Source organism: Actinomyces glycerinitolerans (assembly GCF_900098745.1).
Classification (GTDB): domain Bacteria; phylum Actinomycetota; class Actinomycetes; order Actinomycetales; family Actinomycetaceae; genus Actinomyces; species Actinomyces glycerinitolerans.
This window is the reverse complement of record NZ_FQTT01000011.1, coordinates 334,616-381,280: the sequence shown is the minus strand read 5'-3', so window position 1 is coordinate 381,280 and position 46,665 is coordinate 334,616. Positions and strand designations below refer to the sequence as shown.

Annotated in this window: 47 protein-coding genes and 1 tRNA gene (1 of these 48 running past the window's edge); 34 read left to right on the top strand and 14 right to left on the bottom strand. The window is 68.7% G+C overall.

Translation table 11 applies throughout. From position 1 onward, the window contains the following. On the bottom strand, positions 1-218 hold a 218-nt coding region (locus tag ACGLYG10_RS15615; RefSeq protein WP_139240950.1), incomplete at its 3' end, for a helix-turn-helix domain-containing protein. A gap of 295 nt (positions 219-513) precedes the next feature. Between ACGLYG10_RS15615 and ACGLYG10_RS10240 the strand changes: the two genes are divergently transcribed. Next, positions 514-1,110: a hypothetical protein gene (locus ACGLYG10_RS10240; RefSeq protein ID WP_139240949.1), complete on the top strand. Its 597-nt coding sequence runs from the start codon at positions 514-516 to the stop codon at positions 1,108-1,110. Between the two features lie 406 nt (positions 1,111-1,516). On the opposite strand, the gene ACGLYG10_RS10235 is transcribed toward ACGLYG10_RS10240, so the two are convergent. Continuing rightward, entirely contained in the window at positions 1,517-2,164 is a 648-nt protein-coding gene (locus ACGLYG10_RS10235; protein WP_083565834.1) for a (deoxy)nucleoside triphosphate pyrophosphohydrolase, read from the bottom strand. Between the two features lie 273 nt (positions 2,165-2,437). Between ACGLYG10_RS10235 and ACGLYG10_RS10230 the strand changes: the two genes are divergently transcribed. Continuing rightward, a complete protein-coding gene (locus ACGLYG10_RS10230) occupies positions 2,438-3,235 on the top strand; it encodes a M50 family metallopeptidase (RefSeq protein ID WP_244542652.1) in 798 nt (265 codons plus the stop codon). Between the two features lie 35 nt (positions 3,236-3,270). Here the strand turns inward: ACGLYG10_RS10230 and ACGLYG10_RS10225 are convergent. Then, positions 3,271-3,344 (bottom strand) — tRNA-Gly (locus tag ACGLYG10_RS10225). A 169-nt stretch (positions 3,345-3,513) separates the two neighbouring features. Here ACGLYG10_RS10225 and ACGLYG10_RS10220 point away from each other — a divergent pair. From ACGLYG10_RS10220 to ACGLYG10_RS10210, 3 genes are read left to right on the top strand one after another with little or no spacing between them, the layout of a single operon-like run. Further along, the gene (locus tag ACGLYG10_RS10220; protein ID WP_073331322.1) at positions 3,514-4,137 is read left to right on the top strand and encodes a TM2 domain-containing protein; all 624 of its coding nucleotides are present in this window, start codon (positions 3,514-3,516) and stop codon (positions 4,135-4,137) included. A gap of 60 nt (positions 4,138-4,197) precedes the next feature. Continuing rightward, positions 4,198-4,833 (top strand): dCTP deaminase, encoded by a 636-nt coding sequence (gene dcd / locus ACGLYG10_RS10215; RefSeq protein WP_073331319.1) that lies wholly within the window; start codon positions 4,198-4,200, stop codon positions 4,831-4,833. Then, entirely contained in the window at positions 4,830-5,993 is a 1,164-nt protein-coding gene (locus ACGLYG10_RS10210; protein WP_244542651.1) for a hypothetical protein, read from the top strand. Before dcd ends, ACGLYG10_RS10210 begins: the two co-directional genes overlap by 4 nt. Before the next feature lie 87 nt (positions 5,994-6,080). Here the strand turns inward: ACGLYG10_RS10210 and ACGLYG10_RS10205 are convergent, their stop codons facing one another. Both ACGLYG10_RS10205 and ACGLYG10_RS10200 read right to left on the bottom strand, forming a co-directional pair. Further along, positions 6,081-8,531 carry a glycoside hydrolase family 2 TIM barrel-domain containing protein gene (locus tag ACGLYG10_RS10205; protein ID WP_073331313.1) on the bottom strand — a complete coding sequence of 817 codons (2,451 nt, stop codon included), beginning with the start codon at positions 8,529-8,531 and terminating at the stop codon, positions 6,081-6,083. Positions 8,532-8,810: 279 nt separating this feature from the next. Continuing rightward, positions 8,811-9,551, bottom strand: coding sequence for a 3'-5' exonuclease (locus ACGLYG10_RS10200; protein WP_073331310.1), 741 nt, complete (start codon positions 9,549-9,551; stop codon positions 8,811-8,813). A gap of 181 nt (positions 9,552-9,732) precedes the next feature. Between ACGLYG10_RS10200 and ACGLYG10_RS10195 the strand changes: the two genes are divergently transcribed. Together ACGLYG10_RS10195 and ACGLYG10_RS10190 are read left to right on the top strand one after the other, a co-directional pair. Beyond that, positions 9,733-10,485 carry a nitroreductase family protein gene (locus ACGLYG10_RS10195; RefSeq protein ID WP_073331442.1) on the top strand — a complete coding sequence of 251 codons (753 nt, stop codon included), beginning with the start codon at positions 9,733-9,735 and terminating at the stop codon, positions 10,483-10,485. Positions 10,486-10,496: 11 nt separating this feature from the next. Continuing rightward, on the top strand, positions 10,497-11,468 hold the full coding sequence (locus ACGLYG10_RS10190; RefSeq protein WP_083565832.1) for a serine hydrolase domain-containing protein: 972 nt from the start codon (positions 10,497-10,499) through the stop codon (positions 11,466-11,468). 760 nt (positions 11,469-12,228) lie between these two features. Here ACGLYG10_RS10190 and ACGLYG10_RS10185 read toward each other — a convergent pair. Then, the gene (locus ACGLYG10_RS10185) at positions 12,229-13,035 is read right to left on the bottom strand and encodes an exodeoxyribonuclease III (protein WP_073331307.1); all 807 of its coding nucleotides are present in this window, start codon (positions 13,033-13,035) and stop codon (positions 12,229-12,231) included. A gap of 61 nt (positions 13,036-13,096) precedes the next feature. Between ACGLYG10_RS10185 and ACGLYG10_RS10180 the strand changes: the two genes are divergently transcribed. The 10 genes from ACGLYG10_RS10180 (at position 13,097) to ACGLYG10_RS10135 (ending at position 22,888) form a co-directional block, all read left to right on the top strand. Beyond that, on the top strand, positions 13,097-13,933 hold the full coding sequence (locus ACGLYG10_RS10180) for an SDR family NAD(P)-dependent oxidoreductase (RefSeq protein WP_073331304.1): 837 nt from the start codon (positions 13,097-13,099) through the stop codon (positions 13,931-13,933). 136 nt (positions 13,934-14,069) lie between these two features. Then, positions 14,070-14,567, top strand: a complete 498-nt coding sequence (gene nrfH, locus ACGLYG10_RS10175) for a cytochrome c nitrite reductase small subunit (RefSeq protein ID WP_244542650.1) — start codon at positions 14,070-14,072, stop codon at positions 14,565-14,567. Between the two features lie 6 nt (positions 14,568-14,573). After that, entirely contained in the window at positions 14,574-16,127 is a 1,554-nt protein-coding gene (locus ACGLYG10_RS10170) for an ammonia-forming cytochrome c nitrite reductase subunit c552 (RefSeq protein WP_199912527.1), read from the top strand. Positions 16,128-16,144: 17 nt separating this feature from the next. Then, complete coding sequence (locus ACGLYG10_RS10165; RefSeq protein WP_073331300.1) at positions 16,145-17,122, top strand: tetratricopeptide repeat protein; 978 nt, start codon at positions 16,145-16,147, stop codon at positions 17,120-17,122. 4 nt (positions 17,123-17,126) lie between these two features. Beyond that, on the top strand, positions 17,127-17,819 hold the full coding sequence (locus ACGLYG10_RS10160; protein WP_073331297.1) for a cytochrome c biogenesis CcdA family protein: 693 nt from the start codon (positions 17,127-17,129) through the stop codon (positions 17,817-17,819). A gap of 14 nt (positions 17,820-17,833) precedes the next feature. Next, entirely contained in the window at positions 17,834-19,354 is a 1,521-nt protein-coding gene (locus ACGLYG10_RS10155; RefSeq protein ID WP_083565830.1) for a cytochrome c biogenesis ResB family protein, read from the top strand. Then, positions 19,347-20,270: a c-type cytochrome biogenesis protein CcsB gene (gene ccsB, locus ACGLYG10_RS10150; protein WP_073331294.1), complete on the top strand. Its 924-nt coding sequence runs from the start codon at positions 19,347-19,349 to the stop codon at positions 20,268-20,270. Before ACGLYG10_RS10155 ends, ccsB begins: the two co-directional genes overlap by 8 nt. Next, positions 20,263-21,021: a TlpA family protein disulfide reductase gene (locus ACGLYG10_RS10145; RefSeq protein ID WP_083565829.1), complete on the top strand. Its 759-nt coding sequence runs from the start codon at positions 20,263-20,265 to the stop codon at positions 21,019-21,021. The genes ccsB and ACGLYG10_RS10145 overlap by 8 nt, the downstream gene beginning before the upstream one ends. A 609-nt stretch (positions 21,022-21,630) precedes the next feature. Next, a complete protein-coding gene (gene pyrE / locus ACGLYG10_RS10140) occupies positions 21,631-22,200 on the top strand; it encodes an orotate phosphoribosyltransferase (protein ID WP_170866503.1) in 570 nt (189 codons plus the stop codon). Further along, complete coding sequence (locus tag ACGLYG10_RS10135; RefSeq protein ID WP_073331291.1) at positions 22,193-22,888, top strand: TrmH family RNA methyltransferase; 696 nt, start codon at positions 22,193-22,195, stop codon at positions 22,886-22,888. Before pyrE ends, ACGLYG10_RS10135 begins: the two co-directional genes overlap by 8 nt. Before the next feature lie 91 nt (positions 22,889-22,979). On the opposite strand, the gene ACGLYG10_RS10130 is transcribed toward ACGLYG10_RS10135, so the two are convergent. Next, positions 22,980-23,417, bottom strand: coding sequence for an Hsp20/alpha crystallin family protein (locus ACGLYG10_RS10130; RefSeq protein ID WP_073331288.1), 438 nt, complete (start codon positions 23,415-23,417; stop codon positions 22,980-22,982). 252 nt (positions 23,418-23,669) lie between these two features. Here ACGLYG10_RS10130 and fbaA point away from each other — a divergent pair, with 252 nt between their 5' ends. From fbaA to ACGLYG10_RS10075, 11 genes are all read left to right on the top strand, one after another. After that, positions 23,670-24,719 (top strand): class II fructose-bisphosphate aldolase, encoded by a 1,050-nt coding sequence (gene fbaA / locus ACGLYG10_RS10125; RefSeq protein WP_073331285.1) that lies wholly within the window; start codon positions 23,670-23,672, stop codon positions 24,717-24,719. Positions 24,720-24,985: 266 nt separating this feature from the next. Then, positions 24,986-25,378, top strand: a complete 393-nt coding sequence (locus ACGLYG10_RS10120) for a hypothetical protein (RefSeq protein WP_139240948.1) — start codon at positions 24,986-24,988, stop codon at positions 25,376-25,378. 168 nt (positions 25,379-25,546) lie between these two features. Next, entirely contained in the window at positions 25,547-26,014 is a 468-nt protein-coding gene (locus ACGLYG10_RS10115) for a hypothetical protein (protein WP_073331279.1), read from the top strand. A gap of 359 nt (positions 26,015-26,373) precedes the next feature. Next, a complete protein-coding gene (locus tag ACGLYG10_RS10110) occupies positions 26,374-26,601 on the top strand; it encodes a hypothetical protein (protein WP_073331276.1) in 228 nt (75 codons plus the stop codon). Positions 26,602-27,049: 448 nt separating this feature from the next. Further along, entirely contained in the window at positions 27,050-28,270 is a 1,221-nt protein-coding gene (locus ACGLYG10_RS10105) for a sensor histidine kinase (RefSeq protein ID WP_170866500.1), read from the top strand. A gap of 4 nt (positions 28,271-28,274) precedes the next feature. Continuing rightward, on the top strand, positions 28,275-28,985 hold the full coding sequence (locus ACGLYG10_RS10100; RefSeq protein ID WP_073331433.1) for a response regulator transcription factor: 711 nt from the start codon (positions 28,275-28,277) through the stop codon (positions 28,983-28,985). 183 nt (positions 28,986-29,168) lie between these two features. Continuing rightward, on the top strand, positions 29,169-29,762 hold the full coding sequence (locus tag ACGLYG10_RS10095; RefSeq protein WP_073331270.1) for a hypothetical protein: 594 nt from the start codon (positions 29,169-29,171) through the stop codon (positions 29,760-29,762). Continuing rightward, on the top strand, positions 29,759-29,983 hold the full coding sequence (locus tag ACGLYG10_RS10090; RefSeq protein ID WP_139240946.1) for a hypothetical protein: 225 nt from the start codon (positions 29,759-29,761) through the stop codon (positions 29,981-29,983). Before ACGLYG10_RS10095 ends, ACGLYG10_RS10090 begins: the two co-directional genes overlap by 4 nt. A 127-nt stretch (positions 29,984-30,110) precedes the next feature. Next, a complete protein-coding gene (locus ACGLYG10_RS10085) occupies positions 30,111-30,926 on the top strand; it encodes an ABC transporter ATP-binding protein (RefSeq protein WP_211483014.1) in 816 nt (271 codons plus the stop codon). Then, entirely contained in the window at positions 30,923-32,218 is a 1,296-nt protein-coding gene (locus ACGLYG10_RS10080; RefSeq protein WP_073331261.1) for a DUF7224 domain-containing protein, read from the top strand. Before ACGLYG10_RS10085 ends, ACGLYG10_RS10080 begins: the two co-directional genes overlap by 4 nt. Continuing rightward, positions 32,215-32,808 carry a hypothetical protein gene (locus tag ACGLYG10_RS10075; RefSeq protein WP_139240945.1) on the top strand — a complete coding sequence of 198 codons (594 nt, stop codon included), beginning with the start codon at positions 32,215-32,217 and terminating at the stop codon, positions 32,806-32,808. Before ACGLYG10_RS10080 ends, ACGLYG10_RS10075 begins: the two co-directional genes overlap by 4 nt. Before the next feature lie 132 nt (positions 32,809-32,940). Here the strand turns inward: ACGLYG10_RS10075 and ACGLYG10_RS10070 are convergent, their stop codons facing one another. The 3 genes from ACGLYG10_RS10070 to ACGLYG10_RS10060 form a co-directional block, all read right to left on the bottom strand. Beyond that, on the bottom strand, positions 32,941-33,891 hold the full coding sequence (locus ACGLYG10_RS10070) for a hypothetical protein (protein WP_211483013.1): 951 nt from the start codon (positions 33,889-33,891) through the stop codon (positions 32,941-32,943). 274 nt (positions 33,892-34,165) lie between these two features. After that, positions 34,166-34,561 carry a type II toxin-antitoxin system VapC family toxin gene (locus tag ACGLYG10_RS10065; protein ID WP_083565826.1) on the bottom strand — a complete coding sequence of 132 codons (396 nt, stop codon included), beginning with the start codon at positions 34,559-34,561 and terminating at the stop codon, positions 34,166-34,168. After that, on the bottom strand, positions 34,558-34,785 hold the full coding sequence (locus ACGLYG10_RS10060; RefSeq protein ID WP_073331252.1) for a toxin-antitoxin system antitoxin subunit: 228 nt from the start codon (positions 34,783-34,785) through the stop codon (positions 34,558-34,560). The genes ACGLYG10_RS10065 and ACGLYG10_RS10060 overlap by 4 nt, the downstream gene beginning before the upstream one ends. Before the next feature lie 340 nt (positions 34,786-35,125). On the opposite strand from ACGLYG10_RS10060, the gene ACGLYG10_RS10055 reads away from it, so the two are divergent. From ACGLYG10_RS10055 to ACGLYG10_RS10040, 4 genes are all read left to right on the top strand, one after another. Further along, complete coding sequence (locus tag ACGLYG10_RS10055; protein ID WP_073331249.1) at positions 35,126-36,469, top strand: ABC transporter substrate-binding protein; 1,344 nt, start codon at positions 35,126-35,128, stop codon at positions 36,467-36,469. 150 nt (positions 36,470-36,619) lie between these two features. Continuing rightward, a complete protein-coding gene (locus ACGLYG10_RS10050) occupies positions 36,620-37,465 on the top strand; it encodes a carbohydrate ABC transporter permease (protein WP_073331246.1) in 846 nt (281 codons plus the stop codon). Between the two features lie 44 nt (positions 37,466-37,509). After that, on the top strand, positions 37,510-38,370 hold the full coding sequence (locus ACGLYG10_RS10045; RefSeq protein ID WP_234416300.1) for a carbohydrate ABC transporter permease: 861 nt from the start codon (positions 37,510-37,512) through the stop codon (positions 38,368-38,370). Between the two features lie 13 nt (positions 38,371-38,383). Beyond that, entirely contained in the window at positions 38,384-39,019 is a 636-nt protein-coding gene (locus ACGLYG10_RS10040; RefSeq protein ID WP_073331243.1) for a MusI family membrane protein, read from the top strand. Positions 39,020-39,050: 31 nt separating this feature from the next. Here ACGLYG10_RS10040 and ACGLYG10_RS10035 read toward each other — a convergent pair whose 3' ends face one another. Further along, a complete protein-coding gene (locus ACGLYG10_RS10035) occupies positions 39,051-40,349 on the bottom strand; it encodes a hypothetical protein (protein WP_073331427.1) in 1,299 nt (432 codons plus the stop codon). Between the two features lie 245 nt (positions 40,350-40,594). Between ACGLYG10_RS10035 and ACGLYG10_RS10030 the strand changes: the two genes are divergently transcribed. Both ACGLYG10_RS10030 and ACGLYG10_RS10025 read left to right on the top strand, forming a co-directional pair. Then, entirely contained in the window at positions 40,595-42,316 is a 1,722-nt protein-coding gene (locus tag ACGLYG10_RS10030; RefSeq protein ID WP_139240944.1) for an alpha/beta hydrolase family protein, read from the top strand. 207 nt (positions 42,317-42,523) lie between these two features. Next, a complete protein-coding gene (locus ACGLYG10_RS10025; RefSeq protein ID WP_073331237.1) occupies positions 42,524-43,810 on the top strand; it encodes an adenylosuccinate synthase in 1,287 nt (428 codons plus the stop codon). A 90-nt stretch (positions 43,811-43,900) separates the two neighbouring features. On the opposite strand, the gene ACGLYG10_RS16395 is transcribed toward ACGLYG10_RS10025, so the two are convergent. The 3 genes from ACGLYG10_RS16395 to ACGLYG10_RS10010 all read right to left on the bottom strand — a co-directional run. Then, the gene (locus ACGLYG10_RS16395; protein WP_073331234.1) at positions 43,901-44,974 is read right to left on the bottom strand and encodes a hypothetical protein; all 1,074 of its coding nucleotides are present in this window, start codon (positions 44,972-44,974) and stop codon (positions 43,901-43,903) included. A 147-nt stretch (positions 44,975-45,121) separates the two neighbouring features. Next, the gene (locus ACGLYG10_RS10015) at positions 45,122-46,021 is read right to left on the bottom strand and encodes an LppM family (lipo)protein (RefSeq protein ID WP_073331232.1); all 900 of its coding nucleotides are present in this window, start codon (positions 46,019-46,021) and stop codon (positions 45,122-45,124) included. Positions 46,022-46,071: 50 nt separating this feature from the next. After that, positions 46,072-46,665, bottom strand: partial view of an LppM family (lipo)protein gene (locus ACGLYG10_RS10010; RefSeq protein ID WP_073331229.1) — the 3' portion only. 198 nt of this gene lie beyond the right edge of the window; the window shows 594 of its 792 coding nt (coding positions 199-792); the start codon falls outside the window, past its right edge; the stop codon is at positions 46,072-46,074.

Here is a 46,665-nt window from a genome sequence, read left to right as displayed (position 1 = left end):
ACCTGCTCATCCCAACGGCGCGCCGGGTGCAGCGGCGCCCTGGAATGGGCGACTAGCGCCGCCCCCGGTCCCTCCTGCTCGGCCCGCTTACGGATCCGGTAGAACGAGGACTTCGAAACCCCCACCTGCCGGCAGAACTCCTCCACGCTCACACCCGCAACCCGCGAGTCGAACTCAATGATGCGCTGACGCTTGAACGGCGAAACTGCATAACCCATCCCCCAACCCAACCCCACCCACACCGCCCCAGAATCTCACTACTTCTGACACTCCCAGATGTCATGAGATCCAACAGTCCCAGAAGTCATGAGACAACACAGTGGGGTAGGTGTACGAACCGTCGTAGTTCATGCCGAACCGTTGCTGCTAGGTGACGAACCGTCACTGGAACACACGAACCGTACACCCCGTCGCCGCCCCGCGACTACGTCCTGATCCGCCCGAAAACGACCTCATACGCCCGAAAACGACCTCTGAGCGGCCAAAACGTCCTCGTCTGCCCGAGGACGTCCTGTGTCCGGCGAGAACGTCCTCGTCAGCCCGAAAACGACCTCCCACAACAACCCGCGGGCCCGAACCACCACCCCCACAAACACGAAGAATCGGGTAAACTTCATGTGGTTCCTGTGGCCGGCGTTTGTAGCGGTGGGAGAGACCATGAGGGCTTCATGGGCGGCGGTTCTGCTTTTGGTGGCGGCGATACTTGCGGGCTGTTCCGGGCCTGACCTGTCTGGCGACGCGGAGGAAATCGCTAAGAATGTTCAGAGGCGAGTGCCGTCGGCAAAGACCGCAATAGTCCAGTCGGAGGGTGATCATGATTATTTGATGTACCAACCTTTGATGCAGGAAGGGGTGCGGTCGATTGTGGTTGTATATGACTCCCAATATGAATGCTTCAATGATCTGGATGATGAGGATAGGTGTCGCGTAGGAATCGAGGAGTTCGATGCCGAAGAGCATGCCAAGGAACGCGGCGATTACTTAGAGGGTTTCTCGTCTGTGAACCCGCCCAATATTATCGTTCCACATGTGTTGGGCAGATATGTGGTGTGGTTTCAAGATGAGATGCCTGAGGATGTGAGGCAGGACTACCTTGATGCACTGGGGTGAGGCTGCGAACCGCTTCGCGGGGATACGGTGAAGCGGTTCGCAGCAGCGTTCTTCAGGGTGACTCTAGGCGTTGCCGCTGTTCAAGCGGTGCTGCTGTGTTTATTGATTGCGCCGTGCGGCACAACAGGGGTGCGAGATGGTGTGGCGGCGTCATTGCCTCCCTAGGCGCTGATTGGGGACGGTGGTGTAGATCTTGGATTTAGCGAGGCCCGGAGAGCCGGTTAGGCTGTCCGGGCCTCGGAGTTTTCTACGTGCTTACAGCGTAGAGGGTCTTGTGGGCGTATGTCGTCCCGTCTTTTTCCCACCGCTGGGTTGTGGCCAGAGGCGAGTAGTGCTCGTCGTCGTTGAGCAGTTCGGTCGGTTGCGCCGGCGCTACACCGGGTCGCCGTTAGCCTCGAACTCTTCGCTACACCCGGGGGCGCATAAGCAGGTGGAGGATCGCCTTCAGGATCGGCTGGTCGGCGGGCAGCCAGGGCAGGGTGGCGACCTTATCCAGCGGTACCCAACTCAGCGCGGCGTGCGCCTCGCCGAGGTGGGCCGGCGTCCCGATGGGCTCGGCGAGCCACACGCGCATGCGGTAGCCGTGCATTGCCGGCCAGGCCGGGCTGTCGTCACCCGGGAAAACGGTGCCATCCGGCTGCGCGTCGGAGACCTGTATGCCTGCGGAGGTGGCCGCGGCATCACCCCGTCGGGAGGCCCGGGTTGGCGGCGGCACCGCCAGGTCGGGGGAGGGGAGAACCTCGGCGCCCAGCCGCACCTCAAGGTTGAGCTCCTCGGCGAGCTCGCGCATCAGCGCGGCCGTCGGGGTCTCGCCGGGTTCCACCTTTCCGCCGGGGAACTCGTACTGGCCGACGTGCTCGGCCGGGTAAGACCGCGCCGTGCACAGCAGCCTCGGCGGCGCGGCGTGCGCGGTGGAGAAAGCCGGAGCGGTGGTGTGCGGCGCGGGCGGAGCGGTTGATGGCCCGGCCGCCGTCCGGCCCCAGGGCGGCAGTTGGTCCACTATGGCGGCGGCCACCACCAGGCGGCCGGGGCGGACACGACGCGTTTCGAGCATGGACCGACCCTAGGTCACGCGCACCGAGGCCGGTCGGGGCCATGGCCGGTTGGGTTCAGCTGTCATGGAATGCACCACTTTCAACCCGCCCTGCCATTGGATCGCCTTGATAACCGCGTCATCGTGCGACCCGGCGATGTTACAAGTGGTGGAGCCGTCTTAAAGTGGTGCATCCTGTGACAGCATCCGCTTGAATCACGGCCGGTGAAACGTGCTCGGGCTGCGTTTGGGGCTTGGCATCCCTGCACAGGAGCACCTGGCAGACTGCGGGCGGTGACCATGATCAGCACGCACGCAATCGACACTACAATGCTCGCTGCGGCGGGGCCGACCCCGGACGCTGCCGCGGCGACCCCCGGCGTCGCCGGTTTCTGGGACGGGGTGCTTGCCCGGGTTGCCGCCACTACGCCGCCCGACCCGCGGCTGCTGTGGCCCGCGGCGGCGGTCGTCGCCCTGGCGTGGGCGCTGCCGGTGGCGCGCCGGTGGGCGCGAGCACTGACCACGCTCGTACACGAGGCCGGACACGCCGCCGTCGGCATGCTGGTCGGACGCCGCTTCCACGGCTTCGTCGTCGCGGGAGACCTGTCCGGGCGGGCGGTCACCTCCGGCCGCAGCCGCGGGCCCGGCCGCTGCATCACGGCCTGGGCAGGCTACCCGATGCCCGCGATTGTCGGGGCGGGCGCCGTGCTCGCCGTCCTGTCGGGCTGGGCGGGCGCGGTGTTGGCGGTGGCGCTGGTGGTATTGGTCGTGCTGCTGGCGATGAGCCGATCCGTGCGCACCGCAGTACTGGTGACGTTGTGCGGCGCGGCGGTGGCGGCCCTGTGGTGGTGGGGTGACACCACCGTAGCCGTGCCGCTGCGCGCCGGCGTGGTGGCAGGCGTTGGACTGCTGCTGCTGGCCGGGGCGTGGGAATCACTCGGCGACGTCGCCCGCTCGCGTGACGGCGGCGCCGACCACCGCACACTGGGGGCGCTCACCCCCCTACCGGCCGGATTCTGGTGGTTGACCTGGACGCTGGTCGACGCCGGTGCTACCTGGCTGGTCGTGCGCGCCGTCGCCGAGCTGTGGTGAGGGATGTGATTCGTCAGGTGTCCGCGGGCCGCAAGTGGAGCGGGTGACGGGAATCGAACCCGCGCTGTCAGCTTGGGAAGCTGAAGTTCTACCATTGAACTACACCCGCATGCCTCACCTGGGTGAGGTGCCCGCACAGATTACCACGCGACCGGCCTGGCGCAACGCGCCACCGCTCCGACCCTGGGAGCAGCCGGACCGTGAGATACCTCGCGTATGGGTAGAACAACCCCCGAGACGGGCTGCACGCCGCCGCGCCGATCTGTCAGCATGACGCCATGACTGCTTCGCCCTTCAGTGCGCCCGAACCGCAGAACAACGATGGCTCCTATGGGGCGAACCTCAACGACGCTCCCACCGTGAGCTACCCGTACTCTCAGGGTAACGGCGCTTCAAACGCCTCCACCGCCGAGACCGCCGATCCCTACCGCCAACCCGACGCCTACCCGGGCGTCCAGGACTACCCGGGTGACGCCTACCCGACCGGGTATGAGCAGGCGCAACAGGCCGGCTACCAGCAGCAGGGCTACCAAGACCCGAATTACAGTCAGGCCGACTATCAGCAGGGCTACCAGGACCCCGCTTACCAGCAGGGCTACCAGCAGCCGGGTTACCAGGGGTCCGCGGCGGCATACGGCCCGCCCTACGCGATGTACGACCAGAAGTCCAAGGTCGCCGCAGGCCTACTGGGCATTTTCCTGGGGTCGCTCGGCGTCCACAACTTCTACCTCGGCTACACCGGCAAGGCCGTCGCCCAACTGCTCATCACGCTGCTGTCCTTCGGTATCCTCGCTGTGGTTTCGGCGATCTGGGGGCTGGTCGAGGGCATCATCATCCTTACCGCCACCCCCGGCGCCCAGCCGTGGGGCGTCGACGCCAGGGGCGTGCCGCTGAGCAACTGAGTCGGCCGCGGCGCCCCGACCCGGGTGCCGGGGCGCCGGCAACCTGGCACAATCGGGGTCGTGCTGCTTTCCGACCGTGACATCCGCGCGGAACTCGAATCCGGTCACGTCGGCCTCGAGCCCTACGACCCGGAGATGATCCAGCCCGCCTCCATTGACGTGCGCCTGGACCGCTGGTTCCGCCTATTCGACAACCACCGCTACCCGGTCATCGACCCCGCCGTTGAGCAGGACCGGCTCACCCACCTGGTCGACGTCGGCCCCGATGAGCCGCTGGTACTGCACCCCGGCGAGTTCGTGCTCGGCTCCACCTACGAGCGCGTCTCCCTGCCCGACGACGTCGCCGCCCGCCTGGAGGGAAAGTCCAGCCTGGGGCGCCTCGGCCTACTGACCCACTCCACCGCCGGATTCATCGATCCCGGCTTCTCCGGGCATGTCACCCTGGAGCTGTCGAACACGGCCACCATGCCCATCAAGCTCTGGCCCGGCATGAAGGTCGGGCAGCTGTGCTTCTTCCGGCTGTCCTCGCCCGCCGCCGCCCCCTACGGCCAGGGCGCCACCGGCTCGCGCTACCAGGGCCAGCGCGGCCCTACGGCCTCGCGCTCCCACCTGTCCTTCCACCGCGTCCGCATCACCGACCCCGGTTCCCCGGACGACGATGCCACCGCGTGTCATCCCGAAGGGGCCGGGGCATGAGCCAGCCTCAAGCGCCCCGGTCCGCCGGCCCGGCCATGCCGGACTTCTTCACCGCCGGCGCCGACCTGGCCATCACCCTTCCGGATACCACGCTTTCCGCGGTCGGCTCCTTCCCGGTGGGCCGCGCCGACTCCCAGCACCTGCTGCTGCTCGCCGACGACGTTACCGTCGACGAGGTCGAGGCCCTCGCCCTGTCCCTGGACGAACATGCCGGCTGGGTGGGCGCCTCCCGGTTGCAGGTGGCTCCCGGCGCCGAGCTGCAGGGGCCCTGGCATGTCGACGGCGAGCTGCGCCGGGTGCTGGAACTGCCCGATTGGGCGTCCCAGGTCATGGTCCTGGACTGCCCACCGCAGCGCGCCGGCGCCCTGCCGCAGGAATTGGTCGGCGTCGACCCGCTCACCGACGCCTTCCCCCTCGCTCAGCCGACCGGCACGGAGCTGCTCGCCCTGATCCGCCTGCGTGCCATTGCGCGCCGCCTGGCCGGTGGGATTCGCCTGGCCGGCGACCCGGCTGCGCCCGGCGGCCGCACCCGACCGGTGCTGGTGGTCCCCGACCCGGAGCGCTCCACCACCCTGACCGTGTACTCGCCCGTGTGGATTGTTCCCGACGGCGTCGTCGCCCTGACCGCCCCGGTCGCGCCGGGCGCGCACGTGCTACTTCAGCCCGACTCCACGCCGGGCCCAACCGGTTTGGCGTCCATACCGCCGGAGGAGTTGGACAGGTTGGTTGAGACGTTGGGGGAGGACGCGCTCGACGCCGCCTGGCGCGCCGCCGAACAGCACCGTCACGAGCAGGCCGAGCAGGAGGCGCAGGCCCTCGCCGCGGGAATTCCCGTGGAGGAGCTGCGCGACGGGTACGGCGTGGTTACCGACGTGGCGGAGGAGCGCCCCGACTGGGGCGGGATCGAGATCCGCGTCCAGGCGGCCGAGGCGGTGCCGCTGGCGGTGCGCGGCGAGTCCTGGGCGCGCGGCGGGGTGATCGCCTACCAGGTTGTGTGGGCACCCCTCGACCCGGCCGACGCTCACCACGAGTACCCTCCCACCGACGTTCGGCGGGCGCGCGATGCCGCCGGGGCACTGATTGAGAAGATCGCCGCCACCCTGCTGGGCGGCGCCGGGGGAGTGGTGGTGGACGACGACGGGTTCTTGGTGGCGCTTTGACCGTCCCCGCAACAGCCGCTGCCCGGCGTGAACGACGCGCCGGGGGCCGGTTGGGGACGGCACCGGCCCCCGGAACACGCCCACGGGTCAGGGCTCGACGGTGAAGGACACCTCCGTGCCCAGATCATCCCCGGAGACTCTCACCGTGACCTCGCCTATGCCCGTTGGACGGATCACCGCGAGCGCACGGCCCTGATACGTCGTGAACGTGTCGGACAGGAAGGATTCCTCGTGGCTCGGGCGGGCGGAGCCCAGTCCCTGCAGCACCGCCGGTCCCGCGACTTCCACCGTGACTGGTCGGTCCGCGGCCGGGTTGAGGCGGCCGGCGGCGTCGAGCAGTGAGATCGGCACGAAGGCCAGTGATGCGTCGTCGGCCCGCACCGGCCCCGCCTCGACCTCCGCCTTGAGCGCGGCCACCGGCCCCGCCGTCTCCAGGCTCGTACGGCCGAGCTCCTGGCCGTCGCGGTAGGCGACGACGGTGAGTTCGCCGGGCTGGTAGGTCGTGTCCGCCTTCGCGTAGAAGGGCAGGTCGGTGCCGACGGGCGTGCGAGCGACCTCGGCGCCGTTGACGAGGAAGGCGACCTCGTCGGCGTCGGCATAGGCCTCGACCGTGACGGGGCTGCCGGCCGGTACATCCCACGTCCACGACGCGACCGAGTCCGTCCACGTCCACGAGTGCGGCGCGATCGGCTCGGTGAAGTGCTCCGGCCGCTGGACGGCCAGCACCGGCTTCTTGCACAGGCCGACGGCGACCTCCCGGTACAGGGAGATCGTCTTGCGATCGCCGAGGATGTCGATGTCGCCGGAGCCCGCGAGCAGGTACGGGTAGGCGGCGCCCATGCCGGAGGCCTGGTCGTCGGAGTAGATGGGGCGGGCGATGCCGGCCTCGCCCAGGTAGTCCCAGCCGGTCCAGGTGAAGTCGCCGATGACATAGGGCAGCTCCTGGACGAGCCTCCAGTAGGTGGCGATGCGCGTGGAGAAGGTCTCCGAGCCGACGATGACACGGTTCGGGTCGGCCTCATGCTCGATCCGGTAGCGCACGTCCGCATAGTTGTGTCCGAGGATGTCGACGGCGTCGGCCGCCTCGGTGATCTTGTCGGTGATCTCCGGAAGGCTCATGATCGCCGACATCATGTCGTCGGCGTCCGCCATGGCGGTATTGATGTCGCCGGAGTCGGCGCCCTCGGCGGGGGAGTCCGCATCGGAGCCCTGACCGGCCTGCTCGCGCATCTGCGCGAGTTCGTCCAGGATCGCCATCATCGCGTTGAGGGAGTTCAGGACGTACCGGCTGGAGTCCAGGGAGCGGAGTTTCTCCGCGATGGTGCGGGCGCGGCGGGCGCCGTGGGGGGTGCCGATTTCGGGGATCTCGTTGCCGATCGAGTAGAGGATCACGCTGGGGTGGTTCAAGTCCTTGGCGACGAGGGACTCGACGTCGCGCTCCCACCACTCGGGGAAGGCCAGGGAGTAGTCATCGGTGGTCTTCGCGTCGGTCCACACGTCCCAGGTCTCGTCCATGACGAGCATGCCGTGGCGGTCGCAGGCCTCGAGCATGGCCACGCTCATGGGGTTGTGTGATGAGCGCAGGGCGTTGAAGCCGGCGGCCTTGAGCAGACGCACGCGGCGGTCCTCGGCGGCGGCGATGCAGGCGCCGGCGAGGACGCCGTTGTCGTTGTGCACGCAGGCGCCGTGCAGATTGACGGTCCGGCCGTTGAGACGCAGCCCGTGGATGGGATCCAGACGCAGGCTGCGAATGCCGAAGCGGGCCTCGGCCGTGTCTTCGGCATCGCCGCTGCCGAGGGTGACGCGGGCCGTGTACAGGGCGGGGGAGTCGGTGCTCCAGCGTTGCGGGGCCTGGATGTAGAGGCGCCGGCGGCCGGTTTGGGTCTCGCCGGCGAGGGTCGATACGCGCAGTGTCCCGGTGGCGGCGAGGGCGCCGTCGGGGCCAAGGACCTCGATGCGGGCGTCGGTGGTGGCGGTGGTAATGGAGCCGTTGACCACGGGGACGGCGACTTCAACGACGGCGAGTTCGTCGTCGATCTCCGGGGTGGTCACCTGGATGCCGGTGGGGGCGATGTGGACGAGCGGGCCGACAAGCAGGTGGACGGGGCGGGTGATGCCGCCGCCGGAGTACCAGCGCGAGTCGTTGTGGGCCTGGGCCTCGACGGTGATGACGTTCTCCTCGCCGTAGCGCAGGTACGGGTCGAGGCTGACGTGGAAGAGGGTGTAGCCGCCCGGCCGCTGGGCGGCGAAGGCCCCGTTGACCTTGACGACGGCGTCGCGGTAAACGCCTTCGAACTCCAGGGCGACGCGGCGGTTGCGCCACTGGGCGGGTACGTCGATGGTCTTCTCGTAGACCCAGGCGCCGGAGCGGAAGTAGGCGTTGTTGCCCTGGTTCTCGCTGCCGGGATCGCGGCCGCCGGCGAGGACGGCGTCGTGGGGAAGGTCGACTACCCTCGTGGGGGCGGCGCCGAGGAGACTGGCGAAGGCGCCGGTGTTCTCGCGGAAGGTCCAGCCGCGGTTGAGGTCGGTGCGTTTCATGGTGTTGTGGTCCCTTCGGGCCGGCGCTCCGTCGCGCCGGCATTGGTTCTATGGCGCTTATCATGACCGATTCAACGCCGGTGTGGGGTACGAGACCGCCAAGTGCCTTCGCGTCAGGTGGTAGGTCGAGGACACGGGTTGGCCCACGAGGAGCTGTCAGAGGCCGCTGGTTCATCTCCGACCAGCAACTCGATCTGGTCGGTGCACTCAAGCCCAGCATCCCGACGTGCGTTTGTCTTGATCTCGAACCTCCCGTGTAGGAAGAACCCGAGGCGCAACCTACCGCAGCACGCCGTCGCCGCGGCGCGGCACCAGACGCGACTCCTGGGCGCGGGCGGCCGTCTCGCTCCAGCGCCAGCCGTTGAAGGCCACCGCCTCCGTCAGCGAGCGCGACCACGCCACCGGCTCCTCGCCGCGCTCCCGCCCCACCGCCATGTAGTGGCGCAGCAGGCCCGCACTGGCCAGGGCGTCGTCGAGCGCCGTGTGATGCCGCCCGATCTCCACGCCCGCGGTCTCACAGCAGGTGACCAGCCGCCGCGACGGCGTGGCCATGAAGTGCCGTGCCATCTCCATCGTGCACACGCGCGGCACCCGCGCTCCGCGCTCCAACCGGTCCAGGCCGCCCAGCGCCTGGGTGAGGAAGCCGACGTCGAAGCGCGCGTTGTGGGCGACCACCGCCCGCCCCGCCAGGTCGCGCACCAGCAGGTCGGCGACGTCGGCCAGGGCGGGCGCCCCGACCAGGTCCTCGGCCACAAGCCCGTGAATGTACGTCGGGCCCACATCGACACCGGTGCCCGGGTTCACCAGGGTTGACCAAGTGCGCTCCACGGCGCCGTCGGGGCCCGCCAGTACCAGCCCGATCTCAATGATCGAATCCGCCGCCGGGGACAGGCCCGTGGTCTCCAGGTCGACGACGGCGTAGCCCACCCGCGAAACGTCCACGGTCTCCGGTGCGCCCGCGGCGGAGCGGGGCTGGAGAGTCTGGCGCAGTGGACGACGCGTGCGGTGATAGAAGGGCATCGGCCCCATGGTAGGCGTTCGCCGCAGGCCGGCCCCACCCTTGGTTCTCTCCCAACACTCCCGGCTGGGACCCGGCCGACCGGGCTAAAGTCGAGTCATGACGACCACGCCTGCCAACGAGTCCACCGGCGCCGCTGCCGCCGCACCAACCGACGCCCTGACCACCCCGGCGACTACGCCCATCACCAACACAACCATCGCCGCCCAACTTGCCCACCGCACCATCCGCGCCTACACCTCCGAGCCGGTCGCCGAGGACGTCGTTACCACCCTGCTCGACGTCGCCCGCCACGCCGCCAGCTCCTCCTTCCAGCAGCAGGTCACCGTCATCCGGGTCAAGGACCCCGCCGTGCGCGAGCAACTCCACCTCGCCTCCGGCCAGCCCTACGTGGGCGGCGACCGCGGGGAACTGTTCGTGTTCGTCGTCGACCTGCACCGCAACGCCGTCATCCGCGAGCGCGCCGGCGCCTCCCTGGAGCCGCTCGAGCGCACCGCCCTGTTCCTCCAGGGCGTGGAGGACGCCGTCATCGCCGCCCAGAACATGGTCGTGGCCGCCGAGTCCCTGGGCCTGGGAACCGTCTATCTCGGCTCCATCATTGGCGACGTCCGTCGCGTCATCTCCGCCCTGGGCCTGCCCGAACGCACCTACCCGCTGCTCGGCCTGCTCGTGGGTCACGCCGCCCAGGAGCCCCAGTACAAGCCGCGCCTGCCCCGCGAGATCGTCACCGCCGTTGACGCCTACCCCGACCTCGACGCCCACGCCGACGCCCTGGCCGCCTACGACGCCGAGGTCCAGCAGTACTACGACCTGCGCGACACCAACAACCGGGTGGACTCCTTCACCACGCAGATCGCCCGGGCGCTGGGCGGCGGCCCCGCCTCACAGGCGCCCGTCCTGGACGTCCTGCACGAGCAGCGCCTCTGCCTGCACTGAGGCGAGGCGCGATGCCGACCTCCTTGGGAGCCGACCGGCCGGGCCGAGCCGGCAGCGCCGTGCCCGCCCCGGTCGGGCCGGAGGCCCTCCCCGCTGGGTTTGGCGCCGTGCCCGCCCCGGTCGGGCCGGAGGCCCTCCCCGCCGTACAGCGATTCGACTTTCCTATCGCGCTCATCGCCGGCGAGCTCCTCGCGGACGCGGGCGCCGACGCTCCCTTCGCCCCCGGCGGGCGACCCCGCTTCCGCACCCTCGCCCGGGTTGGCGACGGCAACGCGGTCTTCCCACTCGCCTCCCTGACCAAGCCGATCGTCGCCTGGAGCGCCCTGATCGCCGTCGACCGCCACCTGCTGGACCTCGACGCCCCCGCCGCGCCCGAACTCCCCGGCGCCACCGTCCGCGATCTGCTCGCCCACGCCTCCGGCGTCGCCTTCGACTCCGATGCCGTGCTGGCGCCGCCGCGACAACGGCGCATCTACTCCAACCGCGGCTTCGAAATCCTCGGTCGGCACCTGGAGGAGGCCACCGCCACCCCGCTCGAGGCGTGGGTGGAGGAGGCCGTCCTCGAGCCCCTCGGCATGGCGAGCGTCCGCATCCCCGGCTCGCCCGCTCACTCGGGGACGGGTAGTGCCGCCGACCTGGCCGCCTTCGCCCGCGAGCTCGCGGCCCCCACACTCGTCTCCCCCGCACTGGCCGAAGCCGCACGCCGCCCCGTCCACCCCGGGCTGCCGGGCGTCCTGCCCGGATATGGGCGCCAGGCCGTAAACGACTTCGGCCTGGGCCTGGAGGTCCGCGGCGCCAAACAGCCGCACTGGACCGCCCCCACAAGCAGCCCCGAGACCTTCGGCCACTTCGGCCAGTCCGGGTCCTTCATCTGGATAGACCCGGTCGCCCGCCGCCAGGCGGTGTTCCTGGGTGCGCGCCCCTTCGGCACCGTGCACCGGGAGAACTGGCCCGCCCTCGGCGCCCAGATCCTCGCCCTGTGACTAGGTCCGGTTGTGTAAGTGCTTGGGTGGAGGTGCGCGGTTGGGTGGCGGTGTGTGGCTGTTGAGCCTGTCGGTTGGACCGCTGTTCCCCCGTTGGACCCCTGTTCCCCCGTTGGACCGCCGTAGCCGCCGGTTACAGCGGTCCAACGGGGCGTGGGCGGTCCAACGGGGCGTGGGCGGTCCAACCGGGGCGTGGGCGATCCAACCGGGGCGTGGGCGATCCAACCGGGGCGGTGCAAGACCCACTCGCCCCTTCGACGGGCGCACACCAAGCCCACTCAAACTGGAGCCCGGTAGCCACCAGATACGACGAACTCGCCGCCCGCTACCAGACCACCACCCACATCGCCAGCACCGCCCCACCAGCACAAACGACTTACACAACACGACCTAGGGCATCGGCGCCGCGCACGCTTAGCCGCTCGCCTCAATCATTCCAATCGGGACTTTTCCTTGAAAACAAGCCATTGTTGAAATTGCCCGGTATTCGGCGCCGACACTCCCATGTGCGGCGAAGGCGCCGGCGCACATGGGAGCTTTCCCGCGTCCGCGGCGCGCTCGGTGAAACCGCGGAATCTCGCGGTTCGTGTACTGGGCGTCGACGGCTAAGCGTGCGGCACTCGTATTGACGCATCTTGACACGCGTAATGAAGGTCGGAGCGGGTGCGTCCCGGGCCGGCCTGCGGTCCTGTGCGGACTGCGCGCCGCCGAGATTACGGCTGCGTGCCTGCACGGCGCCGCCGGAGCGCCTGCCGCCCGCTCAGTCGAGGTCGACGACGACGGGCACGTGATCGCTGGGGCCCTTGCCCTTGCGCTCGTCCCGGTCGATGGCGGCGTCCCGCACGCGCGTCGCGAAGGCCGCCGAGCCGTACACGAAGTCGATGCGCATGCCCTCGTTGCGGGGGAACCGCAGCTGCTGGTAGTCCCAGTAGGTGTAGTTGGTGACGCGCTCGCGGGTGACCTCCCGCAGGCCGGCCGCCTCCAGTGCCGCCAGGGCCGCCCGCTCCGGTTCGGACACGTGCGTGGCGCCCTCGAAGACGCTCATGTCCCACACGTCCTCGTCGCGCGGCGCCACATTCCAGTCACCCACCAGCGCCAGCGACTGGCTCGGATCCGCCGCCAGCCAGCCGGCCACGGCGTCACGCAGCGCCGCCAGCCAGGCCAGCTTGTACTGGTAGTGCGGGTGGGTCAGCTCCCGCCCGTTGGGCACGTACAGGCTCCACAACCGCACCGCGTCGCCGTTCCCGCCCCCGACGGTGGCGCCCAGCGCCCGCGCCTCCACCACCGGCTCGGCCCCTGCCTTCGCGGCCCAGCCCGGCTGCCCTGGAAAGGCGGCGACGACGTCCGTCAGCCCCACCCGGGAGGCGATGGCGACGCCATTCCACTGGTTCAACCCGTGCACGGCCAGTTCGTAGCCGGCCGCCTCGAAGGGTGCGCGCGGGAACTGGTCGGGGCGGCACTTGGTCTCCTGCATGGCCAGCACGTCCACGTCCCGGCGCTGCAGGAAGTCGACGATCCGGTCGATGCGGGTGCGGGCGGAGTTCACATTCCAGGTGGCCAGGCGCATGCGTGCAGGCTACCGCGACCACTTGCCGACGACGACGGGGCCGGGCGATTAGGCTCGCCGTATGGGAACCGCACTCATCACCGGCGCCACCAGCGGCATCGGCCTGGAGCTGGCCTGGCAGCTCGCCGAGGCTCGCCACGACCTCGTCCTAGTCGCCCGCACGCGGACGCGGCTGGACCAGGTCGCCAAGCACATCAGCCAGGTGGCGGGCGTGGGCGTGCAGGTGATCGCCGCGGACCTGTCCGTTCCCGCCGACGTCGCCCGCGTCGCCGAGCGCCTGCGTGTCGAGGCGCCCGCAGCCGGCCCCTCGGCGGGCCCGGCGCGCTCTGATGCCCCCCACACCGCCGCGCAGGTGGCCGCCCGCCCCATCGACCTGCTCGTCAACGATGCCGGCTTCGCCGTCGGTCAGCCCTTCACCAGTGGCGACATCGCCCAGGAGCGGCGCGCGCTGAACGTCATGGTCGGCGCCGTCATGGAGCTGACCCATGCGGTCCTGCCGGGGATGATCGCCCGCGGGCATGGCGCCGTCCTGAACGTCTCCTCCGTGACCGCGCTGACCGCGATGGGCACCTACGCCGCGCATAAGGCCTGGGTGCGCACCTTCACCGAGGGGCTGGCCAGCGAGCTGCGCGGCACCGGGGTGACGGCCACCGTCGTCAACCCCGGGCTGACCCGCTCGGAGTTCCACGACCGCGCCGGCATGGAGGCCGCCTGGCCGCAGATCGCCTGGCTGCGGGCCGACGACGTCGCGCGGGCCGCGCTCGCGGCGGTGCGCCGCGGCCAGGTGATCTGCACCCCATCGCTGCGCTATCTCGGTGTCAACGCCCTGCTGCGCGTGGCGCCCCGCGGGGTGGTGCGGCGCGTCGCCGGGCATGCCAGCGTGCGCACTCGGTACTGACTTCGGTACCTGCAGGGCATAGGTCCTGACTTTTCCTGACGCCCTGTGATATCCTGCATAAGGTCAGGAAGCCCTGTGTAGGTCCGTGTTCCCAACGGACGGGGCGTGACATTCCCGGAGTATGAGGGGGTGCCGCGTGGTACGTCTCGTCAGGGCGCTATGGCGCGGCTACACGCGCTTGTTCAGCGGCTGGACGCGAATCGCGCTGGCGGTGCTGCTCGGCGTGGTCCTGGGGGTCGGCGGCTTCACCGTGTACTACTCGGGCGTCACCGGCTACCTCGGTGACGATCCGGCCACCTGCGCCAACTGTCACGCGATGGATGAGCAGTACGAGGCCTGGCAGCGGGGCAGCCACCATGACGTGGCGACCTGCAACTCCTGCCACGCCCCGCACGACAACATCGTCTACAAGTACATCAACAAGGCGGACAACGGCTTCTGGCACTCCCTGAAGTTCACCTTCCAGAACTACCCGGAGAACATCCAGATCCGCGAGCACAACCGCGAGATCACCGAGGCTGCCTGCCTCTACTGCCATGGCGACTTCGTCGACCAGGCCACCAACAGTTCCACCCACAAGGACGAGACGGTGTCGTGCATCCGCTGCCACGACGGCGTCGGGCACATGAGGTGACGCGACATGAGTACCGAGAGGGAAGATGCTGCTATGGAGGACCCCCAGGTGGATGCTCCGGAACTCGACGACGATGCCATCGACTCCGACGCCGGGGACGACGTCGGCGTGGCGGATGACGCCAAGAAGAAGTCCCGGCCCGGCCGCTCCCGCAAACTGGTGCCGGCCCTGGTGCTGGTGACCGTGGCCGTGGCCGCGGCCGCCGTGACCTGGCTGCTGACCACGATCTTCGAGCACAAGCAGGAGTCGGCGGCCTCCTTCACCGAGGTGGTGGAGCTGACCGACACCTCCTACGACCCGGCCGTATGGGGGCAGAACTTCCCCATCCAGTACGAGCAGTACCTCAAGACCATCGAGGACACCGACGGCGACTTCATCCCCGCTACCCCCACCGCCGATGATCCGCGCGAGTACCACACGCTGTCCCGGATCGAGTCCGAGACTCGCGCGCAGCGGATGTGGCGCGGATACGCCTTCGCGGTGGACTACACCGAGCCGCGCGGACACGAGTGGGCGCTGGCGGACCAGCGCTACACCGAGCGCACCGGCGAGCGCTTCAACCAGCCCGGCACCTGCCTGAACTGCCACGCCTCCATGCCCGAGGTCTATGACGAGCTGGGCGACGGCGACCGTGAGGCCGGCTTCCACGCCATGAACGCCATGAGTTACGACGAGGCCTATGAGCACGCCTCCTCCTCGATCGCCTGCATCGACTGCCACGACCCGCAGACGATGGAGCTGACCATCACGCGGCCCGCCTTCATCGACGGCATCCGCAAGGCCAAGGCCGCGGAGGGCGTGGAGGACTACGACGTCAACCGGGACGCCACCAACCAGGAGATGCGCACCTACGTGTGCGCCCAGTGCCACGTCGAGTACTACTTCGCCGGAGACTCCAAGACGCTGACCTTCCCGTGGGACAACGGTCTGACCGTCTACGACGCCATGGACTACTACGACGAGGTCGGGTGGACCGACTTCACCCACGAGGAGTCCGGCGCCGACCTGCTCAAGGCACAGCACCCCGACTTCGAGACCTGGTCGCAGGGCATCCACGCCGCCAACGGAGTGACCTGCGCCGACTGCCACATGGCCTACAGCCGCGTAGGCGCGAACAAGGTCTCCAACCACCAGATCATGAGCCCGATGGCCAGCGACGAGACCATCAACGCCTCCTGCCTGACCTGCCACCACTCCACCGCGGATGAGATGCGCGAGCGGGTGGACGGCATCCAGACCCGCTGGCAGGAGTCGCTGAACGTCTCCTTCACCGCCCTGGATGCGCTGATCACCGACATCGCCGCGGCCGATGCGGACGGCAGCGCGTCGGCGGAGGAACTGGCCACCGCCCGCGACTACCAGCGCAAGGCGCAGTTCGTGATCGACTACTCCTTCTCCGAGAACGGCCGCGGCTTCCACGCCCCGGCGTACTCGATCTCCATCCTCAACCAGTCGACCGACTGGGCCCGCTCCGGGCAGTTGGCGCTGCGCGGCGTCGAGGTCGAGAACGGGATCGGCCCGGCCATCCCCGAGCAGCACATGCCGGACAGCGGCAACTGACGGGGCGCGGGAACGGTATGACCCAGGCGCAGGACAGCGCGGAGCAGCAAGCAGCAGGCACCGCCGACCAGCCGGATCGGGAGGCACTGGCGGCCTTCCTGGCCACCGCCCCGGAGGAGCTGAAGGGCTGGGCGGCCGCCCAGCTGGACGCGCTTCAACCCACCGCTGAGGCAACGGGCGAGGCGGCCGGGGAGGCGGACGCGCCCGACGGCGGCACCGCCCCCTCCGGGCCGGACGCGCAGGGAGACTCCGACTCCGACGTCGAGGCGGCGGCCGACGTCGAGGACCTGCTGGCCGACGACGACGATGCCGCCCCGCGGCCGCGGCGGAGTGCCTCGGCGGGGCGCGAGCGCACCCCCTCGGCGATTGAGCGCCGCACCGGCGTCTCCCGCCTGAACCTGGCGCTGGTGGCGCTGCTGGCCGCCGCCGTGGTTATCATCGTGCAACAGGCGGGCCGGGGCGACACCGCGAGCACGGCCCTGCCCGAAGGCCACCCGTCGGTCGCCGCCACGGCCGCGGCGAGCGCCGTCGCCGCCATGGATGAGGCCGAGCCGGTGGACGCCGAACGGGAGGCGGAGCTCCGGGCACAGGCCGAGGCTGACCCCGAGGACATCGAGTCCCGCCAGGAGCTGGGCGTCATGTACCTGAAGGCGGCCCTGTACCAGGACTCCATCACCTGGCTGCAGCAGATCCTCGACCTCGACCCGGACAACCTCGACGCCCTGCTGACCATCGGCGTGGCCGAGTACCAGTCCAACCGGTACGAGGAGGCCGAGACGCACTGGCTGCGCGCCTCCGAGATCGATCCGGAGGTGGCCGAGCCCTGGTACAACCTCGGCTTCCTGTACATGGCCCGCACCCCGCCCGACGCCGAGCGGGCCAACCAGTGCTGGGAGAAGGTGCTCCAGCTCGCCCCCGACTCGGAGATGGCCGCCAACGTCCGCGGCCACGTGACCACCATGGGATCGGCCACCGCGACGCCGAGTGCGGGGTGAGCGGATGGAGCTGACCCTTCCGGTCGCCCTGCTGGCCGGCCTCGTCTCCTTCGCTTCGCCCTGCTTCCTGCCGATCGTGCCCGCCTTCGTGGGGCAGCTGGTGGGCGCGGACGCGGGCCCGGTACGCCGCCGCACCGCCCTGGCCAACTCGGTGAGCTTCGTAATCGGCTTCTCCGTGGTGTTCATCGCCCTGTGGGCCTCGCTGGGGCTCCTCGGGCGCTCGCTGGGCCCCCACGTGGTCTACGCGCGCATGGCCGGCGGCGCGGTGCTGGTGCTCATGGGGCTGCATGTGGCGGGCATCCTGACACTGCGGCCCTTCGACACGCTGGTGCGGGCGTCGGGCCCCGCCGACGCCGCCGGGTCGCCGCTGCGCGCCGCCCTGATGGGAGTCGCCTTCGGGGCGGGCTGGACCCCGTGCATCGGCCCGATCCTCGGCGGGATCCTCGCCCTGGCGACGGCGAGCCCGACGGCGTGGTCCGGCGTCGCCCTCATGGCCGCCTACTGCCTGGGCCTGGGGATTCCGATCGTCGCCGTCGCCATGGGTTCGGCCCAGGCCACACGGAGGTTCGACTGGTTCCGCCGCCACCACGTGGGAGTCTCGCTCGTAAGCGGGGGCATCCTTGTGGTCATTGGGCTGCTTATGATCGCCGGACTGCTGGGAAGACTGTCCGCCCTGATCCCCACCCCGGGGCTGTGAGGAGGTACCTGAAGGTGAGACAGACCGACACGCGGCCGACCGGGCCGGCGCAGTCGCCCGCCGCGAAGCAGGCGGGCACCACCGGTGAGCCCGGCGGCGCCGGAGCCGTGGACGGCCTCGATGATCAGGCCGCGCCGTCCCCGGGTCAGCTGGCCGGGCAGGTGTACGCCTTCCTCTACAACAAGACCGTCGGCCTGGTGCTGATCCTGTTGGCCGGCCTGCTGGGCCTGCTGGGTGCGATCCTCCCGCAGATGCCCGCCTCCGCCAGGGCGGATGCGCAGGCCGCCGAGCAGTGGCTGGAGCAGGTGCGGCCGGTGTTCGGCGGCTGGACCGGCATGCTGCGCGCGCTGGGCGCCTTCAACATGTTCACCTCGGTGCCGTTCCTGGTCGTGATGGGGCTGCTGGCCGCCTCGATCCTCGCCTGCACGGCGCACCGGCTGCCGGTGATCTGGCGGGCCGCCCGCCACCCCCGCACCCGGGTGACCGCACGTTTCTTCGACCGGGCCCGGCTGCGCTCCCACTTCACCGCGCCGGTGAGTGCCGAGGATGCCTTCGAGATCGTGTGCGCCGACGCCCGCCGACACCACCTGCGCGTGATCGTCGACGAGCGGGGACCCGGTCGTAACGCCTACCTGGACCGCAACCACTGGGCGCCCTTCGGTACGGTCTTCGCCCACGTCGCCTTCGTGGTGGTCATGGCCGGATTCGTGGTCTCCTCCCTGACCGGTTTCCGCGACCAGCAGTTCGCCCTGACCGTCGGCCACCCCAAGGACGTCGGCCATGGCACCGCGCTGACCGTGCAGGCCAACAGCTTCCAGGACACCTACTACGAGGACGGCTCTCCCAAGGATTACGTCGCCGACCTGACCCTGCTGGACGCCGGCCGCCAGGTCGCCTCCCAGCAGGTGCGGGTCAACACCCCGCTGAGCTACCACGGCGTCATGTTCCACCAGTCCTACTTCGGGGTCTCCGCCGTCATGCGGGTGGTCGACGCTTCCGGGGCGGAGGTCCTCCACGACGGCGTCGCCCTGGAATGGACCACGTCGGACAAGATCTTCAACTACGGCCACACCACCCTGCCCGACGGCACCGTCATGTACGTGGTGGAGGCGGCCTCCGGGCAGGTCGGCACCGGTATCGAGCCCGGCCAGGTGCGCGTCGAGCTGTACCAGGGCGACGCCACCACACCCAGCGCGCAGGCCGTCCTGGACCAGGGCACGCCCGGCGCGGTGGGCGACTACACCCTCACCTTCGAGCGGGAGCAGCAGTTCACCGGGCTGATCGTGCGCCGCGACCCCGGCGCCCCGATCGTGTGGGTCGGTTTCGGCCTGCTGGCGATCGGCACCTGCATGACCATGTTCTTCCGGCACCGGCGCATCTGGGTGCGGGTCACCGAGGGCGACGGCGGCGTCCTGGTGCAGCTGGCCTCCCCGGACCGCCGCGACTTCGGGTTCAGCGCATTCTTCACCGACATGGCCGTCCGCCTGAGCGGGCAAATGACGCGGCACGCGGAAAGGACCGACGCCGATGCTTGAGTACTCCCAGGCCCTACTGCTGATCACTACCGCCCTGGTGGTGGTCTCCACCATCGCCTACCTGGGCGCCTTCTTCGCCGCCCGCATGTCGCGGGCCGCGGCCGCCGCGCCGGCCGGGGGGACGGGCGTCACCGTCGTCGTCGACACCGGCGACGGCGAGCGCACCGTGGAGGTGACCGGCGGGGTCCAGCGGGCCCCGATCAAGCGCTTCACCGTCACCTGGTGGGCCGCCAAGTCCACCCAGCTGGCCCTGCTGCTGCTGACGGGCTCGCTGATCGCCCGGACCATCGCCACCGGGCACGCCCCCTTCTCCAACCACTACGAGTTCGCCATCTGCTTCGCCTGGGGCATGATGCTGGCGCAGGTGGTGTTCGAGTGGCGCTACCGGGTGCGCACCGTGTCGATCATCGTGCTGCCGGTGATCCTGGCGATGCTCATCTACGCCTCCACCCTGTCCTACCAGCCCAGCCCGCTGATGCCGGCGCTGCAGAACTCCCCGCTGCTGACGCTGCACGTGTTCACCGCCTCCCTGGGCTACGGGGCCGCGGTGGTCTCCTTCGCCGCCGCGGTCATGTACCTGCTGGCCCCGCACGTGCGTTGGCGGGGCTGGCCCCGGCAGGAGGTGCTCGACGACCTGGCCTACCGGGCCACCGTGGTCACCTTCCCCATGCTGACCCTCATGCTGATCCTGGGGGCGCTGTGGGGGAACGTCGCCTGGGGCCGCTACTGGGGCTGGGATCCCAAGGAGACGGCGGCGCTGGTCACCTGGCTGATCTACGGCGCCTACCTGCATGCGCGCGTGACCCGCGGCTGGCGGGGCAACCGCGCCGCCTGGCTGCTGATCCTGGGATTCGCCGCCGTCCTGTTCACCTACCTGGGCAACCTGTTCTTCGGAGGACTGCACTCCTATGCGTGACGATTCGAGTGACGAGCTGCCGGAGGAGACCTCCGCCGACGTGAGCGACCGGCCCGACCCCGAGCCCGCGACCCGGGCCGATGACCCCGAGCCCGCGACCCGGGCCGATGACCCCGAGCCCGCGACCCGGGCCGATGACCCCGACGAGCCTGCCTGGCGCGCCGGCCTCCGCGGCTCCCGCTTCGGGCAGGTGGCCGTGATGATCGTCGCGGCCTTCGCCATCGCCATCGCCGCCTGGTGGGCCGTGGGGCCCGACGACGCCGGCCCGGCCCAGGCCGAGACCGCCGTGGTCACCGAGGTGGACGTGGCGGGGGCGGACAGCGCCCCGGCGGTGGGGCAGAGGGCTCCGGCCTTCACCGCCACCGACCTCGACTCCCAGGAGGTGGTGCTGGATCCGGACGCCATGGAGGGGCGGCCGGTGTGGCTGATGTTCGTGGCCACCTGGTGCACGGGCTGCCGCACCGAGATGCCCGACGTGCAGGCGGCCGCCGCCGACTACGGGGACGACGTCGAGGTGATCGTGGTCTACGTGGGGGAGGATGCCGCCGCGGTGAGCGCCTACTCCGAGCGCGTGGGCAATGACTTCACGCAGGTGCCCGACCGCAGCCAGGCGATCTCCGCCGCCTACGGGATCATGGGCGTGCCCTCGCACTTCTTCATCGGCGCCGACGGCGTCGTGGAGCAGGTACAGGTCGGCCTGCTCACCCCCGAGCAGATGGACGAGTCGCTGCGCGCCCTCACCGGCGCCTGACCAGACGGCCCCCGCCTCGTTCCACCCCACCCTCGCCGAGGTCGGTAGAGGTCACGTGCCGAGTTCGGTCGTTGTGGTGGTCGTCTGTGTGCCCGCGGGCCGGGTGGGGGAGGACTGGTAGGGGGTGTCCACGGTGTGGGGTCGTCTGCCTGCCCTGGGCGTGTGCCGCCTGCGCGTTGGCCACCCCTGCCGGCGGCCGGGGTGAGGGCGCATCCCCTCACGACGACGCTTCGTACCCTCCGGTGGACGCTTCGTACCCTCCGGTGACGGTTCGTACCTCGGGGTGCCGAACCGTCGCCAGAACTGCCGAAGCGCTGGTGCCAAGTGCCGAACCGTTGCGGGAAGTGCCGAACCGTCAACGCCAGGTGCAGAGCCCTCACTGGAACTGCCGAAGCGCTGGTGCCAGGGGCCCAACCGCCGCCGGAACCGCCGAAGCGCTGGTGCCAACTGCTGAACCGTCACCGGAACCGCCGCCGAAGCACACTAACCGTCAACACGCACACCGAGGGCGCCCGGCCATGACGCCTACAGCCCGCTTCCCGCCCTGGAATCAACCCATCCTGCAACGTACGGCGCCGTCGGGTTAGCCTTGGCGGCGTGAGTACCGATGTGATCGCCAACGACTCCCACCGCGCCCGCTTGGCCGAACTCATCCGCGACCTCGCCGTCGTGCGTGGGAAGGTCACTCTTGCCTCCGGGCTGGAGTCCGACTTCTACGTGGACATGCGCCGCGCCACCCTGCACCACGAGGCCGCCCCCCTCATCGGCCACGTCATGCTGGACATGCTGGAGGAGGCCGGCCTGAGCACCGAGGACGTCGACGCCGTCGGCGGGCTCACCATGGGCGCCGACCCGGTGGCCACCGCCATGCTGCACGCCGCCGCCTCCCGCGGGCTGGACCTGGACGCCTTCGTGGTGCGCAAGGCCGCCAAGGACCACGGCATGAAGCGCCGCGTGGAGGGCCCCGACGTCGCCGGCCGCAACGTCGTCGTCCTGGAGGACACCTCCACCACCGGCGGCTCCCCGCTCGAGGCCGTCGCCGCGCTGCGCGAGGCCGGCGCCAACGTGCTCGCCGTCGCCGTGATCGTCGACCGCGCCACCGGGGCGCGCGAGCGGATCGAGGCCGCCGGCCTGCCTTACTACGCCGCCCTCGGACTGGCGGACCTGGGACTTGACTGACGCCGCCGACCGCCCCGCTGCGGCCGACTCCTCCGACACCGCCGGTGCGGACGCGCCGACGGCGCGCGTGCGCGAGGTCGGAGTCGGCCCCTGGCCCGGGGGCCCGGATGCGTGGCCCGACGACCCCCGCTACGACCGGGCGCTGCTGGCCGACGGCGACCGCCGCAACGTCGTCGACCGCTACCGCTACTGGACCATCGAGGCGATCCGCGCCGACCTGGCCGGTCGCGCTCACCCGCTGCACGTGGCCGTGGAGAACCTCTCGCAGGATCTGAACATCGGGTCGATCGTGCGCACCGCCAACGCCTTCAACGTGGCCGCCGTGCACATCATCGGGCGCCACCGCTGGAACAAGCGCGGCGCCATGGTCACCAACCGCTACCTGGACGTGCGCCATCACCCCGAGCCGGACGCGCTGCTGGAGTGGGCCGCCGACGCCGGCTACGAGGTGATCGGGATCGACAACGGGCCGCGGGCGGAGCCGCTGGAGAAGGCCGTGCTGCCGGAGCGCTGCCTGATGGTGTTCGGCAGCGAGGGGGAGGGCATCAGCCCGGCGCTGCTGGCGCGCTGCTCACGGGTGCTGCGGATCGGCCAGTACGGCTCCACCCGCTCCATCAACGTGGCCGCCGCGGCCGCCGTCGCCATGCACGCCTGGGTGCTGCAGCACGCCGGGCCCGCCCCCGACTGAGTCGGGAACGGGCCCGGGGAGACGACGGGACGGGCCGAGTCGTTTGACGTGATCACGGCGCCGCCGGGCGAGTGCCGGGGCGCCGCGGGGTTTAGGCCTTGTCGGCCTCGATGACCGGGTGGTGGGCCGGGGCGTGGGTGACCTCGATCTTGCGCGGCTTGGCCTCCTCGGCCACCGGGATCGTCAGGGTCAGCACGCCGTCGGTGTACTGGGCGGAGATGCGGTCCAGTGCCAGCCCGTGGCCCAGCGTCAGCTGGCGGGCGAAGGTGCCGGTCGGGCGCTCGTGGGCGAGCCACTGCACGTCCTTGGCGTCGGTGGCCGGGCGCTCGGCGCGCACGGTCAGGGTGCGGTCCTCGACGTCCACGTCGATCGTCGCGGGATCCACGCCGGGCAGGTCAATGCGGGCCACGAAGGACTCGCCCTCCCGGTACAGGTCCAGGGGCATGCCCACGGACGCGGGGGTGCGCACCATGCCGCCGGTGAGCCAGCGGTCCAGGTCGCGGAACGGGTCAAAGGATGTTGTTGCCATGTCAACCACCTCCAGTGGTTACGGCCTCGGAGGGTCCGAGAGTCGAGCGGCGGCGTCCTTGCGCGCCGACCGCCTGTGGGTCAATTGTGGACCCCCTCCCGCCGGAGTGATCCGGGTCATCGCCAACGGTGAAACCCGCCGGTTGCGGGACTGCGCGACCAAACAGGACCATGATCCGGTTCACGCGCGAGTGAATCCGTGACAGAATCAGCGGTGCACCACTGACTATTCACTTTCATCAGGAGGCACCCAGTGGCCATTGCAACCCCGGAGTCCTATGCCGACATGCTTGACCGCGCCAAGGCCGGCAAGTACGCCATCCCAGCGATCAACGTCACTTCCTCGCAGACCCTGTCTGCGGCGCTCAAGGGTTTCGCCGACGCCGAGTCCGACGGAATCGTCCAGATCTCCAACGGCGGCGCCGCGTACTGGTCCGGCTCCTCCCGTCTAGACCGGGTGAAGGGCTCCATCGCCTTCGCGGCCTACGCCCGCGCCGTCGGTGACCTGTACCCGGGCGTCATCGGCCTGCACACCGACCACTGCCCCAAGAAGATGCTCGAGCCCTGGATTCTCCCGCTGCTCGAGATCGAGGCGGAGCAGGTCAAGCGCGGCGAGCTGCCGATGTTCAACTCCCACATGTGGGACGGCTCGGCCGAGTCCCTGGACGACAACATCGAGATCGCCGTGGACATGCTGGCCCGCACCAAGGCCGCCAACACCGTCCTCGAGATCGAGATCGGCGCCGTCGGCGGCGAGGAGGACGGCATCACCGGTGCCGAGAACGCCAACCTGTACACCACCGCGGATGACGCCTTCCGCGCCATCGAGGCCCTCGGCCTGGGTGAGAACGGCCGCTACATCACCGCCCTCACCTTCGGCAACGTGCACGGCTCCTACAAGCCCGGCCACGTCAAGCTGCGCCCCGAGATCCTCGGCGACATCCAGAAGGACGTCGCGGCCCGCCTGGGCGACCGCCTGTCCACCAAGGTCGGTGTGAAGGACTCTCCGTTCGACCTGGTCATGCACGGCGGCTCCGGCTCCACCGACGAGGAGATCGCCACCGCGGTGCGCAACGGCGTCATCAAGATGAACGTGGACACCGACACCCAGTACGCGTTCACCCGCCCGGTCGCCGACCACATGTTCAAGAACTACGACGGCGTCCTCAAGATCGACGGCGAGGTCGGCAACAAGAAGACCTACGACCCGCGCGCCTGGGGCAAGGCCGCCGAGGAGGGCATGGCCGCCCGCGTGGTCGAGGCCTGCGAGCGCCTCGGCTCCGTCGGCTCCGCCAAGCGCTGATCGGCCCGGCGACGGCGCGCCCGGCGCGGCGTCGTCGTCCCGGCTCCGGTGTTTCCCGGGGTGCCCGCACGCGGGTGCGGTTGCCCCGGTGCCGTTAAACATCATCTGCGGTCCCGGCACCCACGCGGTGCCGGGACCGCAGCGGCGTTTGGCGGAGACCGTCTCGCACGGTCTCGCACGGTCTGGTGTCGCGGCGGCACGGTGTCTGTTCCCATGGGCAGTGGTCACCGTTGCGTGCCGAGGTCATTGGGGAAAACATTCGACCCATGAGCGTTTCCAGTGGCTTTCATGGGCTTGGTGTGCCGGGCGGATTCTCGCCGTCGGCCCAAATGCGTCGTACGCAGAACCCGCCTTCTCCGCGCAGCACCGAGGAGATGGTTGCGCTCGTGCTGCTCCTCTTGACGTTCATTACGACGTTGGTGCTCGCCCTGATGGCGATTGGATCGTTTGTTGTAGCTAATGCGAGTGGGAATCCGTACGCGATAGTCATGGCGCTGATCTACGGACTCTTGGACCACCCCGGCTGGCTGCTCGTCGCGGTAGCGCTGGAGGTGGTGGCTCTGGCTCAAATGGGGCGGCGGCGGTCGGCGAGCGCGGCGGCAGGACTGCTTGGTCTCGGTGTGCCGATCCTCCAAGACTTCGCAACGACTGTCGCCTAATCTCAGTCCGAGGCGCCTTTGGCGGGCGGGAGCTCTGTCGGGGCTGCCTTGAGATTGGTACTGCTGCCGCTGGTGATCGCGACGGGCGTCGCGGCGGTGATGGCGGGGCGCAGGGGCATGCGTGCTTAACCCGCTGCTGTATCCGTGGGGGTAGGAGCATCCCTGTTCTTGTTGTTGTTGGCGGTGATCGAGGTTGGGCGCGCGTGGCTGAGCCTGGTGTGGTTCACCTTCTGGGAAGTGATGTATCCAGAAGAGGGACAAGTATTGGAGATCGGACCGTGGCTGGCCCCAATGATCATCGATGCTGATCTTGTTTACGGACTGCCCTTCCTCGGGGTTGGAGGCGTGGTGCTGGTGGCGGCGTGTGCTTTCGGGATGCTGGCCGTGATCGCATGGAGCACCCGGATGTGGAGAGCGTTTATTGCTGGGGCGATCGGCGGGCCGGTCATGCTGTTGGTTCATCACCTGGCGGTTTGGGCGGTGTATGCCGATTTCCTGCCCGACTGGCGCTCGCCGTGGATGGGGTTGACTGTCTTGGGTTCCGGGATTCCGTTGGCAATGTCCTTGGCCGCAGTAACGCCCGCGGCGCGCCAGTGGTTCACCGCTCCGAGGTACCCCGTCATCGGGCTATGGTAGCGGCGCGGGGCGCTGGGAGTGCATGTGCACCTTCTGGAATGCCGGCCCTCCCGCGGCAGATCCCTGTGCCCGATCGCCGTTGTCGCAGCCCGAGGCTGGGGCGTCGGCCATCGACGGCAGGCGCATGGCAGCGGCGGGACATCCGGCTACGGCGTCGGTGCCGACGTAGTCCTGGAACCACCTCTGCCCTCTGCTGCGAGCTTTTGTGCTCTGATCCGATGGGTATACCCGCACACCAGGGTGCAAAAGCTCGCAGCAGGACGCAAAGTGTCGGGGTACATCCGATGGTGGTGGAAACGCCCGCGTGTGCCGGTGAGTTGCCGGGTACACTGCGGTGAGTTCGGACTAAGGAGGTCCCGATGAGTGTCACCGGCGAAAGCACGCGGCGCCGGCGGCCGACGGCCGGGCGGGTCGTGGCGCAGTTCTTCTGGTCGCTCATGGTGGCGCGGGTGCTTCTGGGACTGGAAAACGGCAACCTGCTGTCCATCGAGGCCTGGCTGACCCCGCGTGTCTGGCTTTACCCGCTCTTCTTCGGCGTCATGGGCGTGTACTCCTACCTGTACTGGATGCGCCACCGGGACGACTGAGAACATCGCTTGACGAGGCGGGGCGTGTTCGACACCGGCGTAGGACTTCGGTTCGTCGATGCCCTGAACCGGGTCAGGCTTGTCCCCTGTGGTTCGGAGGACGGGAGGGGGCGGGCGGACACCGACATTCGTCGATGGCGTAGGCGCGGCTCACCGGGGACAATGGCCTCGGGCAACGCTCGATGGCGAGATGGAGGGAGCACACGATGATGAGGCGAGCTACGGCCGGGATGCTGTTGGTGGCGGCGCTGGTGGGCGGTGCGGTACCGCAGGTGACGGCAGAGCCGGTGGCGGCGGATGTATCGTCAATGTTAGCGGTGGTCGCCGTGGAGGGATCGGCGGGAGGGACGTTGAACTCCTGGGGCAGCGATACTGACGGAGGACACGAGGTATTATGTATATTACTTCCCTCCTACTGCAAGTATTGGCGTTGATGCGTAGGTATCCGGTGGACCGCTCGATCGGTGGCAGTGGGATGTCGCTAGGAAAGAAGATCACCTACGCGACTCTTGGTGCAGGTTTCCTGGTATTCGATGCGAGCACCTGGGTTGGGGGGCGGTCAGCGGCATCCACCGTAGTACTAACTATCTTGACGGCCTTGGGTTCCGTATTATTGGGCTGGTTTCCGCGCTTCGCCGGAGTGCTTGTAGTCGTTTGCAGTATGGCGGACGAGGTGCTGTCTGCAGGTGTATTGCTGTCCTCGGTCGTGTTACAGCTTGTGGTAGTGGATTGGTTATCGCGACGTTGGGATGCTGCCGTTGTGGCGGTCGTCGCAGTGCATGCGATGACTGGTACTGTCGTTGCGAACGATTCGATGGCGTTTATGCGCGCCCAGGCTGTGCTGACGGCAATCGCTGTGATTGTCGGTATGGCGCTGCGGCAGTACGAGCACAGGCTGGTTGAGCTGGCGGAGCGGGAGGCGCGGCTGCGCTTGGAGCTTGAGAACGAGGAGCTGCGGGTCCGCTCCGAAATCGCGCTGACACTACACGATTCGATCGCAACGGATCTGGCCCAGGTCGTGGTGGCGGGGCAGAGCCTTGCCCGGGACCTGCCCGCCGGCTCCGAGGAGGACCGTGCGCGTGCCCTTGTGGACGCCGGGCAGCAGGCCATGACGCATCTGCGCGGTCTCATGGACGGGTTGCGTACACCGGATTCTGTGACGGAACGTAAGAACATCGACTTGCGCGCCGCGGTCTCCGAGTGCCGCCGGATGTTGGAATCAAGAGGGGTCCTGTTCGAGGCTGGCTCGTCGGTGTCATGGGATGTGCTGCTGCGCGACCTTGATCCTCCGTCGCAGACCCTGCTTGTACTGGCGTTGCGTGAGGGCGCCGTCAACGCCCTCAAATACGCGCCGGATGGATCTACGGTAGTGGTAGAAATCGACCAGATTGGTGACCATATCAACCTCGAGGTTTCCTCCGCGAGGCACACCGGCGGCGGGCAGTCGGCCACAATAGAAGAGATGCGCAGGCAGGGAATGAGCGGCAGCACCGGCCTCAGCGGTTTGGCCATGCGTGCGGCGCGCCTGGGCGGCAAGGTGGTTTACGGCCCCGCAGGCGATCGTTGGCTGCTCGGAGCGAGCGTACCGGTGCGCCTGGGTGCAGAGCCGGATGGCGGAGCCGACGTCCGTGTGGGAGTGGAGTCTGCCGGTGACACGGGGGGAGACTGACAACATGACCGCCTCATCCAATGCCGCTTTGCCGTCGGAAAGCACGCCCCTGCGGGTACTACTCGCCGAGGACAACGCCCTCGTGCGTGAGGGATACGCGGACATGCTCTCTGATCAACCGGGGATCGAACTCGTAGCGGCCGTTGAGGACGGATTCGCCGCACTGCGCGTGCTCGACCTGCACCGAGTGGATGTGGCGCTGGTGGACGTGGAGATGCCGAGGATGGACGGCGTCGAGGCGGCTCGGGAGATTGCTGCCCGTCATCCCGGGGTCGTCGTGGTCATGCTGACCGCCTTTGAGGACAAGGCCCGCCTGGCAGAGGCCCTGGGCGCGGGCGCGCAAGGATTCCTCACCAAGGACATGGACATTGAGCAGATCATCGCTGCTGTGCGCGATGCCGTGGCGGGCAAGACGGTTCTGGGGCCGGAGCCGTTGGAAGTCGCGGCGCAGAGCCTCCGGCAGCGGGCCGCCGAGCGGGAGGCCAACGCTGAGTTCCTCGACCGCGCCGAAGCGCTCTCTCCCCGCCATGCCGAGGTGCTTAAACTGGTGGCTCGGGGACTGTCCAACCGGCAGGTGGCGACGCGGAGCGGGCACACAGAGTCGACCGTGCGCACGTACCTTTCGGAGATCCTCCAAACCCTGAACTGCTCCTCTCGCACCGAACTTGCGGTCAAGGCCAACCGCCTCGGGCTGGTGGCGGATGATTCGGCATGATGGCATCGGCCGACTCGCAGAGTGAGGCGTAGGCAGCAACCTTGGCGGTTCTCGCTACTGCTGGGAGTAGGAAGGTTACTGACATTCGTCGGTGTTCCAGGTGAGGCCTAAGTCATAGCCTTGTATTGCATCGACCGGCGGTTGGTCGATGAGCATGTGACTGCTTTTCAAAGGAGAATCATCATGTCGGTCAAGAGTGCGGGACGCGTTGTTGGATTCCTGTTGGCTGCGTCGCTTTCCATTGGATGTGGGGGAATGGCCGCGGCTGTTCCATCGTCAGACGTCGTGCAGAGCGGGTCGGTTTCTGAAGCCACGGGTTTGTCCGCGGCGGAGACCGAGGAACTCGCCGACGACCTCGAGATACTTTTCACCCGCTACATCCCCATGGGTGCGGATGGGAAGCTGATGGTGAATGAGAACGCCGTTATTGAAGACGGATTCGAGGAGAGTCTTCCAGAACTCCGTATGCTGGCGGACGTCTTGAATGAGGTTGACCAGACGAGTTCAGGCTCGGTACGCGAAGGCGGAATGCAGGCCGAGAGTACCGGATCGTTCGCTCTCTGTGTGGCGCTCAAGGGTTTGGGGGTCCCCGCTGGCAAGGCTTCTTCGGGACTGATCGCGGCCATTAAGTCCGGTATCAAGGCTTGGAACTGGGGTCTTACGGCCAAGACCGTTGCGAAGATTCTCGGCGCTTCGACTGTTAAGGCGCTTGGTGGTCCTGTGGCAATCGGCGTGCAGCTGGCCGCCGCAGCTTTCAGTTGCAGGGGAGAGTTATGAACTCGAAGGCTCCTCAGCGCCGTCGGCCACCGGTGTGGCGGCTGGTGATCGAGTTCTTCTGGGGGCTGCTACTGGCCAGAGTGATACTAGGACTGATTGACGGTGACAACCTGAGCTCGGCTGAGGCCTGGTTGACACCCCGCGTTTGGGGATATCCACTTTTCTTCGCCGTCGTCGGGGTGTACTCCTACCTGTACTGGATGCGCCACCGGGACGACTGAGACTTCTGTCTGATTGAACATGACTGCGCCGGTGGCCGTATCACCCTGTGAGTCCAGCAGGTGAATCAGGGCCAGGTCAGGGAAATCCCGCATGGCTGGACCTGGGGAATCGGCGTACAACCGAATCATGAAGACGCAGATGCCGGGTGGGGCAGGCGCCCAGCACCACCAACACAGCCGACCGGGGGCGGACTCCCACTCGATCATCACATTGAACCGTGTGTCGCGCGACTTCGGCCGGCTGCAGGCACTCGCCCCGCTCGACCTGGAGGTCGGTGCGGGGCGAGTGCTCGGCCTGCTCGGCCCCAACGGCGCCGGCAAGACCACGCTCATGTCGATCATGGCCTGTGAGCTGGCGCCAAGCACGGGGACGGTGACGGTCGGCGGCACTACGGTCACCGACACCTCCGCTGCGCGCCGGGCCCGGCGCCGGCTCGCGCTCATGCCCCAGCGCCCGGCGTCGGTCCCGGGATTCAGTGCCCTCGACACGGTCGAGTACGCGGCCTGGACCAAGGGCCTGCCCACGCGCGGGCGACGGGAGACCTGCATGAACGCGCTCGACCGGGTGGGACTGGCCGCGCAGGCCAAGCGACCGTTGCGTACCCTGTCCGGGGGCATGGTCCAGCGCGTGCACCTGGCCGCCGCCCTCGTCAGCCGCCCCGCCCTGCTGCTCCTCGACGAGCCGACCGTGGGCCTGGACCCCGCCCAGCGCATCGCCTTCCGCGCCCTGGTAGAGGAGCTCGAAGACACCGCCACCGTGCTGGCCACCCACCTGGTCGAGGACGTGCGCGCCCTCAGCGACGAGATAATGGTGCTCGACGCCGGGCAGGTCCGCTTCCGCGGCAACACGGCGGAGTTGGAAGTGCAGGTGTCGCCCGACGCTCCCGGAGACAACCAGCTCGAGCGCGGCTACATGAGCGTGCTCAGTCAGGAGCAGTCATGAGCGGCGTGCTGCGCATCGAACTGCGGCGCTCGCTGCTGGTCCGTGTGGCACCCCTGGCCGCAGTAGGACTGGTGGCCCTGATGCTCAGCGACCGTCACCAGTGGCAGGGAGTATGGCCCGAGGCATCGGCGGCCATCACCGCCCCGCTGTGCTACCTCGGCCCCGCCCTGGCCGGGGCGGCAGCCTGGGAGGCGCGGCGTCGCCGCGGGGAACGCGACTCCCGCAACGGCGGCGAGCCCTGGGCCGGACCTTTGCTGGCCGCCTACCTGCTGGCGGGTGCGGGCGTGATTGCGGTTGGCGCGATATGCGCGGTGGCGGTCAACCTGTCCGCCTCCGCCCCGGTGGGCTTTCTGTGGCCCTCGTACCTCATCATCGCCCTGGCTGTGGTAAGCGAATGCCTGGCTGTCGGCGTCCTGTTGGGCCGACTCGGCGGCCCGGCCTGGTTCGCGCCCGTGGTCGCCGTGCTGGCCTGCTTCCTCCGGCTCATCACCACCCAGGGGACGGCCGTGGGCGCGCCGGAGAGCCGGCTGACCCGAGTATTCCTTGCCGGCCACGCCTGGGTGGCACTGACACCCGCAGGGGTGACGCTCGCCGTCGTCGAGGCCGCGATTGTGATTGCCGCCGCTCTGGCGCTGCCGGGTCTGCTCGCCGCCCTGCGAGCCCGTCGTGAGCGCACCGCCTTCCCGCAGCCGCGGCGAACCCGAGTGGCAGTCACCGCGGGCTGTGCGGTGTGCGTGCTCGGGGCGGGCCTCGTGCTGACCGGTCCGCCGCTGACGGTGGAGCGCGCCATTCCCGAACATCCCGTGTGCACCGATACGCAGCTGCGGCTGTGCGTGTGGCCCGAGGACGCCGCCCGGCTGCCCGCGCTGACCACGCTTGCCGAGCGCGCCGCCGAGCAGGCGGATGCGCTCGGCCTGGAGCTCCCCGACCACGTCAGTGCCTACGGGCTGGAGCCGGGGGCCTCGAACTTCACCATCGAGTCCGATTCTGTCTGGTTCGCTGCGAACGACCTGGCGGGAATAATCGTCGGCTCGGCGGTGTCGGTCGACTGCCTGCCGACGGACGCCGATCCTGACGCCGCGGACTTTTACCGGGCCTATGGCGAACTGCAAGGACTGATCGAACTGCGCTTGCAGGACGCCGATGCCCGTCCTGCTGGCATGGGAGACACCAGAGAAATCGACCGCGAGGAGATCTCTCGCGTGGCCAGGTCCGACCAGGCCACACAGGACGCCTGGATCCAAGAGCGCCTCGACACCATGCGTGACAGCGCGGCGGAGCAGTGCCGGTGAAACTCTACGTGCGCTCCCGCAGGCTGCTCGCGGCTTGCGCGCTCATGGCGGTCATCGCGGTCATGAGCGCAGTGATCGGCACCAACATGCTGACGCTCGTATCCCGCGGCGATCCCGTGGCCGTGCCCTACCTGCTGGTGCTCGATGCCTTCATCGCGGTGTTGGCGGTCGGCAGCCTGGCCTCCCCGGTGCCCGCCATGGACCGCGGGGACGTCGGCGTGGTCGCGCGGGCCCGCTGGCTGCACCTGGCGGGCATGGGAGCCCTGGGGCTGTTGCTTGTGGTGGCGGCGTCCCTGCCCCGTTCGGGCATGGGGGCGCTTGAGGCGGGGCGTGCCTACCTCGCCTGGCTCGGCCTGGCACTGCTGGCAGCCGGCGCGCTGCGCGAATCCCTGGCCGCAATCGGGCCGTTGGCGGGATTCTTCGTCATCGCCTGGTTCGGGCACCCGGCGGGAGCGCCCGCGCCGTGGAACTGGGGGCAGGCGCCCGCCACCGTGCTGACGTCCTGGTTGGTCGCCGTCGGGCTGCTGGCAGTCGGCCTGCTAGCCTGCGCCCGACGCTGGCGGGGTGACCTCGGCCTGCCGCGCCCCTGACGCAGGAACACGCCCTTTACCTCTGGTACGAGCTTTTGCGCCCTGATCCGATGGGTATACCCGCACACCAGGGTGCAAAAGCTCGTAGCAGGGTGCAAAAGCTCGCATCAGCCGGTTGGCACCTCCAGCGCCTTATGAACTGGCCGCCACCGGCGCCACGGTTGTCGTTGCCGCCGACCGGGCAGCCAGGGACATCGCCAACAGAATCCCGGATTGCAGGACGAGGAACGCCAACGGCACCCACTGCGATCCCCGGAACAGGCTGTTGTCCGCGACCACCCAGACCGCTACATGGTGAATCAGCAGAGCAACCGGTCCACCGACCGCCCCTGCCAGGAACAGCCCTCGAATCCGGAAGGCCGACGCCGTCACGGCCAGCAGCGCGAGTACGAACACCGCCACCAGCATCACGCCACCGGCACCGATGAACGGCAGACCGTGTTCGGAGCCGTTCAGGTTGACTTCCGTGGACAGCCACGGGCCCACCGCCGCGTCGATTCGCACGGGTGCGTACCAGCAGAGGTTCGCTACATACTGGTAATTCAGCCAGCCTCGGATCAGCTGAATCGCGGAGAAGGCGAGCAGGAACACCGACGCCCCCAGGCCCAACGCGACGGACACGGGGCGGGGCCGGGGCATCCGCCGTCCCGCCACTACTGCGGTAATGCCGGTTGGGATCATGGCGACGAGCAAGGCCACCAACAGGGCGACGCTGTCACCAATCGTTCCCTCCATTACCTGAAATGTCTCATCCGCCCCTGTGAACGCGATCGTGTACGTAAGCGGTCCGCTCACCCACAACCCCGCTACGGCCGCGGTCGCCTGCCGGCGCTTCATGAGCTGTACCAGTCCGACCGTCTCAAGTACGAGCGCGGTGTACAACCAGCCGCTCATGTTGCTGAGGGTCTCGACCAGTTCGACCAGTTCCCGGACCGGCTGCGACGCGTCTCCTCCGATGGAGGCCTCGGGCCTGCTCCGCCTGACGTGGTCAACCACGACCAGAAGGGATATCAGCATTGTCATGACGATGAGCGCGAGCGCAGCCCGCTCCGGGGCAGTGCGTCGGCCAGTCAGGCGGTGCACGACCTTGCCGGATACCTCGGTGGGAGCGGACATGCATCGTATCCTCTCCGGCTGGGCAATCACGGGCAATGGGCACCGCGGCCCATGCCCGCCGATGAAGGCTCGGGACGTGGCGCAGGAACACGTCCTTCACCTGTGGTACGAGCTTTTGCGCCCTGATCCGATGGGTATACCCGCACACCAGGGTGCAAAAGCTCGTAGTAGGAGACAGGGGGTCGGCACAGGCGTTGAACCCTGTGATGTCCAGGAGGCCGGCCTCGCCGTCGTCGGCGGGCTACACGGCGATGAGGCGCAGCCCGGGGTCGACGGCGTGCAGGTCGCCCGGGTCCGAGGTCACTACCGCGTGGCCCTGCTCGCGGGCGTGCAGCACCACATGGACGTCGACGGCGTCGGGGTGTCCGCTGCGGCCGCACAGCAGCCCCACCGCCCGCGCCGTCACGTCGTCCAGCGGGATGATCTGAACCGCGGGGTCTCCCAGCAGCCGTGCGACTCGCGCCTGGCGGGGTCCTCCTCGCCAGGCCTGGGCGACGACGCCGGCGGGTACTGCCAGCGCGATCCCGGCCTCGACTGCCCGGCGCAGCAGGGCCCGCATTCTGGCGTCGCCGCGCTCAAGCGCCAGCAGTGCCCCGGTGTCCAGGGTCAGGCCCGTGACCTCGCCGTCCGTGGTCACGCCAGTCCCAGGGCGCGGTCGGCCCAGGCCAGGTCGGCGTCGTCGACCGGGCCCAGCTCGCGGTCCAAGTCGTCGAGCAGCTCGGTCAGGCCGTCCTCGCGTTCGGCGCGGGCGACAGCCGCGCTGATGTACCCGGACACCGACGCCGCCCGCCCCTGCGCAACCGCACGCCGGATGGAGCTGACCTGCTCATCCGGGAGGCTTACCGCAATCTTCTGAGTCATACCAGAATCATACCGCTCGGGGTGTGACGCCTCAGTCGCGGGACATGGGTTGCCGAGTCCGGTTTGCGCTGCGCGGGCGACCGCCGGCCTGCAATGAAGTGGCGCCGTCTTTGCAAAAAGGTTACAGGATGGTGCCGCAAGTTCGTGGAAAACCCCGTATTTGCCCATGAATATCCCGAATCCGGCTTGCAAGGCTTGCAGCAAGGCGGGGTGTCGTGTGTAATGGGGGGCGTCATCGCCGTCGCGCTGTGAGCCGTTCCGCGGTTCATGGCTCACGATTGGCAGTTGCTCTCTACCCGGGCCTCGGCCCGGCAACCTCGTGTCCAAGGGAGGACAATCAATGCGACCCATCACCCGTCGCTCCATGCTCGGTGGCTCCGCGGCGGTCGCGCTCGCCGCGACTCTGGCCGCCTGCTCCAACGGGTCCGACTCCGGCTCCGGCGACTCCGGGACCGGCTCGGTCTACTTCCTGAACTTCAAGCCCGAGGCCGAGGACGCCTTCAAGACCATCGCCTCCACCTACACCGAGAAGACCGGTGTCCAGGTCAAGGTCGTCACCGCCGCCTCCGGCACCTACGAGCAGACCTTGCAGACCGAGGTCGCCAAGTCCAACCCGCCCACGATCTTCAACATCAACGGCCCGGTCGGCCTGGCCACCTGGCAGGACTACGCGCTCGACATTTCGGACGTGGACTTCGTCAAGGACCTCACCGACCCGTCCATGGCCCTGACCGACGATGCCGGCACCGTCTACGGCTCCCCGCTCGCAACCGAGGGCTACGGCCTGATCTACAACGGCGAGATCATGGACGCCTACTTCGCGATGGACGGCGCCAAGGCCTCCTCCATCGACGAGATCAAGGGCTTCGACAAGCTCAAGGAGGTCGTCGAGGACATGCAGTCCAAGAAGGACGACCTGGGCATCGACGGCGTCTTCGCCTCCACCTCCCTCACCCCCGGTGAGGACTGGCGCTGGCAGACCCACCTGGCCAACTACCCCATCTACTACGAGTTCAAGGACAAGGGCGTCACCGACACCCCCGACCTCGAGCTGACCTACTCGGACAACTACCAGCAGATCTTCGACCTGTACCTCAACAACTCCACGATCGCCCCCTCCGAGGCCTCCGCCAAGTCCGTCTCCGACTCGATGGCCGAGTTCGCCCTGGGCAGGGCAGCCATGGTCCAGAACGGTAACTGGGCCTGGTCCCAGATCTCCGAGGTCGACGGCAACGTCGTCAAGGAGGACCAGATCCACTTCATGCCGATCTACATCGGCGTGGACGGCGAGGAGGACTCCGGCATCGCGCTGGGCACCGAGAACTACCTGTCGATCAACTCCCAGGCCTCCGAGGCCGACCAGCAGGCCTCCATCGACTTCTTGAACTGGCTGTTCATGGACGCCGAGGCGGCCAAGCTGCTCACGGACAACTCCGTGGTCTCCATGGCTCCCTACTCGGCCTTCGCCGAGCTCACCCCCGCCGACCCACTCGGCGCCGAGGTCGTGGAGTACATGAACAACGAGGACCTGTACCCGATCAACTGGGTGTTCCAGACCTTCCCGAGCCAGGACTTCAAGGATCAGGCCGGTCAGCACCTGTCCCAGTACGCCTCCGGCGCCGAGGAGTGGGACGACGTCAAGACCTACTTCGTCGAGGAGTGGCACGCCGAGAAGAGCGCCTGATTCTCCGCACTCCCACAACGGCCGTTGAGTGGCCCTTGTAGAATCACGAATTGACGACGGCGGCGCCCGGTGACACTGCCGGGCGCCGCCTGTCATTCCCACTCAAACGCGCCGTTGCCACCCCGCCTCCGTGAACCCCTCGAGACACACATGACCAAGTCGCTCAAGAAGTATTTCGTCGTCTTCACCGGCCCCACGCTGATCGCCTTCCTCATCGCGTTCATCGTGCCCTTCTTCATGGGCCTGTACCTGTCGCTGACCAAGTTCACCACGCTGACCAACGCCAAGTGGGTCGGCTTCGCCAACTACCAGACCGCGCTGACCGGCAACACCGGATTCGTCAAGGCGCTCGGCTTCACGGCCCTGGTCTCGGCCATATCCATCATCACCGTCAACCTCGGCGCCTTCGCCCTGGCCTACCTGCTCACCCGCAAGCTGCGCGGCACCAACCTGTTCCGCTCGGTGTTCTTCATGCCGAACCTGATCGGCGGCATCGTGCTGGGCTACACCTGGCAGGTCATGCTCAACGCGATCCTGCGCCACTGGGGCCAGACCATCGTCAACGACTGGCACCTGGGCATGCTCGGCCTGATCCTGCTGATCAACTGGCAGCTCATGGGCTACATGATGATCATCTACATCGCCGGCCTGCAGAACGTGCCGCCGGAGCTGATCGAGGCGTCCCAGATCGACGGTGCCGGTAAGTGGATGACCCTGCGTCACGTCACCATCCCGATGGTGATGCCCTCCATCACCATCTGCCTGTTCCTCACCCTGGCCAACACCTTCAAGATGTACGACCAGAACCTGGCGCTGACCAACGGCGCTCCGCTCAAGCAGACGCAGATGGCGGCGCTGAACATCGTCGACCTGATGTACAAGCAGGTCGGCAAGCAGGGCATCGCCCAGGCGCAGGCCGTCATCTTCTTCATCATCGTTTCCGTCATCGCCGTGCTGCAGCTGCGTGCGACCCGCGCCAAGGAGGTTGAAGCGTGAGCACCGAGACCCTCGCCCCCATGGGCCCGACGGCCATCAAGCCGATGCAGCCCTCCAAGCCCGCCCGCCGCAAGCAGACGGCCGGTCAGAACCTGCTCACCGCCCTGCTGACGGTGCTGTCGCTGATCTGGATCATTCCGCTGCTGTTCATCCTGATCAACTCCTTCAAGGGCAAGTTCTTCATCTCCGACTCGCCCTTCTCCCTGCCCACCGGCGAGACCTTCGCCGGGCTGACCAACTACATCACCGGTCTGCAGCTGTCCGGCTTCGCCCGGGCCCTGGGCTGGTCGCTGTTCATCACCGTCGGCTCGGTGGCGGTGATCGTGCTGCTGACGGCCATGACCGCGTACTACATCACCCGCGTCAAGACCTGGTGGACCTCCCTGATCTACTACCTGTTCGCCTTCTCCATGATTGCCCCCTTCCAGCTGGTCATGTTCCCCACCGTCAAGATCGCCGACGCGCTGGGCCTGGCGACGCCGTGGGGCATGATCATCCTCTACCTGGGCTTCGGCGGCGGCCTGTCCGTGTTCCTGTTCGCGGGCTTCATCAAGTCCGTGCCGATGGACATCGAGGAGGCCGCCTACATGGACGGCTGCACCCCGCTGCAGAGCTACTTCCGGGTGGTCATGCCGCTGCTCAAGCCAACCTCGGTGACGGTCGCGGTCCTGAACGCCATGTGGGTGTGGAACGACTTCCTCCTGCCGAACCTGGTCATCGGCCAGGACGAGCGCTACAAGACGGTGCCCATCGTCATCCAGATGCTCGTCGGCTCCAACGGCAACCGCGACATGGGCGCCCAGATGGCCATGCTGGTCCTGGCCATCATCCCGATCGTCGTCTTCTACGCCTTCGGCCAGAAGTACATCGTCGAGGGCGTCGCCGCCGGGGCCGTCAAGGGCTGAGCCGGCCCGCGCCATGCCCGGTTTCTTAAGACCCGACTCGGCCTTCTACCGGGCCTGGTCCGCGGCCGCCGACCTCGTCGTCGTCAACCTGCTCACCCTGCTGGCGTGTCTGCCGATCATCACCGCGGGCGCAGCGCTTACCGCCTGCGCCCGCGTGGTGATGGAAATGGTGCGCGACGAGGACACCTACACGGTGCGCACCTGGTGGCACTCCTTCCGCACCAACTTGGTCCAGTCGCTGGCCTGGTGGCTGCCGACGCTCACCGCGGCGGGACTGGCCGCCTGGATGAACCTGTCGCTGTCCCAGCTGGGCGGTGCCGCCCTGACCGGTCTGGTCGACGCCGGGGCGCTGCTGATCGTCGCCGTCCTGATCTGGCTGGTGCCGCTGGTCGCCTTCTTCGACAACACCGTCGGCGCGCACGTGGCCAATGCGGCGCGCCTGGCCGTCGGGGCACTCGGCCGCACCGCCGTGTGCCTGCTTCTGCTTGCCGCCCCCGTGGTCTTGGTGGTGGCCCTGCCGGGCGCGCGTGCCGCCGCCGGCTGGTTCGTGGTGCTGCTCGGCGTCGCCTTCATCGGTTACCTCATGGCTCTGGTGCAGCGGCCCGTCATCGACCGTCTGCGTGAGGACGCCCGTACATCCACCGGGTAGCGCGGCTCGGCGCCGCGCTACCCGGCACCGGTTACTGCTTCAGCTCGGCGTCGATCACCGCCATTTCATTGGGCACCACCGACAGGTCCAGGCTGGAGAGCAGCTTGCCGGTGGAGATCTGCACCAGGTGCAGCTTCTTGGCGGTGGGGTCGGTGATGTAGGCGAAGTCGCCGGCCGTCTTCACATTGGGCCCGGGCTCCTGCCAGTTCTCGTTCTCCGTCCAAGGCGTGACCACGTCCACCTGCTTGGTCACCGCGGCCGATGCCGGGTCGATGAGGTTGAGCCGGCCGTCGTAGGTCAGTACCACTCCCTCCCCGGCGGCGCCGCGGCCGAAGGAGCGGAACCAGTAGGCCGAGCCCAGCTCCACGGTTGTGGTGGTGGCATCGGTCGTATCGATGATGCCGACCTTCGTGGGGTGCTCCGGCGCGGCGCCGTCCACCGGCTCAACGGTCTTGTAGTCCGTGAGCACGTACGGGGATTCGGGGGAACCGAACTGGTTTCCGCTGCGCTGGTACGCCTCCGGCACCGGCACCTTGTGGAACTGCCCGTCGCGGAACACCACCGAGCCGTTGGTGCAGCCGAAGCTGGCCACGTCCTCGCCCTGTGCAGTGGCCTCGCCATGGACGCCGGGGCAGTCGGTGGACTCGGCGCCGATGCTCCCGTCGGCCTTGCGTTCGTGGACCGTGTGCCGCTCGTCCTCGGTCCCCTCGGTTACCAGGACGCTGCCACTGACCAGGGGGACGGCGACGCCGTGGTGCGGGTCGTTCGTCTGGAAGCTGGTCAGCTCGTCGGGGCTGAGCTGGCCGTCCTCCAGTGCCTTGGTGTCGAACATGGTGACTGTGCCGGTGCCGTCGTCGAAGACGGCAGTCTTCCCGGCGTGGGTGACGACGTGTCCGGGGGTCTGCGCCGCGATCACGGAGCCGGTGAGGCCGGGGGTGGTGGTGTAGTAGTGGTTGTGGTCGCCGTGGGGCTTGACGATCATTCCCAGGTCCAGGACCTCGAAGCCTTCGGAGGAGGAGACCAGCACATGGCGGCCGTCCCCGGCCGGGTTGAGGCGCAGGAACCCCTCCTTCTTGATGTCCGCCACGACGGTGCCGTCGGAGGTGTCGACGATCTGGATACCGCCCTCATAGGCGATGGCGGCGCGCGGATCCACATCGCTGACCTCCACCGGCTTCTCCGAGGCGGATGCCTGCGCGCCCGCGCCGTCCCTATCGCCGTTGGGCGAGCTGGTGGTGGGCGCGGAGGCGTTGGAGCACGCTGCGGCGGACAGCACGAGGACGGCCGCGGTGGCAAGTGCAAGGGTGTGCGGAAGGTGCTGGACTCTCATGCCGCAAACGGTAATGATTATCGTTACGGCTCGCAAGGCGGCGTTGACAATGCGCGCCGGATCCCGCTGCGTGTGCGTCGTGCGCAGGAGGCCGGAGCCATGGAGGTCGTTTCCGAGAAGGAGCCCTCGCGGCGTCATCTCCTCCTCCGGGCTCTTCCCGGCCGCGATCCCGTATCGCAACGTGGATGCCGGGCGCGCGCAGAGTCGTCGTGGACGCCCTGATGCTGAGTTTCTCGGGAGGATTCATGATGCGAAGGCAACTGCGCCGTCGAGCATCGCTGGCGGTCGTCATGGCGGTTGTCATCGGGTTGCTGCTGGCATCCGGTGCCCGGTATGGGCCGGAGCAGTCACAGCCCGCCGTCAAGGAGACGGCCACCGCGGTTATCGACTCCGGTGACGTGGACGGTCCGCACGCCCCGGTCGACCGCGTGCCCGCCCACACCACGGTTGAGCTCAGCGATGGCGCGGTTGTCAGGGATTTCGACCTCGGCGACGTCGAGCTCGGTCCCCAGTCGAATCCCGGGGCGTTCCGGGCGCCGGTGCGCGGCGTCCTGGTCACCCCCGATACCGAGGCCCAGAGCGCGCCCCTGGTGATCTTCAGTCACCTGCGCACCTTCGGCTGCGCCGATGACACCTTCGGCTACCCCTGCGCAAGGGGCGTCGAGGAGATCCGTGCGGACCGGGGCATGACCTATTTCGGCAAGGCCCTGGCCGCGCAGGGGTACGCAGTGCTGATCCCCGACCTGTCCCCACTGTGGTCGGGGGCGGAGCTGTCCGCCCCCTATGACCAAGTCGCCGGCTGGCTCGCCACCGTCGGGCGCATGCGCGAGGAGGCCATCGCCGCATCGGCTGGAAGGGACTCCGTCCTGGGGGAAGGACTGACCGGGGCCGTCGACGCGAGCCGGACCGCGCTCATCATGCACTCGCGCTCCGCCGGCATCGCCAATGCCGCGGTGGAGTCCTGGCGGGAATCCGCGAGCCCCATCACCTCACTGATGTCCTACGGCGGCGACTACGGTGTCCCGGACGGGCCGGAGGCAGACTTCGCCGCTCCGGCGCCCGCGTATGTGCCCCTGCTCGCCGTCGACGGCGATGCCGACCGCGATGTCAAGCAGGCCGGCCCCATGTGGCTGGCCGAGCATATCGGCCAGCCGCGCAGTGCCCCGGCCATCAGTGTCCGGCTCCCCGGATACGGGCACAACTACATCAACCGGGCGCTGTCGGAGCGCGGCTTCGACGACCGGGTACTGGACGAGGGGATGGAGGCGCCCAAAGCGGCCGACCACGAGCGCATGCTGACGGACGTAGCCGTGCAGTGGCTGGCCCAGACTGTGCGGGGGGAGACCGGGGCGATCCCCACGTCGTCGATGGCTGAGCTGCCCGAGCAGCTCGTCGGCATTCCGGCGCGCTGGCTCATCGCCCCCGGAGTCGAGCGAGTGAGCTGGACTGCCTCCGGTGATGCGGCCGACGCACCGGCACTGACCGCGCTCAATGGCGGAAGCGTGACCACCTGCCGCACCTACGCGGATATGGATCCCAACCAGTATTCGGACCGGTGCCCGTACCCCGAGGTGGGAGTCCTGTCCTCCCGCTCATTCACGGCCGCCGTCACCCTTACCGATGGCGGTGGTGGGCACCTGGACACGGACGCGCACGACGTGCAGTCCCTCGCCGTCCACCTGGCGCCCACGGGGGACCGTGCAGACGGCCTGACGCATACGCCACTGCGCGTCGTGGTGACTGCGGCGGATGGCTCTCGATACGTGCTGGAGCCCTCCGGGAGGCTTGAAGCGCTGCGGAACCTGGCGAGGGCGGACGCGAACGGGGACTACACCCTGGCCACGATCAGGTTCGTGCTGCCTGAAGAGGCGGCCTCCACCCATGTTGTCGGGGTGGACCTGACTGGTGGCCCCGCTGGAGGAAATATCAGTGTGCGCGGCGTGGACCTGGTGACAGCCGGGCGGTGAGGGCGGCGCGTCCCAGGCCACCAGGCGCCGGTGCGATCGGGGTCGTCGTATGAGGTAGTGGTGCCAAGTAGCGGCAAAACCGGGCCCGGTGGTGGGGGCGGGCGCCGAGACAGATGGGCTCCCGCCCACCGGGCCTCGGGTAGGCTGTCCGCGGCGCGCCCAGGCCGCGCCTGCCCTCCGGGGCACCCACGCACACAGGGAGCAGCAATGCCAGCCGTCGTCGTCGTCGGAACTCAATGGGGAGACGAAGGGAAGGGCAAGGCGACCGACCAGCTCGGTCAGGGCGTCGACTACGTCGTCAAGTTCAACGGCGGCAACAACGCCGGCCACACCGTCGTCATCGATGGCGAAACCTTCGCCTTCCACCTTCTTCCCGCAGGCGTCCTCACCCCCGGGGTAACCCCCGTGATCGGCAACGGCGTGGTGGTGGACCTGGAGGTCCTATTCCAGGAGATCGAGGAGATCACCTCCCGCGGCAAGGACGCCTCCGCACTGAAGATCTCCGCCAACGCCCACCTGATCCCCTCCTACAACCGGGTCATGGACCGCACCACCGAGCGCTTCCTCGGCGCCCGCCAACTGGGCACCACCGGCCGCGGCATCGGCCCCACCTATGCGGACAAGATGAACCGCGTAGGCCTGCGCGTGCAGGACCTGTTCGACGAGTCGATCCTGCGGCAGAAGGTTCACTCCGCCCTCGCCCAGAAGAACAGCCTGCTGCTGAAGGTCTTCAACCGTCCCGCCATCGACCCCGACGCCGTCGCGGACGAGCTGCTGTCCTACGCCGACCGCGTGCGCCCCATGGTGGTGGACACCTCCCTGCTGCTCAATCAGGCCCTCGACGCCGGCAAGACCGTCCTGTTCGAGGCCGGGCAGGCCACCATGCTCGACATCGACCACGGCACCTACCCCTTCGTCACCTCCTCCAACCCGACCGCCGGCGGCGCCTGCACCGGCACCGGGGTGGGCCCCACCCGCATCGACGCCGTCGTCGGCGTGGTCAAGGCCTACACCACCCGCGTCGGCGAGGGCCCCTTCCCCACCGAGCTCACCGACGCCATGGGGGAGCGGCTGCGCGCCGAGGGCGGCGAGTACGGGGTCACCACCGGCCGTCCGCGCCGCTGCGGGTGGCACGACGCCGTCGTCACCCGCTACGCCGCCCGCGTCAACGGACTCACCGACCTGGTCATGACCAAGCTCGACGTGCTCACCGGACACGAGACCATCCCCGTGTGCGTCGCCTACGACGTCGACGGCGAGGTCACCTCCGAGATGCCGCTGACCCAGACCGACTTCCACCACGCCAAGCCGGTTTACGAGGAGCTGCCCGGCTGGAGCGAGGACATCACCGGCGTGCGCCGCTTCGAGGACCTGCCCGCCGCCGCCCGCGACTACGTGCTGCGCATCGAGGAGCTCGCCGGCTGCCGCATCTCCGCGATCGGGGTGGGTGCGGGCCGCGAGGCCACCATCACCCGGCACCGGCTGCTCGGCTGAACGGTTAACGACGACGGCGGCCGGCCCCGCAGGTGGGGGCCGGCCGCCGCTGTTGCCGCGCGGGCGCGCTGACGTCTGGACGGCGCTAGTTCACTGGTGTCCGTAGGGGCCGGGCTGCTGGCCGTAGGGCGGCTGGCCGGGCTGGTACCGCTGCGTATTGCCGTAGCCGGGCTGGCCGGGCTGGTACTGCTGCGGGTTTCCGTAGGCCTGCTGGCCGGGCTGCTGCGGCTGTACGCCGGAACCCTGCTGGCCGTAAGGCTGCTGCGCGCCGTATCCCGGCTGGTTGTAGGGCGGCTGGCCGGGCTGCTGATAAGGCTGGGCCGGGTATCCGGTGCCGGGGTAGCCGGCGGCCGGGACGGCGTGCTTCTTCTGGTTCTGGTAGACGACGACGCCGACCACGACGCCGGCGATCGCCAGCAGGCCCACGATGCCGAGAACGATCGGCAGCAGCGAATGCCCCTCGTCGGAGTCGGCGTCGGCGGGTGCCGCAACCGCTTCGCTCGTGGGAGTGGGCTCCGCGTCTCCGGTGGCAGGAGACGGCGCGTCGGTGGGCTCCGCGGAGGCGGAGGCGGAGGCCGAGGCGGAGGGGCTCGGCGTGGCCGGATCGGCGGTGTCGAAACCGGTCGCCTGGAGGGAGTCGAGTGCGGCGATATCCTCCCAGTCGGCCTTGCGGCCGGAGATGGTGGCGTTCTCGTCGGCTTCGATGACGTCGCCGGGGAAGGTGAGCGTCAGGGTGGCGGAGTCGTAATCGCTCAAGTCGCTGAAGCCGGACATCTCGACGACGTAGGTGCCGTCTTGGTGCTTGACGGAGAACCCATCGTCGGTGGAGCCGACGATGGGCAGGCCGAGCATGGACAGCACACAGGTGTCGTTCTCGGCGGACAGTGTCACCTCGATGTCGTCGTCGGCGTCTTCGATGTCTTTGAGGCTATCAAGATCGGCCGCATCCTCCGTGCAGTAGAGGTCGGCGCTCACGCCTTCGATGTCGATGGTCATGACCAAGTCGGCGGTCTTGTTCTCATACAGTGTGAAGTCAATATGGGCGCTCGCATCGCCGTAGTCGGCGAAGGCGGCGGGACCCACGAGTGTGGAGCCGAGCAGTAGCGTGGAGCCGGCCACTGCGGCGCCCGCGCGGCGCAGGGTGGTGGGGGAGAGGATGCTCATGCCGGGAGTGTACGGAACCTTCTGGGCTGCGGCCTAGAGTCGGACTGGGGTATCGCCGCTTAAGCACCGCCGAAGGAGCAACGGTCGCAGCATAGGGCGACGCCCACGCGTCCGGTGCCGGGCGCGTGGGCGTCGCGAAGAGTTCACTCAGTGCTGGGCGGGGCCTCCAGGCTGTTGGCCCGGCTGGTACTGCTGCGGGTTGCCGTAGCCGGGCTGGCCGGGCTGCTGTGGCTGGGCGCCGTAGCCGGGCTGCTGTGGCTGGGCGCCGTAGCCGGGCTGCTGTGGCTGGGCGCCGTAGCCGGGCTGGCCGGGCTGCTGTGGCTGGGCCGGGTATCCGGCCCCGGGGTAGCCGGCTGCCGGGGCGGGCTTCTTCCGGCTCCGGAAGACGATGAAGGCAACGACGCCGGCAACCACCAGGAGCGCCACCACGACGAGCGCGATCCAAATGGCCGAGCTCTTGCCGGCCGAGTCCTTGCCGACCGCCCGGATGGTACCTGCGTCGGTCAGGTCGTTCCAGGTGACCTTGTTGCCGTCGATTGTGGCGCTGTCATCGGCTTCGGTGACCTTGCCGGGGAAGGTGACGGAGATGGAGATCGAGCTGAAGTAGTCGCCGGCGTCCCCCATGTCGCCGAAGTCGACGATGTACTCGTCGCCCTCGTGCGTGATCGGGGAGTCGGAGCCGTCAAAGGCGTCAAGGGAGGCACCGGTGACAGTCAGGGCGCAGGAGTCGTCCTGGGCGGCGACGTCGACCTCGGCCTCGTCACCGAGCTCCGCGATATCGTCGTCACTGATGCCGCTGAGTTCCAGCATCTCTTGGGTGCAGTAGAGGCTGGGGTCGATGCCGTCGATTCCAGCCGATACGGACATGTCGACGAGCTCGTCCTCGTGGAGCACGAGGTCGAGGCTCATGTTCATGGAGAGTCCGTAGAAGTCGTCGTTGTCGTCGGCGATCGCGGTGGGGCCGAGGAGGGCGGAGCCGAGCAGTAGCGCTGAGCCTGCCACCACGGCGCCCGTGCGGCGCAGGGAGTTGGGGAAGAGGTTGTTCATGCCCCGGAGTGTACGGAAACACCCCAACTCCGGCAACAAAACGATGACGCTCAACGCCGTTGTGAGCGGAGTCGCCACAGCGCGGCCGCGCCCACCACCGCGCCGGCGACCGCCACCCCGGCCACGATCCACGTTCCGTAGCGGTCCCAGGCCGACACGCCTGCGCCCGCCTGCGCCCGCCCGGACGCGCTCACGCCGTCGTACAGCAGGTCGGCATCCTCCCAGGTGACGGTGGTGCCCTTCACGGTGCCGCCGCCGGCGTCCACGACGGCGCCCGGGAAGGTGATCGACAGGCGGGCGTCCACCACCGTGTTCAGTGACTCCGACGACCCAGACGACCCAGGCGTGGACTCCGCGGTGGTGGCCTGTGTGGCATCGGTCTGCGCGGTTGCATCCGCGTCCGCCTGAGCGGCGTCGGCGGCGAGTGCGCCCCCGACGCCGGCGATGTGCACCACGTACAGGTCACCGTCGCGAACCACCAACTGTTCCGAGGCGGCATCCTCGTCGTCGGCGTCGGGGATGGGCACGCCGGTGACGTGCACCTCGCAGCCGAGTCCCTCGGCGTCGTCGGCGGAACCGAGCGGGGAGGCGGTAACCGTCGCGCCGTCGCCGGAGCCGATCAGCGAGTCGGCGGTAAGGCTCTC

Bases quoted from the DNA above. Each gene is read 5' to 3' on its own strand.
- ACGLYG10_RS10050 (WP_073331246.1), top strand. From the start codon at position 36,620: ATGACCAAGTCGCTCAAGAAGTATTTCGTCGTCTTCACCGGCCCCACG.
- ACGLYG10_RS10220 (WP_073331322.1), top strand. From the start codon at position 3,514: ATGACTGCTTCGCCCTTCAGTGCGCCCGAACCGCAGAACAACGATGGC.
- ACGLYG10_RS10170 (WP_199912527.1), top strand. From the start codon at position 14,574: ATGAGTACCGAGAGGGAAGATGCTGCTATGGAGGACCCCCAGGTGGAT.
- ACGLYG10_RS10235 (WP_083565834.1), bottom strand. From the start codon at position 2,164: ATGCTCGAAACGCGTCGTGTCCGCCCCGGCCGCCTGGTGGTGGCCGCC.
- ACGLYG10_RS10190 (WP_083565832.1), top strand. From the start codon at position 10,497: ATGCCGACCTCCTTGGGAGCCGACCGGCCGGGCCGAGCCGGCAGCGCC.
- ACGLYG10_RS10145 (WP_083565829.1), top strand. From the start codon at position 20,263: ATGCGTGACGATTCGAGTGACGAGCTGCCGGAGGAGACCTCCGCCGAC.
- ACGLYG10_RS10185 (WP_073331307.1), bottom strand. From the start codon at position 13,035: ATGCGCCTGGCCACCTGGAATGTGAACTCCGCCCGCACCCGCATCGAC.
- ACGLYG10_RS10025 (WP_073331237.1), top strand. From the start codon at position 42,524: ATGCCAGCCGTCGTCGTCGTCGGAACTCAATGGGGAGACGAAGGGAAG.
- ACGLYG10_RS10045 (WP_234416300.1), top strand. From the start codon at position 37,510: ATGCAGCCCTCCAAGCCCGCCCGCCGCAAGCAGACGGCCGGTCAGAAC.
- ACGLYG10_RS10205 (WP_073331313.1), bottom strand. From the start codon at position 8,531: ATGAAACGCACCGACCTCAACCGCGGCTGGACCTTCCGCGAGAACACC.
- ACGLYG10_RS10110 (WP_073331276.1), top strand. From the start codon at position 26,374: ATGAGTGTCACCGGCGAAAGCACGCGGCGCCGGCGGCCGACGGCCGGG.
- ACGLYG10_RS10015 (WP_073331232.1), bottom strand. From the start codon at position 46,021: ATGAACAACCTCTTCCCCAACTCCCTGCGCCGCACGGGCGCCGTGGTG.
- ACGLYG10_RS16395 (WP_073331234.1), bottom strand. From the start codon at position 44,974: ATGAGCATCCTCTCCCCCACCACCCTGCGCCGCGCGGGCGCCGCAGTG.
- ACGLYG10_RS10095 (WP_073331270.1), top strand. From the start codon at position 29,169: ATGTCGGTCAAGAGTGCGGGACGCGTTGTTGGATTCCTGTTGGCTGCG.
- ACGLYG10_RS10035 (WP_073331427.1), bottom strand. From the start codon at position 40,349: ATGAGAGTCCAGCACCTTCCGCACACCCTTGCACTTGCCACCGCGGCC.
- ACGLYG10_RS10210 (WP_244542651.1), top strand. From the start codon at position 4,830: ATGAGCCAGCCTCAAGCGCCCCGGTCCGCCGGCCCGGCCATGCCGGAC.
- ACGLYG10_RS10120 (WP_139240948.1), top strand. From the start codon at position 24,986: ATGAGCGTTTCCAGTGGCTTTCATGGGCTTGGTGTGCCGGGCGGATTC.
- ACGLYG10_RS10040 (WP_073331243.1), top strand. From the start codon at position 38,384: ATGCCCGGTTTCTTAAGACCCGACTCGGCCTTCTACCGGGCCTGGTCC.
- ACGLYG10_RS10030 (WP_139240944.1), top strand. From the start codon at position 40,595: ATGATGCGAAGGCAACTGCGCCGTCGAGCATCGCTGGCGGTCGTCATG.
- ACGLYG10_RS10085 (WP_211483014.1), top strand. From the start codon at position 30,111: ATGAAGACGCAGATGCCGGGTGGGGCAGGCGCCCAGCACCACCAACAC.
- ACGLYG10_RS10160 (WP_073331297.1), top strand. From the start codon at position 17,127: ATGGAGCTGACCCTTCCGGTCGCCCTGCTGGCCGGCCTCGTCTCCTTC.
- ACGLYG10_RS10200 (WP_073331310.1), bottom strand. From the start codon at position 9,551: ATGCCCTTCTATCACCGCACGCGTCGTCCACTGCGCCAGACTCTCCAG.
- ACGLYG10_RS10080 (WP_073331261.1), top strand. From the start codon at position 30,923: ATGAGCGGCGTGCTGCGCATCGAACTGCGGCGCTCGCTGCTGGTCCGT.
- ACGLYG10_RS10165 (WP_073331300.1), top strand. From the start codon at position 16,145: ATGACCCAGGCGCAGGACAGCGCGGAGCAGCAAGCAGCAGGCACCGCC.
- ccsB (WP_073331294.1), top strand. From the start codon at position 19,347: ATGCTTGAGTACTCCCAGGCCCTACTGCTGATCACTACCGCCCTGGTG.
- ACGLYG10_RS10090 (WP_139240946.1), top strand. From the start codon at position 29,759: ATGAACTCGAAGGCTCCTCAGCGCCGTCGGCCACCGGTGTGGCGGCTG.
- ACGLYG10_RS10060 (WP_073331252.1), bottom strand. From the start codon at position 34,785: ATGACTCAGAAGATTGCGGTAAGCCTCCCGGATGAGCAGGTCAGCTCC.
- ACGLYG10_RS10100 (WP_073331433.1), top strand. From the start codon at position 28,275: ATGACCGCCTCATCCAATGCCGCTTTGCCGTCGGAAAGCACGCCCCTG.
- ACGLYG10_RS10180 (WP_073331304.1), top strand. From the start codon at position 13,097: ATGGGAACCGCACTCATCACCGGCGCCACCAGCGGCATCGGCCTGGAG.
- ACGLYG10_RS10055 (WP_073331249.1), top strand. From the start codon at position 35,126: ATGCGACCCATCACCCGTCGCTCCATGCTCGGTGGCTCCGCGGCGGTC.
- ACGLYG10_RS10130 (WP_073331288.1), bottom strand. From the start codon at position 23,417: ATGGCAACAACATCCTTTGACCCGTTCCGCGACCTGGACCGCTGGCTC.